Source organism: Methylobacterium sp. 001424705 (genome assembly GCF_059816145.1).
On sequence record NZ_JCBANU010000029.1, the window covers coordinates 1 to 54,984 of the forward strand.

Here is a 54,984-nt window from a genome sequence, read left to right on the forward strand (position 1 = left end):
CTCCCCTTCGATGCCCTCCCCTTCGATGCCCTCCCCGTCGATGTCGGACCCCTCGGCGCCGCCGCTGCCCAGCGCGGCGAGCGCGGCCCTGACCCTCACGGCGGTGTTCGCGGGCGGCGACAAGCCCCTGCGCTCCGGCCTCGCCTGGCGCATCTACGAGGACCGCACCGACGGCACGAAGCCCGGCATCGTCGCCCGCTCCGAGGCGGCCGAGCCGAGTTTCACCCTGCCGCCGGGCGCTTACGTCGCCACCGTGACCTACGGCTTCGCCAGCGCCGCGCGCCGGGTCGTCATGGCGGGCCAGCCGGCCGCCGAGCAGCTCAAGGTCAGCGCCGGGGCGCTCAAGCTCTCGGGCGCCATCGGCGACGTGAAGCTCGGCGCCGACCAGCTCGCCTTCTCGGTCTTCGTGCCGATCGGGACGAACTCCGAGGGGCGCCTCGTGCGCAGCGGCGTCAAGGCGGGCGAGCTCCTGCGCCTGCCCGAGGGCACCTACCACGTGGTCTCGACCTATGGCGGCTCGAACGCGATCCAGCGCGCCGACCTTAAGGTGGAGAACGGCAAGGTCACGGACGCCACCCTCAACCACCGCGCCGCCACCCTGACCCTGAAGCTGGTGGCGGCCGAAGGCGCCGAGGCCTTCGCCGGCACCGCCTTCAGCGTGCTGACGCCGGGCGGCGACACCATCCGCGAGGCCATCGGCGCCTTCCCGCAGGTGACCCTGGCGGAGGGGGACTACGTCCTGATCGCCCGCCACGACGGGCAGGTCTACACCCGCGAATTCAAGGTCGAGAGCGGCCTGAACCGCGACGTCGAGGTGATCGCCAAGGCGGGCTGAGCCGAGGCGTCCCGACCCGCGGAGAGAGACGACACGCATGAGGCGACTTGCGATCGGTGCCCTCGTCCTGCTCCTGGCGCCGCTTCTCCTGGCGCCGCGTCCCGCGCGGGCGCAGGGGGCGGATCCCGCGCGGGCGCTCGTGGCGGACGGCTCCGACCGGGAGATCGGTCCGGAACGCGCGGACCGGGTGATCGCCCTCCTGGGACAGGGACTGAGAGCGCCCGCCACCGCCCGTTACGGCCAGCTCCGTGCCGGCCGCGCGGGGGCTTTCTGCGGCGTCGTCGACACCACCAACCGCATGGGCAATCCCGTGGGGCCCCGCCGCTTCGTCGCCGACCTCGCGGCGGGCATCGCCGGCCTCGTCCCGGACGGGCCCGAACTGCGCAACCCGGCGACGCCGCAGGATTACGCCGCCCTGCAGCGCATCCTGGCCCTCTACGCCGCCAATTGCGCCCCCTGATCCGGGCATCCCCCGGGCACCGCCCGGAGGACGCAACCGCCCGGAGGCCGAACCCGCCGCCCTACGGCGTCGGGGCCTCGCCGTGCTGGCCGTCGAGAGCGACGTCGGCGCTCGGCACGGTCTCGGCCACCGAATCCGCCCGGATGCGATCCGGCGCGGTCGCCTCCGCCACCAGGGCGGCCAGGGTCTCGTCGAGGCCGCCGGTGCGGGTGTGCTGGCTGCCTAGGCGCCGGACCGAGACGGTGCGCTCCTCGCCCTCCTTGCGGCCGACGACGAGCATCACCGGCACCTTCGCCAGCGAGTGCTCGCGGACCTTGTAGTTGATCTTCTCGTTGCGCAGGTCGGCCTCGACGCGCAGGCCGAGGCGGGTCGCGGCGGCGACCACCGCGCGGGCGTAGGGGTCGGCATCGCCCGTGATGGTGGCGACCACCACCTGCACCGGCGCGAGCCAGAGCGGGAAATGCCCGGCGAAGTGCTCGATCAGGATCCCGGTGAAGCGCTCCAGGGAGCCGCAGATGGCGCGGTGGACCATGACCGGGGGCTTCTTGCCGCTCTCGGCATCGACGTAGAAGGCGCCGAAGCGCTCCGGCAGGTTGAAGTCCACCTGGGTCGTGCCGCACTGCCAGTCGCGCCCGATGGCGTCGCGCAGCACGTACTCGAACTTCGGCCCGTAGAAGGCGCCCTCCCCCGGGTTGATCGCGGTCCTGATCCGGCCCCCCGACTGTTCCTCGATCTGGGTGAGCACCCGGGTCATGACGTCCTCGGCATGGTCCCAGAGGGCGTCCGAGCCCACCCGCTTCTCGGGGCGGGTCGAGAGCTTCACCACGATCTCGCCGAAGCCGAAATCGGCGTAGGTGGAGAGGATCAGGTCGTTGATCTTCAGGCACTCGTCGGCGAGCTGGTCCTCGGTGCAGAAGATGTGCGCGTCGTCCTGGGTGAAGCCCCGCACCCGCATCAGGCCGTGCATGGCGCCCGAGGGCTCGTAGCGGTGGACCACGCCGAACTCGGCCATGCGCAGGGGCAGGTCGCGGTAGGATTTCAGACCGTGCTTGAAGATCATCACGTGGCCGGGGCAGTTCATGGGCTTCAACGCGAACCAGCGCTTGTCCTCGGCCTCGTCGCCGGCGGATTGGGCCGCGAACATGTTCTCGCGGTACCAGCCCCAGTGGCCGGAGGTCTCCCACAGGGCCTTGTCGAGGATCTGGGGGGCGTTGACCTCCTGGTAGTCGCCGCGCAGGCGCCGGCGCATGTAGGCGATCAGCTCCTGGAACACGGTCCAGCCCTTGGCGTGCCAGAACACGACGCCCGGCCCCTCCTCCTGGAAGTGGAACAGGTCCATCTCGCGCCCCAGGCGCCGGTGGTCGCGGCGCTCGGCCTCCTCCAGGCGGTGCAGGTAGGCGTCGAGGTCCTCCTTGGTCGCCCAGGCGGTGCCGTAGATGCGGGTCAGCATCGGGTTGTTGGAATCGCCCCGCCAGTAGGCGCCCGCCACCTTCATCAGCTTGAAGGCGGTGCCGACCTTGCCCGTCGAGGTCATGTGCGGGCCGCGGCAGAGGTCGAACCAGTCGCCCTGGCGGTAGACCTTGAGGTCCTCGCCGGGCGGGATCGCGTCCACGAGCTCGACCTTGTAGGCCTCGCCCTTCCCGGCGAAGAGCGCCCGGATGTCGTCGCGCTTCCAGACCTCCTTGGTGAAGGGGGCGTCGCGCGCGATGAGTTCGCGCATCTTCGCCTCGATCTTCGGGAAGTCCTCCGGGGTGAAGGGCTCGTCCCGGGCGAAGTCGTAGTAGAACCCGTTCTCGATCACCGGGCCGATGGTGACCTGCGTGCCCGGCCACAGGGCCTGCACCGCCTCCGCCAGCACGTGGGCGCAGTCGTGCCGGATCAGCTCCAGGCTGCGCGGGTCGGTGCGGTCGAGGAACTCGATGCGGGCATCCTGCGCGATCGTGTCGTCGAGGTCGCGCACGGTGCCGTCGAGGGCCATGGCGACGGTGCGCTTGGCCAGGGACTTGGCGATGCCCTCGACGACGGCACGGCCGGTGATCGCGGCGTCGTAGCTGCGGGTGTTGCCGTCGGGGAAGGTCAGGATCGGCATGGCCGGGGGCTCCTTGGAGGCTCACTCCTGCGTACGCGGCAGGTAAGCGGGGGGCGGGTCGGGGTCGGCGCGGCCCCGATGCGGCGCCGCGCCGAGCCGTTTAGACCCATTCGCATCGGGAAGGAACGCGGATTCCGCGCATCCGGTCCCGGCCCCCCGGCGGCCGCTCCCGCCCCGGGTTGCTGACAATCGCCAGGGATCCTCAATCACCATCGCGGCCCGTGCCGGCCGATCAATTGACAAAGCCGGTCCAACCCGACTGATGCTCGCCGATGGCCTTCCGTGCCGCACGGTCGAGACCAGAAAAAAATCCAAGAAAACACGGACGAGCCGGCCCCGCGGGGCAAACGGGCTTTCGCCGGGAGAGACGTTCATGCCGAGCCCCGTACCGACGGCGCACCCCGAAGGCGTCGCGATCACCACGACGGCCCACCTGCCCGGGGTCCAGACCGGGACACGCTTCTGGCCTCAGGGCTGGTGGCGCCTCGTCGACCTGCAGATCGGCATCATCCCGCTGCCGGTCTACCTGATCCTGGTGGCGCTGCTCTGGGTGCTGACCGCGGAGGGCGAGATCAAGGCCGACGCGCCGACGATGATCGCCGTCCTGGTGCTCGGCGGCTTCACCTGCGCGGAGATCGGCAAGCGCCTGCCGGTCCTGCGCCAGATCGGGGCGGGGGCGATCTTCGCCACCTTCATCCCCTCGGCGCTGGTCTACTACGCGCTGATCCCGGGCCCGATCGTCAAGGCGATCACGGACTTCACCAAGTTCACCAACTTCCTCTACCTCTACATCGCGGCGATCATCGTCGGCAGCATCCTGGGCATGGACCGGGCTGTGCTGATCAAGGGCTTCCTCAAGATCTTCGTCCCCCTCGGCCTTGGCTCCCTGGCGGCGGGCTGCGTCGGCACCCTGGTGGGCACCCTGCTGGGGCTCGGGGCGCACCACACCTTCTTCTTCATCGTCGTGCCGATCATGGCCGGCGGCGTCGGCGAGGGCGCGATTCCGCTCTCCATCGGCTACGGCAACATCCTCGGGATCCCGCAGGGCGACGTCTTCGCCCAGGTGCTGCCGCCCGTGATGCTGGGCAGCCTCACGGCGATCATCCTGGCCGGCACCCTCAACTGGGTGGGCAGGCGCAAACCGCACCTCACCGGCGAGGGCCGCCTGCAGCCCCACACCGAGAACGACATGGAGGCGGGCACGCCCGTGGAGACCGGCCCGATCGACGCCGCCACGGTGGCGGCGGCCGGCCTCACGGCGGTGACGCTCTACCTCCTCGGCGTGATGTGCCACCACCTCACCGGCCTGCCCGCCCCCGTGGCGATGCTGTTCCTGGCGGTGCTGGCCAAGCTCGCCAGCGCGGTCTCGCCCCGGCTCCAGGCCGGCGGCTTCATCGTCTACAAGTTCGTGCAGGTCGGCATGACCTACCCGCTGCTCTTCGCCATCGGCGTCTCGCTCACCCCCTGGGACAAGCTGGTGGCGGCCTTCACGCTGCCGAACCTGATCACCATCGTGGCCACCGTCGTCACCCTGATGGCGACGGGCTACGGCGTCGGGCGCCGGCTCGGCATGTACCCGATCGAGACCGCCATCGTGAACGCCTGCCACAGCGGCCAGGGCGGCACCGGCGACGTGGCGATCCTCACCGCCGCCAACCGGATGGCGCTGATGCCCTTCGCCCAGATCGCCACCCGCATCGGCGGCGCCCTCACGGTGACGGGGACCCTGGTGTTCCTGAAGTGGATCACGGCGGCGCCGGTCTAGGGGCGGCCCCCTCCCCCACCGCCGCGCAGGTGCAGGGCTCGCAGGCGAAGGGCGAGGGAGGCGCGTTCACGCCGCGCCAGCGGCCGTAGCGCCAGGGGGTGAACCAGGCGGCGTGCGCCGGCAGGGCCTCCGGCACCAGGTCGATGCCGTGGGTGCCAAGGGGGCCGCAGCGGCAGATGCGGGCGAACCCGATCCAGCCGCCCGCCCAGAGCCCGTGCCGCTGGATCGCCCCGTCGGTGTAGTGGGAGCACGAGGGCCAGTGCCGGCACTGGCGGCCGACCAGGCTCGACAGGGTGAGCTGATAGGTGCGGATCGCCCCGTGGGCGATGCGGCGGAGCAGCATGCTAGGCGGCCGCCACAGCCCCGGCCTCGATCCGGTCGAGGGCGTCCACCACCGCGTCGAAGGTCAGGAGCGTCGAGGCGTGCCGGGCCTTGAAGTCGCGCACCGGCTCGAGGACGGCGAGATCCGCCCAGGCGCCCGTGGGCGCCGGGCCGCCCTCCTTGAGCATCCGCCGCATGGCGGCGCGGACCGCGCGCAGCTCCCCGGCGCTGGTGCCGACCACGTGGCGGGCCATCAGCGAGGACGAGGCCTGGCCGAGGGCGCAGGCCTTCACCTCGTGGGCGAAGTCGGTGACCGTGCCGTCCCGCACCGCGAGGTCCACCGTGACGGTGGAGCCGCAGAGCTTCGAATGCGCGGTGGCACTGGCGTCCGGGGCCGCCAGGCGTCCCAGGCGCGGGATGTCGGCGGCCAGTTCGAGGATGCGACGGTTGTAGATGTCGTCGAGCATGGAATTCCGATCCTCTGGCTGTTCCGCCGGGTTCACTTGCGGTCCCGCCGGGTCCATTTGCCGTTCCGCCGGGACGGCCGGGCGCACAGCCGGCTTCCGATCCCGGAGATCTGATCCGCGCAGCCTGCATTGCGCGACGGCGCGATAACGACGATATAGGCCCCCACGCACCGTTTCGCGAGGAGGCGGCTCGTCGACCCGGGTCGCGCCCACGGCCGGGGTTGCGCCACCGCAGACGGCACCGTCCGGGCATCGGCCGTCCTCACCCGACGGCCCCATGGTTCGACGATGTACGCAAAGCCTGACAGCCACCCGATGACGACCCGGATCGCCCGGGCGGAAGATGCCATGGATGCCGCGCTCAAGTCCCTCTCCTACCGCCTGACCGAGACGGAGGAATCCGGGATGGAACCGACCCGCCAGAATGGCGCCCTCAGCGCCATGCGCAACGACAACGCGCGGGGCGAAGCGCCCGCGCCCGCGCCCGAGATCGCTCCCCTGCCCGCCTCCGCCCAGCGGGTGCCCGAGGCCATCGCCACGGGCCGTCCGAGCCGCGAGGAGGCCGAGGCCGCCGTGCGTACCCTCCTGCGCTGGGCCGGCGACGACCCGAACCGCGAGGGCCTGCGCGACACCCCCGCCCGGGTGGTGAAGGCCTACGGCCAGATCTTCGGCGGCTACGGCCAGGACGCCGACGCGCTGCTCGAGCGGGTCTTCGAGGAGGTCGAGGGCTACTCGGACATCGTGCTGGTGCGCGACATCCCGTTCTACTCCCATTGCGAGCACCACATGGTGCCCTTCATGGGGCTGGCGCACATCGCCTACTACCCGACCAAGGGCGTGGTCGGCCTGTCGAAGCTCGCCCGCGTGGTCGACACCTTCGCCCGCCGCCTGCAGACCCAGGAGACCATGACGGCCCAGATCGCCGACGTGATCGAGAGCATCCTCAAGCCCCGCGGCATCGCCGTGATGGTGGAGGCCGAGCACCTCTGCATGGCGATGCGCGGCGTCCAGAAGGCCGGCGTCTCCACCATCACCACCCAGTTCCGGGGCGCCTTCCGCAACGACGCCAACGAGCAGGTCCGCTTCCTCACCCTCGTGCGCAACAAGTCCTGAGCCGGCCCGCGATGACGTCTGTCTCCCGATGACCCGCGCCTTCCCGGAACCGGGCAGCCGGGCCGAGGTCGAGGAGGGGGCCGCCTTCACCCCCCGCTTCGACGCACACGGCCTCGTCTCCTGCATCGCCGTCGACGCCGCCGACGGGCAGGTGCTCATGCTCGCCCACATGAACGCCGAATCCCTGGCCCTCACCCTGAAGACCGGCGAGGCCTGGTACTGGTCCCGTTCCCGCGGCGCGCTCTGGCACAAGGGCGCCACCAGCGGTCAGGTCCAGCGCGTGGTCGAGATGCGGGTCGATTGCGACCAGGACGCGGTGCTGATCCGCGTCGCGGTCGGTGGCGACGGCGGCTGCTGCCACACCGGCCGGCGCGCCTGCTTCTACCGCCGCGTCGATCACGATCCGGCGACCGGCCAGGCGATTCTGCGGCCCGCCGATGCCTGATCCCGGCGCGCGGCGTGCCCGTCCGGAGCGGCGCCCGCCCCGTCGCGGTCGCCGCGTCCCGCGTTTCTTCGCCCCCTCTCCCGCATTTCGGTGTCGCTGATGTGGGACGGCCTGTCCCCGGTGCGTCCCGCCGCGGAGGTCCGCCAGGGCGCCTCCCCGCACGCGCGCTTCCCCGCCGGGGCCGTCGAGCCCGTGGCGGCGCCCCCCGCCCCCGGCCCCCGCATCGGCCTCGCCCTCGGTGGCGGCTCGGCCCGGGGCTGGTCGCAGATCGGGGTGATCGAAGTGCTGGAGGAGGCCGGACTCCACCCGGCCGTGGTGGCGGGCTGCTCCATCGGCGCGGTGGTGGGCGGCTGCTACGCGGCGGGCCAGCTCGGGCTGCTCAAGGCCTTCGCCCTGTCGCTGACCCGGCGCAGCGTGATGGGGCTCCTCGACCTCCGGCTCCGCTCCGGCCTGATCGCGGGCGACCGCCTGAAGCGGCGCCTGGAGCACGACCTCGCCGACCGCCGGATCGAGGGCCTGCCGATCCGCTTCGCCAGCGTCGCCACCGACCTCGACAGCGGCGAGGAGGTCTGGCTCACCCGGGGCAGCCTCGTGGAGGCCCTGCGCGCCTCCTACGCCCTGCCGGGCATCTTCCCGCCGGTGCGCTGCGGCGGCCGGCTCCTCCTCGACGGGACCCTGGTGAACCCGGTGCCGGTGACGATCGCCCGGGCCCTGGGGGCCGACCTCGTGATCTGCGTCAACCTCAACGGCGACCCGCGCCCCGGCGTGCGGGAGGCGGCGCCCGCGCGGGTCACGGCCGAGGTGGTGGCGCCCGCCCCCCGCCGACCCCGGCGCTGGAGCCTGCGCCGGCCGGGCCCGCGCCGTGCCGCGTCCGATCGCGCGTCCGGGCCGGCCGACGGCCTCGCCACCCCCGGCATGGCGCGGGTGATGCTCGACGCCTTCAACATCACGCAGGACCGGATCTCGCGGGCGCGCCTGGCCGGCGACCCGCCCGACATCGCCATCGTGCCCCGCCTGGCCGGGATGGGCCTGTTCGAGTTCCACCGGGCGGCCGAGGGGATCGCCCTCGGCCGCGAGGCGGCGCGCGCCGCCCTGCCGCAGATCCGCGGCCTCGTGGCGGCGGCCGCCGCCCGGACCTGACTCAGGCCCGATGCTGCCTCACGCCCGCACCTGACTCAGGCCATGGTGATGTAGTCGCGCATGGCCCGGTGCTCGGCCTCGACGGCCTCGATCCGGCGCTTGACCACGTCGCCGATGGAGATGAGGCCGGCCAGCCGGTCGTCCTCGATCACGGGCACGTGGCGGAAGCGGCCCTCGGTCATGAGCTGCATGACCTCCTCGATGCTGCTGGCGCGGGTGCAGGTGGTGACCTCGGCGGTCATGTGCTCGGAGACCCGGGCGTCGAGGGCGTTGGCGCCCTTGGCGGCGAGCGCCCGCATGATGTCGCGCTCGGAGAGGATGCCGCGCACCGCCCCGTCCGCATCGCTGACGACGACGGCGCCGATGCGCTTCTCGGCCAGGAGGTGGATGGCCTCGTCGAGGGTGCGCTGGGGCTCCACCGTGACGACGGAGCGGCCCTTCTCGGCGAGGATGCGAGCAACGGTCATGGACGTGTCCTTTCCCTCAAGTCACCCCTGGGACGGGGCGGCCGGGCTTGGCCAGAACGGCAGGGTGCCCGGCTCGTCTGCGGCGATTGTGTGGCGCGCGACCGCATATAGCAAGATCCCGCAGGATCCCGTCGCCGATGACGCAGGATAATTCACGGTCCGGGGCGGCGGCGCGGGCCCGCCGTCAGCGTCGGGCCCGGTCGAGGAGCGGCAGCAGGAAGAAGCCCGCGACGAAGCCGCCCAGATGGGCGTCCCAGGCCACCGAGGTCGCCTCGGCGCCCAGCGGCAGGGCGATGACGCCGAACAGGAAGTTCGTCACGAGCCAGATCACCAGGAACACCACCGCGGTGCGGTTGCGCATCAGCTCCGGGATGGTCTGGAGCGGGGGCGCGGCCGGGCGCTGCCAGGGGGGCGCGCTGGCATAGACGGGGGGTGGCTGGAACACGAAGCGGGCCGCGGCCGCCATCAGGGCCGAGACGCCGGCCGAGGCCCCGATCAGGGGGGCGGTGCTCAGGGGGTCGAGGAGGACGTGGAGGATGCCGCCCGCCACCGCGCCCACGAGGGCGATCAGGCCGTAGCGCCAGGCGCCGTAGCGGCGGGCCACCGGCGAGCCGAAGGCGGCGAGCCAGACGGTGTTGAAGATGACGTGCATCCACGAGCCGTGCAGCAGCGCGTAGGTGGCGAAGGTCCAGGGCATCGCGGCGGGGTCGGCCACCACGTAGCGGGCGAAGGCCTGCCGGGCTTCGACCACGTCGGGGTCGCCCGCTAGGGCCGTGGCGGCCCGCAGGAGCTCCTCCGCCCGGGCCGGATCGACGGCCACGCTCCAGCGCCCCGGGATCAGCGCGAGGTCGATCAGGGCGGCGATGTCCCAGGTGTCCGGCAGCACGAATTCGCGCAGGGCGTGGATGCCCACGAGCACGCCGATCGACGCGGTGACCACGCCCGGCATGTTGAAGATCGGAACGCGGTTCTGCGGCGGCAGGTCGGGGCTGGCATCCATGCGGCCACCATGTCGGGGCGGCAGGCGGGGCCGCAAGCCCCGCCATGCGGGAAACAAGCCCCGCCATGCGGGAAACAAGCTCCGCGATGCGGGAACGGGCCCCGCCGCGCGGGAAAATCCGCCGGCACGGAGCGCGTGCAAACTTGGCGGTGGACAACTCCGTCGACCCGTTAACCTTGATGAAGGGTTAAGGGGGCGCCGCGAGGGTGGTCGGCATAAGCTCTGCGCCGAGCCTGGCACAGACCTCGGGAGCGGCCCAGAACCGTCCCGAAAGCGCCCGATCCGAGAAGGTCCGTCGCCGGACCGTGCCATTGTGGGACTCCCATGAAGCATCCGACCAGCCGCCTGCTCCACGCCTACTGGGACCGGTTGCGGAATGGCCGCGCCGCGCCGGAACGCAGCGAGATCGAGCCCGGCGAGATCCGGAACCTGCTCGCCGACAGCCTGATCCTCGAGGTCGACATGGCGCGCGGGGCGGCCTCGGTCCGCCTGGCCGGGACCCATGTCTGCGCCCTGTTCGGGCGCGAGCTGAAGGGACGGGACTTCGCCGGCCTCTGGGGACGGCCCGACGCCGATCCGTGGCTGCTGGTCGAGGCCGTGGCCGTCGACACCGTCGGGGCCGTGGCGGGCCTGCAGGGCCGGACGGAGCGCGACGAGACCATCGACCTCGAGCTCCTGCTGCTGCCCCTGCGCCACCACGGCGAGACGCAGACCCGCATCCTCGGGGCCCTCAGCCCGACCTGCGTGCCGCACTGGCTCGGCCTGCGTCCCCTGACGCGGATGCGCACGACCTCCCTGCGCATCCTCGGCCACGAGACCGCCCCGGCCTCCCGCGATGCCCGGGCGACCCTGCAGAACCTGCCCGAGCCGGCCAACGACAGCGCGCCGCTCCGCCGCGGCCACCTCCTGGTCCACCCCGGCGGCCGCGCCTGACGGGCAAACCTTTCGTAACCAGCGGGTGTTAGCCTGATGGGCAGTGAAGCCTCGAAACGAGTCGCCCTGTCCCCATGATCGAGGTCGCCACCCGTCCGCCCGCGAGGCTGCCCCGTGACGTCCGCATCTCGGACCTGCGCCGGCACCACCGCGTCAAGGTCTCGATGCTGGGGCGCTACATGCTGGCGGACCGGCGGGAATATCCGTGCCAGACCGTCGACATGTCGCCGGGGGGCGTGCGCCTGAACTGCGCCGTCCCGGGCGAGGTCGGCGAGCGGGTGGTGCTCTATCTCGAGCATGTCGGCCGGATCGAGGGCACCATCGCGCGCCTGATTCCCGGCGGCTTCGCCGTCCGCCTCAGCGCGACCCCGCGCAAGCGCGACAAGATCGCCTCGCAGCTGACCTGGCTCGCCAACCGCGAGAGCCTGGGCCTGCCGGAGGGCCGCACGCACGAGCGCCTGACGCCCCTGGTCACGGGCGTCGTCCTGCGCCTGGAGAGCGGGCGCGAGGTGCCGGCCCGGATCATCGACATCTCCATGTCGGGCGTGGCGCTGAGCACCACCAGCACTCCGGCCATCGGCATGAGCCTGATGGTCGGGCGCACCCCCGGCCGGGTGGTGCGCCACTTCGAGGGCGGCATCGGCGTGCACTTCATGCTGCCGATCTCCCCCGACCTGTTCCACGAGGGGCTGACGCTCTAGGGCCGCCCGGCCGCCCGGCCGCCCGGCCGCCTACGGGTCGGTGAGGGGCAGGCTGCGGTCGCCCGGGCTCCAGTGCAGGTCCGGCGTCGTCGCGAACAGGCGTCGGTGGGCCAGCACCGCGTAGGTGTCGGTCATGCCCGCGATGTAGTCGGCGACCCGGCGGGCGACGCGTCCCGGCTCCGCCCCGTCCAGCCCCGCCGACCATTCCGCCGGCATCGCCCCGGGCTCCGCCGTGAACCGGTCGAACAGGTCGGACACGATGGTGTTGGCTTTGGCCCGCACCGCGAGCACGCCGGGATGGCGGTACATCCGGGCGAACAGGAAGGCCTTGATCGCCGCATCCGCCTCCGCGATCGCCGCCGAGAAGGCGACGACCGGGGCCTGCGCCGCCCGGATGTCGGCCACGGTGCGCGGGTTCAGGGCCGCGAGGCGCCGGGTGCTCTCGGTGATGACGTCCTCCACGAAGCGGGTGATGACGCGCCGCGCCAGCTCGTGGATCCTTCGCGAGGGCTCGAGGCTCGGGTACAGGCCCTCGATCTCGTCGAGCAGGCTCCGCAGGAACGGCACCGCGGCGAGGTCGGCGAGGTCGAACAGGCCGGCGCGCAGGCCGTCGTCGAGGTCGTGGCTATCGTAGGCGATGTCGTCGGCCAGCGCCGCGGCCTGCGCCTCGGGCCCGGCGAAGCGGTCCAGTTCCAGGTCGTTGAGGGCGTTGTATTCGAGGATCGCGGCCGGGATGCCGCGGCCCGTCCAGCGCCGGGTGGGGCGCCCGTCCGGCTCCAGCAGCGGGCCGTTGTGCTTGACGAGGCCCTCCAGGGTCTCCCAGGCGAGGTTGAGGCCGTCGAAGCCGGCATAGCGCCGCTCCAGCCGGGTGACGATGCGCAGGGCCTGGGCGTTGTGGTCGAAGCCGCCCTGGTCCGCCAGGCAGGCATCCAGGGTGTCCTCTCCCGTGTGCCCGAAGCAGGTGTGGCCGAGGTCGTGGCTCAGCGCCAGGGCCTCGGCGAGGTCCTCGTCGAGGCCCAGCGCCCGGGCGAGGGCCCGGGCGATCTGGCTCACCTCCAGGGTGTGGGTCAGCCGCGTCCGGTAATGGTCGCCCTCGTGATGGACGAAGACCTGGGTCTTGTGCTTGAGGCGCCGGAAGGCGGAGGAATGGATGATGCGGTCGCGGTCCCGCTGGAAGTCGCTGCGCGTGGGCGAGATCGCCTCCGGGATCAGGCGCCCGCGGGTGGCCGCCGGATCGGTGGCGTAGGGCGCCCGCCAGCGCTCGCCGCGCCGCCGCGCCGCGCCGGGGCCTGTCTCGTCCGCCTGCATCACGTCTCGCCGCCCCACATTCATCGACCGATCCTGGTCCGCCCGCCTCGGCCCGGTCCCCCGACGCGTTGCAGCATCAGGGTCCCAGGCATATCTTGTGTTCCCTAGCAGTTGTTCCAACGCCGCCACGGTCCACGATCGGCCGGGACGGCCGGCGGATCTCGAGAGCACCCCGCGAGAATACCCCGATGGCCGACATCACCCTGACGCCCCGCGCCGCCAAGCGCATCAACGAGATCATGGGCGCCGAGCCGCCCGGCGCCTCCCTGCGGATCAGCGTGAACGGCGGCGGCTGCTCGGGCTTCTCCTACGCCTTCGACATCGAGCGGGCGCGGGCCGCCGACGACGTCGCGATCGAGCGCGACGGCGCCACCGTCCTGGTCGACCCGATGTCGCTGGAATACATGAGCGGTTCGACCATCGATTTCGTGAACGACCTGATCGGGCAATCCTTCAAGATCGAGAACCCCCAGGCCACCGCCTCCTGTGGCTGCGGAACCTCGTTCTCGCTGTGAATGCGGCGCGGTCCCCGCGGGGGCCCGCCCCCGCGATTGCCTCCCGCGTGAAACTGCGGCACGGATGGGCCCTCTCCCCGACGCCTCCGGGCCTTTCCCCTGAAAGCGCCTCTTCGCCAGCGATCCGGATAAGCCCATGACCTGCTCGAAAGGCCGCCCCCTCCTCGCGTGGGCGACCGGTGCCTCGGCCTGCGTCCTCGTCCTCCTCGGCGCGGGGAGCGCCGTGCAGCCCGGCGCGGCGCGGGCTCAGGAGGCCGCCTCGGCGGTCCAGGACGTCACCCTGCAGGACGTCACCCTGACCTTCGGCGACACGGTGCTGAAGGCCCCGCGCCTCACCGCCAGCGGCACCCGCCTCTCGAAGGACGAACTCACCGCCCTGCTCAAGCCCGGCCCCGGCGAATCCTGGGCCGCCCGCCTCGTGCGCCTCGACGCCGCGAGCCTGGCGATGCCCGAATTGCGGGTGGAGCGCACCGGCACCGCCGGGGCGACGCCGGTGGTCACCTATCGCGACGTGGTGGCCCGCGACGTCCGCGCCGGGCGCGCCGCCGAGCTCACCGCCGCCGGGGCCTCGATCCTCCTGGAGGGCGGCCCCCAGAAGGGCACCGGCACCTACGGCCGGATGCGGGCGACCGATCTCGACCTGACCGTCCTCGCCCGCCTCTACGGCGAGCCGGGCGACGGCAAGAGCGCCCTGCAGCGGATCTACGCCACCTTCGCGGTCGACGACGTCGCCTACGTGGATGCCCGGGGCACCGCCGTGAAGATCGCCCGGATCGAGGGGCGCGACCTCAGCGGCCGCCAGATCCCGGCGACCTGGACGGGGGCGCTCCAGGCCTTCACGGCCGTCGACTACGAGCGGCTCGCGCCGCCCGAGCGCGCGCGGCTGATGAGCCTCGGGGCCGACCTCGCCGAGGCGGTCTCCGTCGGTTCCCTGGAGGCCACCGGCCTCAGCATCCAGGAGGCCAAGCCCCGGGACGCCTTCAGCCTCGGCATCGCCCGCCTCGGGCTGACCGGCGCCGGCCTCCTCCTGGAGGACATCCGCTTCGCGGGCATCGACGGGGCCAAGGCGCGCCTCGCCCGGCTCTCCCTCGACGGCTTCTCCCTCGGCCCGACGGTCGCGGCCCTGCGCAAGCTCGCCACCCTGACCACGCCGCCTTCGGACGGCGAGCTGCGCCTGCTGACGCCGGCCCTCGGCACCCTGGCCCTGAAGGATCTCAGCCTCGACCTGCCGCCCGAGGCGAAGGCGTCCCGCGACCCTGCCGACAAGGCCTTGGCCGACCGGGCGCCGCCCGCCCCGACCCATGTGGGCCTGCGCGACGGCTCGATGAACTTCGCGCCCCCGCGGGACGGGGTGCCGACGGCCGGGCGCCTGAGCCTGTCGGGCCTCACCCTGCCGGCCTCCGCGGTGGCGGGGGTGCCGGGCCTCGGCTCCCTCGGCCTCTACGGCTACAGCGACCTCGACCTCGCCCTGGTGGCCGACACCTCCTGGGACGAGGCCGCCCGCGAGCTCAAGCTCGGCGAGGTCTCGGTCTCCGGCAAGGACATGGGCAGCCTGCGCCTCAACGGCATGATCGGCGGCATCGGCCCGGAGGTCTTCAACCCGGACATGGCGGTGTCGAGCTTCGCCATGCTGTCGGCCACCGCCAAGGCCCTCGACCTGACCATCGAGAACACCGGCCTGTTCGACCGCTTCATCGCCGCGCAGTCGAAGGTGCTCAGCCTGAAGCCCGAGGAGCTGAAGCAGGAATACGTCACCGCGAGCGTGTTCGGCGTGCCCGCGATCCTCGGCAACTCGGCGGGCGCCAAGGCGATCGGCGCCGCGATGGGCCAGTTCGTGACCAAGCCCGGCACCCTCTCGGTCAGCCTGCGGCCGAAGAACGCCGCCGGCATCGGCATGCTGGAGTTCAGCGCCGCCCCGACCCCGGCCGCCCTGTTCGACCGCCTCGAGGTCAACGCCAAGGCAAACTGAGGCAGACGACGGAGGGCCGAGCCGGCCGGACCGATCACGCCGCCCGGCGGGCCGGCGCGGCCGCCGCCACGCAGGCCCGCGCCAGGGCGTCGGTGGCGTCGAGCAGGACCGCGCTCGCCGGACCGGCCGGATCGGCCAGGGCGAGGGGGATCTCGGTGCAGGCCATCACCACCTGCCGGCACCCCTCCGCCACCAGCCCCGCGGCCGCGGTCTCCAGCAGGGGCCGGGCCTGCGCCCCCTGCCCCGCCTTGACGAGGCGGACCGCCCGCATCACCGCCGCCTGGTCCGCGGGCACGCGGCAGGTGAAGCCGTGGCGGCCGAGGTGCCGGGGATAGAGCCCGGACCGGAGGGTGCCGTCGGTGGCGAGCAGCCCCACCGGCCCGCCCGCGAGGCCCCGGCGGGCGAGCCCCGCCGCCACCGCATCGACGATGTGCAGGATCGGGACGGGGGTCAGCGCCTGGAGCGCGCCGTGCCAGTGATGGGCGGTGTTGCAGGGGATCGCGAGGCGGGTGGCGCCGGCGGCCTCGAGGCGGCGCAGGGCCAGGGTCATCGCCGGCAGCGGGTCGGGCCCCTCCCCCAGGATGGCCCGGGTCCGGTCGGGAATGTCGGCGGCCTGGGCCACCATCACGGCGAGATGGTCCTGGTCGCGGGCGGCCGGCGTCGCCTCCACGAGCTTCCGCAGGAAATCCACCGTCGCCATCGGCCCCATGCCGCCCAGGACGCCCAGCAATGGCACGCCCAGCAATGGCACGCTCGGCCCTTCGCTCCCCGCCATCGTCCCGATCCCCGTCGCGCGTCCCGCGGACGGGATGCGCGAAGACCGGCGCGGGGGCCAATGCCGTGTCGGAACGGCCCATGCGGGTTCGGACTAACCCGCCCCGAACGTCACGCGGGTTCGGACGAACCTGCCCCGAGCGTCAGGCGGGTGCGGACGCCGCCGCCCAGATCGCCGCCACGGCGGCGCGTGCCCGGGGGCCGTGGGCCGGGGCGCCGTTGCGGTAGAGGCGGATCTCCAGGGGCACCGCCGGCCCGGCGGCGACGAGGCGGCCCTCGGCGAGTTCCCGGGTGACGAGGCTGCGCGGCACGAAGGCGAGGCCGTGTCCCTCGAGGGCCATGCATTTCAGGGCCTCGGCCATGGGGTTGGCGTGGACCACCGGCCCCGGCGGCAGGCCGAGCTCGGCCTGCGCGAGCGCGCTGACGCGGCCGAGGAAGGAATCCCGTCCGTAGTCGAGGCGCGGCACCGGCCGGCCCTCCGCCCCGGCGGCGAGGTCCGGGCTCCGCACTGGAACCAGCGCGTCGGCGCCGACGACCCGGTGGGGGTAGAGCGCCGGGTCGAGGGGGATCGGCACGCCCGGATGGTGGAAGGTCAGGAGGAAGTCCGCGCCGCCCTCCACCAGGGCCTGGAGGCAGTCGTGGAAGTCGTCCGGCAGGAGCCGCGTCGCCACCGGTCCGGTGCGCGCGGCGAGGGTCCGGAACCAGGCGGGAAAGAACGTCAGGGCCAGGGTGTGCAGCCCGGCGATCCGCACCAGGGGCTCGGGGGAGTCGAGGCCGGCGCGCAGGTCCGCCCGGGCGCCGAGGAGCACCCGCACGCTCTCCTCGGCGGTGTCGCGGAAGCGGCGGCCCTCCGGGGTCAGGGTGGTGGGGTAGGTGCTGCGGTCGACCAGGGCCACCCCGAGCCAGAGTTCGAGGGCCCGGATGCGCCGGCTGAAGGCCGACTGGGTGACGTGGCGGGCTTCCGCCGAGTGGGAGAAGCTGCGGGTCTGGGCGAGGCTAAGGAAATCCTCCAGCCACTTCAGCTCCACGACGGCCGCCCGACCGGGCCTCCGCCGCGGCGCGTCGCGCCCGAGAGACTCGCGCCGGACGGACTCACGCCAGGTCGCGCACCACCACCCGGCCGCGCTCGGCCGAGAGGGCGAGGCGGCCGCTCTTCAGGGCCAGGGCCTTCTCGCCGAACAGCGTCCGGCGCCAGCCGTGCAGCACGGCCACGTCGGCCGCGTCGTCCTCCGCGATGGCCTCGAGGTCGTCCACCGTGGCGATGATCTTCGGGGCGACGCCCTCGGTCTCGCATACGGCCTTCAGCAGGACCTTGAGCAGCTCGACCAGCGCCCCGTTGCCGCCCCGACTGCGGGTGCGCTCGGGCGGGGCGATGTCCGAGAGGTCGCGTGCGAAGCCCCGCTCCACCGCCGCCAGGATGTCGGTGCCGGTGCGCGAGCGCTCGAAGCCGGCGGGAATCGAGCGCAGGCGCCCCAGCGCCTCGACGCTGCGGGGCGCCGAGGTCGCCACGTCGATCACCGCCTCGTCCTTGAGGATGCGCCCGCGCGGCACGTTGCGGCTCTGGGCCTCGCGCTCGCGCCAGGCGGCGACCTCCATCAGCACGGCGATCTCGCGGGGCTTGCGCATCCGCCCCGACAGGCGGCGCCAGGCGGAGGCCGGATCGGCCCGGTAGGTCTCCGGCGAGGTGAGCACGCTCATCTCCTCGTCGAGCCACTCGCCGCGATCGGTGGAGAGGAGCTGGCCCGCCAGCACCTCGTAGACCTTCACGAGGTGCGTCACGTCGGAGAGGGCGTAGCTGAGCTGGGCGTCCGAGAGCGGCCGGCGCGACCAGTCGGTGAAGCGCGAGGACTTGTCGATCTTGGCCTTGGCCACGTCGTTGACCAGCTGCTCGTAGGAGACCGAGTCGCCGTAGCCGCAGACCATGGCGGCGACCTGGGTGTCGAAGAACGGCTGCGGCAGCAGGCCCCCGAGGAGCCAGATGATCTCCAGGTCCTGGCGGGCGGAGTGGAACACCTTCACCACGCCCTCGTCGGCCATCAGGGCGAAGAACGGCGCCAGGTCGATGTCGGGGGAGAGGGGGTCGACGAGCACGCCCGTGCCGTCGGGCGCCGCCATCTGGATGAGGCAGAGCTTCGGATAGTAGGTCGTCTCGCGCATGAACTCCGTGTCGACGGTCACGAAGGGATGGGCGGACAGGCGGGTGCAGGCCTCGGCCAGGTCCGCAGTGGTGGCGATCATATCCATGAATCGGCTATACCGAAGGTTCTCGCCCCAGGCGAGGGACGCCGGACCCGGTCACCAGAATTCGAAGCCGCGAATACCCCTAGGCGGCGACCTCGCGCGGCCCGGCGCGCGTCTTCACCGGGCGGCGCCGGGTCGCCAGCGCCCGGATCTGGGCCGCGCGCTCCCGGCGCTGTGCCTCGGCCCGGGCCAGGAGCCAGTCGAGAATGCCGGCCTCGAGCCGCGTGGTGCTCGCCGGATCGACGAGCCGGCGGATGCGGTCGGCGCGAAATCCCCGGTAGCCGCCCCGCCCCCGGTCGATGCCGCCCAAGAGCGTCCGGCCCGGCCCGAGCTTCAGCTCGCGCGCCTCGACCCGCCGGGTGCTCCAAGCCCCGCGCGAATCCTCGTAGACGATCTCGAAGGTGCCCTCGAGGGGCAGGACGCGCCACCGGCCCTCCTGCCGCTCGCCCGTCGCGGATGCGGCGGTCGCGGCCTCGTGAGTCGCTCCCGCCCGACGCGGAATGTCGAAAAAAGCGTTTGAATTCATAGGCCTGATATGGGAATCACCGGGCGATTCCGGAAGGGTTCCGGGCCTGGATCCGCCGGGTTTCGGCGGTCTTCGGGCCTCACCCGCGCATCGCCGTCGCCTTGACTTCACCTCCCCCGCGTGAATGGTGCGCCGCTCAATCCCCAAAGCCCGTGATCCGTCAGCCCGTTATGCAGCAGCCCGTCATGCACCGTTACCGGACCCATACCTGCGGGGCGCTCCGGCCGTCCGACGTCGGCGAGAGCGTCCGCCTCTCCGGCTGGTGCCACCGCATCCGCGACCATGGCGGCGTGCTGTTCATCGACCTGCGCGACCATTACGGCCTGACCCAGTGCGTGGTGGATTCGGATTCGAAGGCCTTCCAGGCCGCCAACGCGGCGCGCTCGGAATGGGTCATCCGCATCGACGGCCGGGTCCGCACCCGCCCCGCCGGCACCGAGAACCCGGACCTGCCCACCGGCACGCTGGAGGTCTACATCGACGACCTCGAGGTGCTCGGCCCCGCGGGCGAATTGCCGATGCCGGTCTTCGGCGACCTCGACTACCCGGAGGAGACGCGGCTCAAGTACCGCTTCCTCGACCTGCGGCGCGAGAAGCTGCACGCCAACATCATGAAGCGCGGGGCGATCATCGACAGCCTGCGCCGGCGCATGCGGGACGGCGGCTTCTTCGAGTTCCAGACGCCGATCCTCACCGCCTCCTCGCCGGAGGGCGCGCGCGACTACCTCGTCCCGTCCCGCGTCCACCCGGGCAAGTTCTACGCGCTGCCGCAGGCCCCGCAGCAGTTCAAGCAGCTGACGATGATCGCGGGCTTCGACCGCTACTTCCAGATCGCGCCCTGCTTCCGCGACGAGGATGCCCGCGCCGACCGCTCGCCGGGCGAGTTCTACCAGCTCGACATCGAGATGAGCTTCGTGACGCAGGAGGACGTGTTCCAGGCGGTGGAGCCGGTACTGCGCTCGGTCTTCGAGGAATTCGCCGAGGGCAAGCGCGTCACCGGCACCTTCCCGCGCATCCCCTATGCCGAGGCGATGCTGAAATACGGCGTCGACAAGCCGGACCTGCGCAACCCGCTGATCATCGCCGACGTGACGGCCGCGTTCGCCCGCGAGGACGTGGCGTTCAAGGCCTTCAAGGGCGTGATCGCCTCCGGCGGCGTGGTCCGGGCCATCCCGGCCACGGGGGCGGCGACCCAGCCGCGCTCGTTCTTCGACAAGCTCAACGACTTCGCCCGCGCCGAGGGCGCGCCGGGCCTCGGCTACATCATCTTCGAGGACGACAACGGCACGCTCACCGGCAAGGGCCCGATCGCCAAGTTCATCCCCGCCGAAGTCCAGGCCCTGATCGCGGAGAAGACCGGGACCAAGGCCGGGGACGCGGTGTTCTTCTCGGCCGGCACCGAGGCCAAGGCGGCGGCCCTCGCCGGCAAGGCCCGCATCCGCATCGGCGACGAGCTCGGCCTGTCCGACAAGGACCAGTACGCGTTCTGCTGGATCACCGACTTCCCGATGTACGAGTGGAACGAGGACGAGAAGCGGATCGACTTCTCGCACAACCCGTTCTCGATGCCGAACTTCGACCGGGAGGCGTTCCTGGCCCTCGACCCGGCGGATGCCGAGACGATCCTGAACATCAAGGCGTTCCAGTACGACATCGTCTGCAACGGCACCGAGCTGTCCTCGGGCGCGATCCGCAACCATCGCCCCGACGTGATGGAGAAGGCCTTCGGCATCGCCGGCTACGGCGTCGAGGTGCTGGAGGAGAAGTTCGGCGGCATGCTCAACGCCCTGAAGCTCGGCGCCCCCCCGCACGGCGGCATCGCGCCGGGCATCGACCGCATCGTCATGCTGCTCTGCGGCGAGCAGAACCTGCGCGAGGTCGTGCTGTTCCCCATGAACCAGCGCGCCGAGGACCTGATGATGGGCGCCCCGGCCGAGGCCACGCCGAAGCAGCTGCGCGAGCTCCACATCCGCCTCAACCTGCCCGAGAAGGGCGCCTGAGGCGGCCGTCCTCGGGCCGTCCCCGCAGGGGGAGCGGCCCGAGACCGTGGGCTCACGGGACGTCGCGCGCATGACCGTCCTCCGGCCCGCCGAGGCCCTGGCTCGCGCCGTCGCGATCCTCGCGGCGCAGGGCTTCGCGGTGGTGGCCCGCAACACCCGGGGCGACAGCGTCTATCTCAAGCCCGCGGCCTGTGCCTTCGCCCTGCGGGTCTCGAACCACGCCCGCACGCCGAAGCAGCGCAAGAACCACCCCGACGCCATCACCAGCCTCGTCCTGCGCGACCCGACCTCCGAGGCGGCTCTGGCGGAGGCGGTCGCCGTGGCGGTGCGGAATTTCAACGGCGAGCGGGCGAAGCGGGAGCGGGCGGGTCCGGCCTGATCGGGACGCCCGAGGCGCGATTCCCGACTTCCCCAAGCGCGAAAGAATGCAACTTGAGGATGTATGGTCCCTGCAGCGGCGAGATCGGACGAGCGGACCGCTGACGGTGCGATACGACGACCTGATTCAGATCGGATCTGACTGTCTCCGGCTTCGTCCGGTTCGCCACGTGGCCCTGCGCGTCCTGATCGACCGCGGTTCCCACGAGGACTTCCGTACCCCGCACGGGAGGATGGTGCGGACCTTCCTGCCGGGGGCCGATCTTCTGACGAGCCTCCTGATGCGGCGGGGGCGCTCTGCGAAACCCTGGAGCCGGAGCTTCGCGAAGACCGGTCCCCCGACATCGACGGGTTCCGGCGACGCCGCCGGATGGTCCTGAGCGTCGCCGAACCGCTGCGCGCCGGCGACCGGGCCGCGCTTGCGAAATTCCTGCACGGCTGAGAGGCGGACAACAGCCGCGGCACCAGGATCGCGCCCTACGGGGCGCCGACGCCGTTCCCCCCTGGAGGCGGCGTCGGCCTGAGCCTCAGGCTTCGGCCGGCGCGTCATCGCGAAAGTAGGGCTCCACGGGGCCCTTGAGCTTCACCGTCATCGGGTTGCCGGCCCGGTCCAGGGTCTTGCCGGCCGAGAGGCGGACCCAGCCTTCGCTGACGCAGTATTCCTCGACATTGGTCTTCTCGACGCCCTTGAAGCGGATGCCGATGCCGCGCTCGAGCATCTTCTCGTCGTAGTACGGGCTGTTGGGATTCACAGCGAGGCGGTCGGGGGGCGTGTCGGACATCGTCGCGGGCCTTGGATCGTTTCACGTCGTGCGGTGGGGACGGCGAGCGCTAGCGGGTACGGGATTCGGCGCGAGGCCGCAACGCCGGGCCGTCCGGAGCGCGCGTCGCGGGGGCGGCCAGGAACGCAATCCCCGTCGCGATGGAACAAAATCCGCCGATCGTCAGCGTCGGGCCGCGGTCCGGACGCGACAGGAATGCCCCGCCGTAGGAGTTTGTGCCGAAGGGAAAACCGGCCCGAAGAGCGGGCGGGCACGGTCGATTCGGGGTCTCCGCGCGCGGGTTGCGCCCATCCGGCAGCCGGTGCAACAGGAGCCCCCAGCGAAGATCCCGCCGATGATGGGAGACGCGCTCCGACGCCGGGGCAGCGCGCAATCCTCAGGAGGACGACCATGGGCGACAATATGTCCGACGATCTCAAGTCGGGAGCGCTCGTCTATCACCGACTGCCGCGGCCCGGGAAACTGGAGATCCAGGCGACCAAGCCGCTGGGCAACCAGCGCGACCTGGCGCTGGCCTACTCGCCCGGCGTCGCCGCCGCCTGCATGGCGATCCACGAGGATCCGCAGGAGGCCGCCACCCTCACCATCCGGCAGAACCTCGTCGCGGTGCTCACCAACGGCACGGCCGTGCTCGGCCTCGGCGACATCGGGCCGCTCGCCTCGAAGCCCGTGATGGAGGGCAAGGCCGTCCTGTTCAAGAAGTTCGCCGGCATCGACGTGTTCGACATCGAGGTCGCCCAGCACGACGTGGCCAAGCTCGTCGACGTGGTCTGCGCCCTGGAGCCGACCTTCGGCGGCATCAACCTCGAGGACATCAAGGCGCCGGAGTGCTTCGAGGTCGAGGAGCAGTGCCGGGCCCGGATGAACATCCCGGTCTTCCACGACGACCAGCACGGCACCGCGATCATCGTGGCGGCCGCCGTCCTCAACGGCCTGGAGCTCGCCGGCAAGCAGCTCTCCGACGTCCGCATCGTCACCTCGGGCGCGGGTGCGGCGGCGCTCGCCTGCCTCAACCTGCTGGTGTCGCTGGGCGCCCGCGTCGAGAACATCACCGTCACCGACATCAAGGGCGTGGTCTACAAGGGCCGGCCCGAGCTGATGGACCGCTGGAAGGACGTCTACGCCCAGGAGACGCAGGCCCGGACCCTGGCCGAGGTGATCCCCGGCGCCGACGTGTTCATCGGCCTCTCGGCCGGCGGCGTCCTGAAGCCCGAATACCTGGAAACGATGGCCGACAAGCCGCTGATCATGGCGCTGGCCAACCCCTACCCCGAGATCATGCCGGACCTGGCGCAGGAGAAGCGCCCCGACGCGATGATCTGCACCGGGCGCTCGGACTTCCCCAACCAGGTCAACAACGTCCTGTGCTTCCCCTACATCTTTCGGGGCGCCCTCGACGTCGGCGCCACCTCGATCAACGAGGAGATGAAGCAGGCCGCCGTGAAGGCGATCGCCGCGCTCGCCCGCGAGACGCCCTCCGACGTGGTCGCCCGCGCCTATGGCGGCGAGGCCCGGCCCTTCGGCCCGCGCTCGCTGATCCCGAGCCCGTTCGACCCCCGCCTGATCCTGCGCATCGCCCCGGCCGTGGCCCAGGCCGCGATGGATTCGGGCGTCGCCGGGCGGCCGCTCGAGAACATCCAGGCCTATACCGACAGCCTCGACCGCTTCGTCCACCGCTCGGGCTTCATCATGAAGCCGATCTTCTCCAAGGCGAAGGAGAACCCCAAGCGGGTCATCTACACCGAGGGCGAGGACGAGCGCGTGCTGCGCGCCGCCCAGGCGATCTGCGAGGACAAGGTCGCGCGGCCGATCCTCGTCGGCCGGCCCCGGGTGATCGAGACCCGGATCAAGCGCTTCGGCCTCTCCCTGAAGCAGGGCGTCGATTTCGACCTCATCGATCCCGAGGACGATCCGCGCTACCGCGACTACGTAGCCACCTACCTGGAGGCCGCCGGCCGGCGCGGCATCACGCCCGACGCCGCCCGCACCCTGGTGCGCACCAACAACACGGTGATCGGCGCCATCGCGGTGCGCCGCGGCGAGGCGGACGCGCTGATCTGCGGCCTCGAGGGCCGCTTCGAGACCCGCCTGCGGGTGATCCGCGACGTGATCGGCCTCGCGCCCGGCGTGCTCGATTTCGCCGCCATGAGCCTGATCGTCACCAAGGAGGGCGCCTACTTCCTCGCCGACACCCATGTGCGGCCGGATCCCAGCGCGGAGGAGATCGCCGACGTCGCCGTGGCCTGCGCCGAGCATGTCAGCCGCTTCGGCCTGACCCCGAAGATCGCGCTGCTGAGCCACTCGGATTTCGGCCAGTCGGATTCGCGTTCGGCGGTGAAGATGCGCACCGCCCTGGGCCTGATCCGCGAGCGTCGCTCCGACCTCGAGGTCGACGGGGAGATGCAGGCCGATTCCGCCCTGTCGGAGCTGATCCGCGACCGGGTGATGCCGGCCTCGCGCCTGAAGGGCGCGGCCAACGTGCTGATCCTGCCGAACCTGGATGCGGCCAACATCGCCTTCCAGTTCGCCAAGGTGCTGGCCGACGCCCTGCCCGTCGGGCCCCTGCTCATCGGCCCGGCCAAGCCCGCCCACATCCTGTCGCCCTCGGTGACCGCCCGCGGCATCGTCAACGTCACGGCCGCCGCCGTGGTCGAGGCGCAGGCGGCCGAGGTCGGCGCCAGCCCGGTGCTGGCCGAGCCCGGCGTCGGGCCGACCTCCGCCTGAGGGCGGCGACGGCGTCCGGCAAGGGCGAGACCCGCGCGCCGGACGCAGGGGCGGCGGCCGGTCCGCCGCCTCGCCCTGGCAGGCCAAATGCGCTAGCCCTTCGCACGAGGGAGCGTGCGACGGCCGGGCGCGAATCCGGCGCGCCGTCGCGGGCACGGGAGACACGGGATGCAACTCGGCATGATCGGCCTCGGCCGGATGGGCGGCAACATCGTCCGCCGGCTCCTGCGGGACGGGCACCAGGCGGTGGTCTTCGACCAGAACCCGGAGGCGGTCGCCGCCCTGGTGGCGGAGGGCGCCACGGGGGCGGACAGCCTCGAGGACTTCGTCGCCAGGCTCTCCGTGCCCCGGGCCGCCTGGGTGATGCTCCCGGCGGGCGCCATCACCGAGGCCACGGTGACGAGTCTCGGGGGCCTGATGGCCCCGGACGACGTCATCATCGACGGCGGCAATTCCTTCTACAAGGACGACATCCGCCGCGCCGCCACGCTGAAGGGCGCTGGCATCCACTACGTCGACGTCGGCACCTCCGGCGGCGTCTGGGGCCTGGAGCGCGGCTACTGCATGATGATCGGCGGCGACACGGCCGCCCTGGAGCGCCTCGACCCGGTCTTCCGGACCCTGGCGCCCGGCCTCGGCACCATCCCGAAGACCCCGGGGCGCGAGGGCCGCGATCCCCGCGCGGAGGCCGGCTACATCCATGCGGGTCCGAGCGGGGCCGGCCACTTCGTCAAGATGGTCCACAACGGCATCGAGTACGGCCTGATGCAGGCCTATGCCGAGGGCTTCGACATCCTCCGGCACGCCGATTCCGAGGACCTGCCCGAGGCCCAGCGCTTCCGGCTGAACATCGGCGACATCGCCGAGGTCTGGCGCCGCGGCAGCGTCGTCTCGTCCTGGCTCCTCGACCTCACCGCCGGGGCCCTGGCCCGGGACGAGCACCTGGAGGACTTCTCCGGCTTCGTCGCCGATTCCGGCGAGGGCCGCTGGACCCTGAACGCCGCCATCGAGGAATCCGTGCCGGCCAACGTGCTCTCGGCCGCCCTCTACGCGCGCTTCCGCTCCCGCGAGGAGGCGAGCTACGCCGACAAGCTGCTCTCGGCCATGCGCAAGGGTTTCGGCGGCCACCAGGAGCCGAAATAACCCCGCGGCGGTCGCCCGCGCGTCCGGGGGGCCGCCCCCCGGACCCGTCCCGCCCCCATCGAGGTTCCGCGCCGATGATCCCCCTGCCCGAGGCCGCCGAGATCCTGCCCGATGCCGACGCGGTGGCGGAGGCCGCCGCCGCCCGCCTCGTGGCCCTGTGCGGCTCGGCGCCGCGTCCGACCATCGCGGTCTGCCTCTCCGGCGGCTCCACGCCCAAGCGCCTCTACGCCCGGCTGAGCGGCCCGGACTACCGGGCGCAGCTGCCCTGGGAACGCCTGCACTGGTTCTTCGGCGACGACCGGATGGTGCCGTGGACGGATGCGGCGAGCAATGTCCGCATGGCGCGCGAGGCCTTCGGCGACGCGCCGATCCCGGAGGGCCACCTGCACGGGATGGACACGGGCGGAACCCCGGAGTCCGGGGCGCGCGCCTATGCCGAGACCCTGCGGGCGTTCTACGGCGCCGCCGTCCTCGATCCCGCCCGGCCCCTGTTCGACCTCGTCCTCCTCGGCCTCGGCGAGGACGGGCACACGGCCTCGCTGTTTCCGGCCAAGCCGGCCCTGGCCGAGCGGCAGGCCTGGACGGCGCCGGTGCCGGAGGCGGGGCTCGCCCCCTTCGTGCCGCGCATCACCCTCACCTTCCCGGCCCTCGCCTCGGCCCGGGAGACCCTGGTCCTCGTGACAGGAGCGGGGAAGCAGGAACCCCTGCGCCGACTCGCCCGCGGCGAGGACCTGCCCGTCCGGCACCTGCGCAGTGTTGGCCGCCTGGTCTGGCTGATCGACCAGGAGGCGGCAGGCGCCTGATCTGCGCGACATCAGAGATGCGGCGGTCCCGGCCGACGCTTCACTGACAAAAGATGTTGATTTGTCGGTATCGGTAGGCGAACACTTTCGAATTGCCGGACTGGCCCGGTTTCGCAACGCTGTGTCATGGGCGGGGAGTCTTGGGCGTGGAGTCTTCCGCAGGCCTGTCCCGCCGCCCCGCCCGTCCCCGGCGGTGGCGCCGCACCGCCCGGCACCGCATCGGACCGCTGCGCTCGATCTCCGAGGCCGCGCCGCATCCGATCCTGCGCGGCATGCGCTCAGGCGCCATCGCGGGCCTCGCCCTGGTGGCCGGCCTCGGCCTGCCCATCCTGCTGGTTCTCACCGTGAAGGCGCCCTCCCCGGCCATGGACGAGGCGCCCGCCGCCGCCCGGGTCTGGGCCGCCGAGCCGGTCGCCCGGGCCGTGGCCGAGCCCGCGCCCCCTCTCGCGCCCGCCAGGGGGCCGGCCGCGACGGCGGGAGCCGGGGTCGACGCCGGGTCGAGCCGCGACGCGCGCGGCCCGGGCCCCGCCGCCCCGCCGCCGACCTCGGGGCGTGGGGAAGGGGCGCGCTCGGCCCTCAGCCTCGACCGGATCCCGGTGCTCGACGACCCGAGCGGGGCCCTCACGATCGAGGATCCGACGGCGCCGGAAGCCAGGCCGGTGCGGCCGGCCCGCGCCGCCGCGGCCAAGCCTCCCAGAACGCCCTGACGCCGTCCGCCCAGGCCGGCGCATGACAAGACCCGCCGCGACGGGCGTCGGGCGGGTCGAAACGTCGGGGACAGGCCTCGATCAGGCCGCGCGCCGGGCCGTCGACAGGGCGTTGTCGTTGAGCGCGACGAACATGCCGGCGGAGCCCGTGTCGGCGGCCGCCGGTCCGGAGGCCTCCTCGTCCACCAGCAAGGCCAGCATCGGGCCGATGGCGACGGCGGCCAGGCCGAGAACGAACAGAGAGAGCATCGAAGTATCCCGGTTGCGGTGCGACGGAGGATTGTCGCACCGCACAACGGGGTTTGGTATGCCACATACCGCAAGGCGGTCATGCAACCGGGGCCGGCCTCGACGGCCGGCAAGCGACGGTGGGGCCGCGAAGGTCGGGACGATCGCTCGGACGAGGTCGGTCGCTTCCGCGGCCCCGATCCCGCGATCATCGGTGCAGCGGCTCGGGGACGATCGGCGGCAGCGGCAGCAGGTAGTAGCCGCCGACCAGCAGGATGGCCGACAGGACGAGGCCGAGGGAGGAGACGTACAGCACGGCGAACACGTCGCGATTGAAGTCCGCCGTCTGCAGCACGACGATCGCGAAGGGAATGCTCACCAGGGCGAGGAGGACGGAGAGGACCATCGCGGAACCTTTGCTCGAAACCTTGCCCGGAATGTTGCCCGGTGGGGGCCCGCCCGACACCGCTCGGGATCGCCCGGGGGCGGACGGCTTCGAGCCGGGCTCCGGGCCCGGCTCGAGAGGGGGACGTCGCGTCGGGCCGGGCGCGGCGGGACGCCCGGGGATGCCCCGGCCCGGGGGCCGGGGCGCGGGCGGGTCAGGCGTGCGCCAGGGCGCCGGCCGGCTGGGCCACGCCTTGCGCGGCGTGGTGGCGCTTCAGCATCGGCCGCAGCACGGCGATGGCGAGGAAGGCCGCGACGAGGTCCATCACCGCCACGGTGTAGAGCACCGTCGCCCAGGTCCCGGTCGCCTGCATCAGCAGGTTGCCCACCGGCACGAACAGCGCGGCGAAGCCCTTGGCGCAATAGAGCACGCCGTAGATCTTGCCGATGTGCTTGGAGCCGAAGGTGTCGGCGGCGGTGGCGCTGAACAGGGAGTAGACCTCGCCCCAGGCCAGGAACACGATGCCCGAGAGGATGACGAAGGCCCACGGGTTGGTGCCGAAGTAGCCCAGCGCGACGATGCCGATCCCCTCCATGGTGAAGGCGATGAACATCGTCTTCTCGCGCCCGATCCGGTCGGAGACGTAGCCGAAGAGCGGACGCGAGATGCCGTTCATGATCCGGTCGAGCATCAGCGCGAAGGGCAGCGCGGCCATGGCGAAGAAGTACAGGTTGACCTGGAATTCCTTGACGCCGAGATCCTGCGCGATGACGCCGAGCTGGGCCACCGCCATCAGGCCGCCCGTGACCGTGCAGGTGAACATCAGCAGCATCACCCAGAACACCGGCGTGCGCAGGGCCTCGCGCAGGGTGTAGTCGCGCCGGGTCTGCAGCACCTTGGTGGAGAAGGTGACCTCGCCCTTGGACGGTGCGCGCAGGCCGATGGCCGCCAGCATGATGATGCCGCCCTGGATCAGCCCGAAGATGAAGAAGGCCTGGGCGTAGCTGCCCTGCGAAATCATGTTGGCGATCGGGATGATCGTCAGGGCCGAGCCCGCGCCGTAGCCGCCCGCCGTCAGGCCGACCGCGAGGCCGCGCTTGTCCGGGAACCACTTCAGGGCGTTGTTGATGCAGGTGGCGTAGACGCAGCCGACGCCGATGCCGCCCGCCACCGAGCCGGCATAGAAGCCGGTGAGCGAGGTGGCGTAGGAGTTGATGACCCAGGCCAGGCCCGTCATCAGGCCGCCGAACATCACCACGCGGCTCGGGCCGTACTTGTCGATGAAGTAGCCCTCGATCGGAGTCAGCCAGGTCTGGACCACGACGAAGATCGTGAACGCGACCTGGATCGCCGCGCGATCCCAGCCGAAGGTCTTCTGGATCTCGGGGACGAAGAGTGTCCAGGCATATTGTATATTGGCAGCGGCGACCATGCAGGCCACGCCGAGAATCAGTTGCAACCATCGATTGACGGATGGTTTCGTTGCGGGGGGCGCGGCAGCAGTCATCGCCATGAGCTCGTTTCCTCGTTCTGCTTGGGACGGGATGCGTTGTGTTGAAGATCCCGATTGGAATGCTCGATTGCGGCCCGCACGCCTGAGGCGAATCCTATGGTTCATTTGTCGGGCAGCACACCTGCATTATTTGGTATGCCACGGATCGGTGCAAGCAGAATAATGCTACGACGGGGCGGGATTTTTCGGGATTAAACGGGCCGCTGGGCGCGTTTATCGCCTCTGACCGAGGTTGTGCGGAATCCGTTCCTGATTAGGACGCGGCTGGCCGGCGGATCATCGCTGGCGGCGGGGCACAATGCTGTCCTGTGCCTGTCGTGACGGCGGCTTTTCCCGGGAAAGCCTTCGAAAGAGGCTGGAGGCCGCGCGGTCCGGCCGCGGATCCCTAGCGGGGCAGGCGCAGGAGCCGCGGCCGCCAGATGCCCAGGACGACGTTCGCCGTGGCCACCGCCAGCAACACCCAGAGCGTCCCGCGCTCCGGCCCGAGGCTGGCCGCCAGGGTGGCGGGATCGACCCGTCCCGCCAGCGCCAGGGCGCTCTGCTCCGCCTCCTGGCGCATCGGCCCCTGCACGTAGACGAGCACGCCCTCGAACATCAGCACCCCGGTGGCGAGCTTCAGCCAGGCCCAGCCCGCGTTGAGGAAGCCGCGGTTCAGGGTCATGGCCAGCAGCCCGGAGACCAGGGTCAGCGCCAGGCTCGGCAGGACGATCCAGGTGGCGACCGCCCCCATGGCGGCCCGTGCCGCGGCGTAGCCGTCGAGGGCGCTCGGCGGCGGCGCCGCGCCGAGCATGACGACGAGGGCCGCCATCGCGCCCAGAAGGCCGGTCGACCCCATCGTGTGGAGGAACTTCATCAGGCGTCGCGTCACGCGTCCGGCCCCCGGCTCAGGATCGACCGATCCTAGCCCGGACGGACGGCGCGGCGGTAGCCGGCGCGCGCCTACTACCCAATCCGGCGGATCCCTTCGGGATGGCGGATGTGGGCTTCGCGCACGCGCCGCGCTGGCTTGCCGATCCGGGCACCGCTTCGATCGAGCGGAGCCCGGATCAGCCGTCCCGGTCGGGCGCCACGTGGATCCGGGCGCCGGCCTCGGCCAGGCGCCGCAGCTCCTCGCGCGGCTCCGGCGAATCCGTCACCAGGGTCCAGTCGCGCGGAAGCGGCGCCCAGGCGGTCTGCTCGGCCCGGCCGAGCTTGCCCGCATTGGCCAGCACGATCACCTCGCGCGCCTGGCGCATCATGAGGGACTTGAGGGCGACCTGGTCGAGGCTCGCCTCGCACAGGCCGCGCCCGGCCACGACGCCGTCGGCGCTGACGATCGCCCGGTCCGCCGTCATCAGGCGCAGGGCCTCGATGGCGAGGGGGCCGACGGTGCTCATGCTGGTGGCCCGGAGCGCGCCCCCGAGGACGACGAGGTCGAGGTCCGGCGCCTCGGCCAGGAAGGGCAGCAGCGCGAGGTTGTTGGTGATGATCCGCAGTCGCCGCTTGGCCAGGAGCTGGCCGAAGGCCGCCACCGTCGAGCCGGCGTCGAGGATCAGCGTGTCCCCGTCCGCCACGAGGTCGAGGGCGGCGCGGGCGATCGCCCGCTTCTCCGCGCCGTTCACGGCGAGCCGCTCGGTCAGGGTGGTCTCGGGCGGGTGGCGCGTCAGGATCGCCCCGCCATAGGTCCGGCGCACGGCCCGGGTGGCGGAGAGGTGCTGGAGGTCGCGGCGGACCGTGGAGGCGGAGACCTTCAGGCGGGCCGCCACGTCGTCGACGTCGATCTCGCCGACGCTCAGCGCCTCCAGCAGCAACGCCCGACGCTCCTGGCTGCGCATCGACATGGGTTCGTGGCTCTCCCGGCTTCGATCCCTCGTCATGGCCGAGGTCGCGGCCGCTGGCCAGGGCGTTTCGCCCGGATCGGCGGCGACGCGACAGGACCCACGCGGTCTCAGGCGGCGATCGATTTCGGCGCGAGGTCGACGGCCTGGCGCAGGGCCTCGATCAGGCTGCGCTCGTCCGCGATCCCCGTGCCGGCGATGTCGAAGGCCGTGCCGTGGTCGACGGAGGTGCGGATCACCGGCAGGCCCACGGTGATGTTCACCCCCGCCTCGAGTCCCAGGACCTTGATCGGGCCGTGGCCCTGATCGTGGTACATGGCCACCACCATGTCGTAGTCGCCGCGCCCGGCGAGGAAGAACAGCGTGTCGGCGGGCAGCGGTCCGCGCACGTCCCAGCCCTTCGCCCGGCAGGCCGCGATGGCCGGGGCGATCTTCTCCGCCTCCTCGCCCCGCCCGAACAGGCCGTTCTCGCCCGCATGGGGATTGATGGCGCAGACGCCGATCTTCGGATCGGCGAGGCCCGCCTTCACCAGGACGGCGTGGCCGCGGGCGATGACGCGCTCGACGAGGCCGGGCTCGATCTTCGCGATGGCGTCGATGAGGCCGATATGGGTGGTGACGTGGATCACCCGCAGCTTGGGCGAGACCAGCATCATCGAGACCTCCGGCGTGCCGGTGAGGTGGGCGAGGAGCTCGGTGTGGCCGGGGAACCTGTGGCCGGCGGCGTGGAGCGCCTCCTTGGACAGGGGCGCCGTGCAGATGCCCTGGGCCTGCCCGGCCTGGACCACCGCCACGGCCTTCTCGATGTAGCGGTAGGCCGCCTCCCCGGCGACCGGCGAGACCTGCCCGAACGGCAGGTCGGCGGGCACGACCTTGAGGTCGAGGCACTGCACAGCGCCGCCGTCGAAATCCGCCTCCCCGGCCGCCGACAGGGCATCGACCGTCAGGCCGGAGCCGACGATCCGGCCGGCCTGCCGCAGGCGCTCGGCGTCGCCGATGACCAGGGGCCGGCACGTCGCCTGGACGTCGGCATGCCCCAGAGCCTTCATGATGATCTCCGGCCCGATGCCGGCGGGGTCGCCCATGGTGATCGCGAGCGTGGGGCGGGTCATGAGAAGCGTCCTTCGAGTCGGGCGGCGCGCAGGCGCTCGCGAATGCGGATGAGGGAGTCGGCGTCGCCGAAAGCGCCGGCCTTGGTGGCGACCGGCACGGCGAGGCGCCCCAGGGTCAGGCCGAGGGAGACCCCCGGCTCGATCTCGTCGACGAGGCGGATGCCGTCGACGCCGAAGCGCGCCAGCAGCGCCGCGGCGGTCTCGCCGCCGGTGGCCGCCACGGCACCGATCCGGCAGGCCACCGGGTCGAGGGCTTCGGCGAGGCCCCGGGCCAGGCGCGGTCCGAGGGCCATGTCGGGCTCGCCCGCGGTGGTGATCTCCACCAGGGCGTCGCCCCCGGCCTCGAGGATGGCGGCGACGCGGTCGGCGAAGGCGGCCCGGGCCGGGCCGTCGACGAGCAGCGTCCCCGGGTCCACGGGCAGGTGGGTGACGCCGTCCCGTCCGGCAAGCCGGCGGGCGGCCGCGCGGCTGGCGGCGGCCAGCGAGCCGACCACGATCAGGCTGCCGAAGCGGCTCGGCGCGTGGGACGGGGGCTGCATCGCCGGTGCCGCCGGGAGGGCGGCGAGCGCATGGGCGAGGCCCGCGCTGCCGATGAAGAACGGGGCCGGCGCCAGGGACAGGCCCGCCGCCGCGATCCGGTCGAGGTCGGCCTCGGTCTCGGCATCGCAGACCGCGACGGCCGGCCCCGTCGCGGCGATTCGGGCCAGCTCCGCGGCCAAGTCGGCGACCAAGTCGGCGGCCAAGTCGCCGCCGCGGCCGGTCCCGCGCACGGTAGCGAGCGACACCGTCTCGCTGCGGATCCCCGCGCCGGCGAGGATGGCCCGGAGGTCGGCGCTCGCGTAGGTGTGGTCGCGCCGCCAGACCTCCGCCGCCTCCAGGGGGCGGCCGTCGACCCGGACCCGGCCCTCCAGGGTGGTCCGGCCGGTGGCCGGGAAGGCCGGGGCGCAGATCCCGAAGGCGGACCCGGTCCGGGCCGCCAGGACCGCCAGGGTGGCGGCGGTCTCGGCGGCGGGCTGGCCCCGGAGGGTCGAATCGATCTTCTTGAACAGGACCCGGTCCGGCGCGAACCAGCGCGCCAGCAGGGCGGCGTGCCGCGCCGCCGCCGCGTCCCCGGACAGGCCGCGGCTGTCGGCGTCGTAGGCCAGCACCGCGAGGTCCCGGTCGGCGATGCCCGCGGCCTCCCCCCAGGTCACCGCCGCGTCGAGGCCGCGCCGCCCGAAGGCGATGGCGCAGTCGGCCGCCCCCGTCAGGTCGTCGGCGAGGATGAGCCAGCGGCGGGCCGAATCGGCGGCGGTCATGTCAGCGGCCGGCGACGGGCTGCGCGGGGGCCGCGACCTCCGGGCTCCCGGTCTCGGCCTCGGCCTCGCCGCCGCCGAAGCGCCGGGACGCCCAGGCGGTGGCGATCGGCACCAGGATCGCCGTCACGACGACGCAGGCCGCCACCAGGATCGTCGCCGGTCCGGCGGCCTCGGCATAGGCCGGGTTGGCCGAGGCGACGATCGCCGGCACGGCGGCGGCGTTGCCCGCCGTCGAGGCCGCCGCGATCCCGGCGACGCCGGTCCCCCCCGTGAGCCGGTCGGCGAAGAACAGCGGGATGCCGGTGACCACCACCACGGCGACGCCCATGGCGAGGCCGAGCAGGCCGGCCTGCCAGACCTTGGTCAGGTCGAGGCCGGCCCCCAGGGCGAAGGCGAAGAACGGGATCATCACGGGGATCGCCCGGCTGAGGAAGGCGCGCATCTCCCGGTCGAGGTTGCCGATGATCATGCCGACGAGGAGCGGCAGGATCGCGCCCACCAGGGTCTGCCAGGGAAAGGCCGAGAGTCCGGCGACGCCGAGGGTCACCATGGTGAGGAACGGCCCGCTCTCCAGGGACATCACCGTGTAGGCCCCGACGTCGCGGGGGCGGCCGTACTGGCCCATCAGGGCCATGTAGAGGCCCCCGTTGGTGTCGTTCATGGCGGCGACCACCGCCAGGGTGGAGAGGCCCGCGAACATGCCGGCCGCGACGGGCGCCTCGCCGAGGACCTGCCCGAAGACCAGCCCCAGCAGGATGGCGATGCCGACCTTCACGACCAGCAGGGTGCCGCCCTTCTTCATGATGTAGGGCGTCGCGCGGAAGTCGATGCTGGCGCCCATGCAGACGTAGAAGACCGCCAGGATCGTCAGGGCGCCGGAGAAGAGCGCGCCCGTGAACGAGCCGAACAACTTCGGGGTGCCGGGAAAGAAGGTGGCGATCAGGGCGCCGGCCAGGAGCGGCACCACCATCATGCCGCCGGGCACCGCCTCGATGGCCCGCTTGATCGGAATCTGCATGCGCGTCTCCTCCGTGCGCGTTTCGCGCAATTTTTTCGCTTTTGACGATTTTTTTCGTCGCACGCGACCGGAAATCGACCGCAACGATTCGCTCATTCTGCGCATAACGCGCATGACGTCAACAATTTTGCGTGATACGCGCAATCTTGAGCGGGCGCCCTGGCGGCGCATCCCGTCGAGGCCGAATCGCTTCGCGGCCCGCCATCTCCGCCGTCGGGGGCGCGCCTCAGGACAGCAGGCCGGGGAGCGCCAGGGCGGTGGTGGTGACGCCGATGGCGGCGAGCAGCGCCAGGACGAGGGCGCGGAACCGGCGCTGGTCGATCTGCGCGAACAGCGACAGTCCGGCCAGCACGCTGACGAGGACGATGGGGAGGCCGAGGGCGAGGTCGCCCAGGAGCTCGGGCGGGAACGGGTTGAGCACGGCCAGGATCGCCAGGGACCAGACCTGCAGGACCAGGGTGAAGCTCTGGTAGACCGCCCGCTGCATGCGCGGGTCCCAGCCGCGCACCAGGCTCCAGGCGGTGGGAAGCGCGCCCGACAGCCCGGCGATGCCGCCGAGGATGCCGCCGAGGAAGCCCACGGCGCCGTCGCTCCAGGCATTGCCGAACGACACCCGGAAGTCGCTGCGCAGCAGCGCCACGCCGGCGCTGTAGAGGATCAGGAAGACCCCGATCAGCACCTTGATCAGAGCGGGGTTGAGATCGTTCAGGAGGTAGATGCCGATCGGCGCCCCGAGGAGGCCGGGGCCGATCATCGCCAGGGCCGTCGCCCGCGGCGGCAGGGTCCGCAGCCGCATCACCGACAGGGCCTGCGAGAGGATGCTGCAGGTCAGCACCAGGGCCGTCGCCTCGACGGGCGCCCGGATCGACAGCAGGGTGCCGGAGGCCACCAGGGCGAAGGCGAAGCCCGTCAGGCCGGAGATGAGGCCGGCGCAGCTCAGGCACAGGACGATCTGGAGGGTCTCGCTCACGCTGCGTCTCGGTCTGCCGGGAAATCGTCGGGGTGCGTGACGGCCGGACCGCACGACGCGAGTACTTATGTCTTATATAAGATTACCGCGGGATCAAGCTGGTGCCTGCCTGGACGGCGCGCTCCGGAGGCTGAGGCGATACGCTGGAGTTCGTTCCCCCCGCCCGGATCCCCGGTCGAGACAGATTCGCCTCGCGGATTGACGTCGGAAAATCTCATGTCTTATATAAGACTCAGTCGCCGCAAAGAGCCGACGGCTTCACCCAGGAGGATCTCGGAATGAACAGCCACGCCGGATCGGGCGAGGGGCGGACGAAGCCGCACCTTCTCGCCCACAGCCCGCTGGACAACGTCGCCGTCGCGGTCATCGAGGGCCTGCGTGCCGACACCGATGCGTTCGGCGTCATCACCGAGGACGATTCGACCTTCGCGGTGCATGTCCGCCACGACATCCCGATCGGCCACAAGGTGGCGCTCACCGACCTGAAGGCCGGCGATACGGCCATCAAGTACGGCCAGGACATCGGCAAGATCGTCCAGGACGTCGCCAAGGGCGAACACGTCCATGTCCAGAACCTCAAGACGAAGCGCTGGTGAGGTCGCGATGCCCGGAGAGACCATCATGAACGCCCCCGAGACCACCTCCCCCTTCGTCGGCGGAGCCCCCGACCAGTTCGCCACCGGCGCCCTCGGCGCCGCCCGCCCCTCGGCGGACATCGCGGCCGCCACCTTCATGGGCTGGCGCCGCGAGAACGGCCGCGTCGGCGTGCGCAACCACGTCGTCCTCCTGCCCCTGGACGATCTCTCGAACGCCTCCTGCGAGGCGGTCGCCAACCTCGTCAAGGGCACGATGGCCCTGCCCCACGCCTATGGCCGCCTGCAGTTCGGCGAGGATCTCGAGCTCCATTTCCGCACCCTGATCGGCATCGGCTCCAACCCGAACGTCGCCGCCGTGGTGGTGATCGGCATCGAGGACCAGTGGACCAACCGGATCGTCGAGGGCATCGCCAAGACCGGCAAGCCCGTGGTCGGCTTCGGCATCGAGGGGCACGGCGACATCGCCACCATCGCCAAGGCGAGCTACCAGGCCAAGCGCTTCGTGCAGTGGGCGACCGAGCTGCCCCGCGAGGAATGCCCGATCTCGGACCTCTGGATCTCGACGAAGTGCGGCGAGTCCGACACCACCACCGGCCTGTCCTCCTGCCCCACCGTGGGCAACCTCTACGACAAGCTGATCCCGCAGGGGATCTACGGCGTGTTCGGCGAGACCTCGGAGATCACCGGCGCCGAGCACCTCTGCCGCGAGCGCGCCGCCACGCCGGAGATCGGCGACAAGTGGTTCGCCATGTGGAAGTCCTACCAGGACGACGTCATCGAGGCCCACAAGACCGACGACCTCTCGGATTCCCAGCCGACCAAGGGCAACATCCTCGGCGGCCTGAGCACCATCGAGGAGAAGGCGCTCGGCAACCTCGAGAAGATCGGCCACGACTGCCGCTACATCGACGCGCTGCAGCCGGCCGAGTCCCCCGCCCGGGGACCGGGCCTGTACTACATGGACACCTCCTCGGCGGCGGCCGAGTGCGTGACCCTGATGGCGGCGGCGGGCTACGTGGTCCACACCTTCCCCACCGGCCAGGGCAACGTCATCGGCAACCCGATCGTCCCGGTGATCAAGATCACCGGCAACCCACGCACGGTGCGCACCATGGGCGAGCACATCGACGTCGACGTCTCGGGCGTGCTCACCCGGGAGATGACCATCCCGCAGGCCGGCGACGCCCTGATCGACATGGTGGTGCGGACCGCGAACGGACGGCTCACGGCCGCCGAATCCCTCGGCCACCGCGAGTTCGTGATGACGAAGCTGTACCGGAGCGCCTGACCGGCGGCCTCTCCCGCCGCGTTCCGGCCTGGAACGCGGCGTCCCGCCCCGACGCCATCGGGGTTTTCGCGAAGGCGGAGTTTTTTCGCGAAGGGATGAAGACCGCGCAGCGGCGCATCCCGTTCGAAGCGCGCGTGGGAGGAATGCCGATGCGGTTCGCGCCAATGAAATTCTTGCGATCGATCTACGGCCAGGTCCTGATCGGCATCGCCCTCGGCATCGTCGTGGGCGTGCTGGCCCCCGGCTTCGCCGTCGGCCTGAAGATCCTCGGCGACATGTTCATCAACCTGATCAAGATGGTCGTCGGGCCGGTGATCTTCTGCACGGTGGTGGTCGGCATCGCCCATGTGGGCGACATGAAGAGCGTCGGCCGCATGGGCCTGAAAACCCTCGTGTACTTCGAGGTCTCGACCACCGTGGCCCTCGGCGCCGGCCTCCTCTTCGTCAACCTGCTGCGGCCGGGCGACGGCATCAACGCCACGGTGGAGAGCCTGGACGCCCAGAGCGTCGCCACGATCGCCGGCAAGGCCCACGCCCAGAGCGTGATGGAGATCATCGCCAACATCATCCCGCACAGCGCTGTCGACGCCTTCGCCAAGGGCGACCTGCTGCAGGTGATGTTCTTCTCCGTGCTGGTGGGGATGGGCCTCGCCGCCATGGGGCCAAAGGGGCAGTTCCCCCTCCGGGTCATCCACGCCTTCGGCGAGATCCTGATGAAGGTCGTGGGCATCATCATGCGCTTCGCCCCCATCGGGGCGTTCGGGGCCATGGCCTTCACCATCGGCAAGTTCGGCCTCGGCATCCTGGCCCAGTACGGGATGCTGATCCTGTCCCTCTACCTGACCTTCTTCGTGTTCATCGTGCTGTTCCTCGGCGGCGTGATGCGGTTCTACGTAGGCCTGAGCCTGTGGAAGCTGTTCCTCTACGTCCGCGAGGAGATGTTCATCCTGCTCGGCACGACCAGCACGGAATCGGTCCTGCCGCGCCTGATGGCCAAGCTCGGCGGACTCTCCGTCGAGAAGGGCGTCACCGGCCTGGTGATGCCGGCGGGCCTGTCCTTCAACATGGACGGCTCGTGCATCTACCTCACCATGGCGATCGGCTTCATCGCCCAGGCGCTCAACATCCCGCTCACCTGGGAGCAGGAGCTCGGGATCCTCGCCATCGCGCTGGTGACCTCGAAGGGGGTGGCCGGGGTCGCCGGGGCCATCCTGTTCGTGCTCGCCGCCACCCTGCAGGCGTCCCAGCTCCTCCCCGTCGCCGGCATCGCGCTGATCATCGGCGTCGACCGCATCCTCAACGAGCTGCGCTGCATCACCAACGCCATCGGCAACATGGTGGCGACCCTGGTGATCGCCCGCTGGGAGGGCAAGATCGACCTCGCCCATGCCCGCGCCGTCCTCGACGGACGCATCCAGCCCGACCTCGACAGCCTGGACGAGCCGGACGAGGCGATGGCGGAGGCGCCCGCCCCCACCGCCCCGAGCCCGGCCCGCCACCGGGCGATGCCCGCCGCGATCCCCGCCACCTGACGGGCCGCGTCCCCGCAAACCGGAGGCCCAGCGCCGTGACACCATCCACCCTGACGCCCTCAGAGACGACGACATCCCGAACCGGCCGCGTGCCGAAGGTCGTGATCGCCGAGTTCATGGACGAGGCCGCCATCGCGGCCGAGCTCGGCGGGTTCGCGACCCTGTACGACCCGGCCCTGGTCGACCGGCCGGAGGACCTGCGGGCGGCGCTGGCCGATGCGGACGCCCTCGTGGTCCGCAACCGCACCCAGGTGAGCGCGGCCCTCCTGGCCGCCGCCCCCGACCTGAAGGTGGTCGGGCGCCTCGGCGTCGGCCTCGACAACATCGACCTCGCGGCCTGCCGGGCCCGCGGCGTCGCCGTCTATCCCGCCACCGGCGCCAACGACGTCGCGGTGGCCGAGTACGTGATCGGCACCGCCATGCTCCTCCTGCGCGGCGCCTACGGGGCCAGCGCCGCGGTGGCGGCCGGGACCTGGCCGCGCAATGCCCTGATGGGCCGGGAGATCTCGGGCAAGCGCCTCGGCCTCGTCGGCTTCGGCGCCATCGCCCGCGAGACCGCCCGCCGTGCCCTCGCCCTCGGGATGGAGGTCTCGGCCCACGACCCCTTCCTGCCGGCCGACGACCCGGCCTGGCGGCCGGATTGCGGTTTGGTGGCGCGCGCCGATCTCGCCGGGCTCATCGCCGAAAGCGACGTCCTGTCCCTGCACGTGCCGCTGACGCCCGAGACCCGGGGGATGATCGATGCGGACGCCCTCGCCCGGATGCCCGCCGGGGCGGTGCTCATCAATGCCGCCCGGGGCGAGGTGGTCGACGGCGCGGCCGTGGCGGCGGCTTTGCGGGCCGGGCATCTCGGCGGGGCCGCCCTCGACGTCTTCCCGCAGGAACCCCTCGCGGCCGCCGCGGGCGCCCTCTTCCGCGACGTGCCCAACCTCATCCTGACGCCGCACATCGCCGGGGTGACCCGGGAATCGAACGTGCGCGTGTCCCGCGTCACGGCCCAGGCCGTGCGCCGCCACCTCTCCGAGGACTGAAACGCCATGACCACCCTGAGCCTCGCCGCCGCCCACGCCCTCGTCAGCGAGGCCCTGGTCCGCTGCGGAACCCGCGCGCCCGCTGCCCGCAGCGTCGCCCGCGCCCTCGTGGGCGCCGAGGCCGACGGGCTGAAGGGCCACGGGATCTCGCGGGTGGCCGCCTATGCGGCCCAGGTCCGGGCCGGCAAGGTGGTGGGCGACGCCGCGGTCGCGGTGAGCCGACCCCGGCCCGGGCTCCTCGCCGTCGATGCCGCCCACGGCTTCGCCTACCCGGCCCTCGACGCGGTGGTGGAGCAACTCCCGGCCGTGGTCCGTGCGCAGGGCGTCGCGGCGGCCGGCATCCGGCGCTCGCACCATTGCGGCGCGGCCGGCCGTCCCGTCGAGGCCCTGGCCGAGGCCGGGCTCGTGGCGATCCTGCTGGCCAACACCCCCGCCGCCATGGCGCCCTGGGGCGGATCCCGGGCGGTGTTCGGGACGAACCCCCTCGCCTTCGCCTGCCCCCTGCCCGGCCGCGCGCCGATCGTGGTCGACCTGTCCCTGTCGAAGGTGGCCCGCGGCGCGATCATGGCCGCCCGCCAGCGCGGCGAGGCCATCCCCGAGGGCTGGGCCCTCGATGCCGCGGGCGCGCCGACCACCGACCCGGCCGCGGCCCTGAAGGGCACCATGGTGCCGCTCGGCGACGCCAAGGGCACGGCGCTGGCCCTGATGGTGGAACTCCTCGCGGCCGGCCTGACCGGCGGGCGCTTCGCCGGCGAGGCGAGCTCGTTCCTCGACGCCGAGGGCGATCCGCCGGGCACCGGGCAGCTCGTCATCGCCCTCGCGGCGGATGCCTTCGGCCCCGGGGCGCTGGCCCGGTTCGCGGAGCTCGCCGGCTCCATCGAGGCGCAGGACGGGGCCCGCCTGCCCGGGGCCCGCCGCCTCGCCCTCCGGGCCCGGGCCGAGGCCGAGGGGCTCGCCGTCCCGGACGCCCTCGTGGCCGAGATCGAGGCGCTCTGACGATGAAGGCCGCCCTCCCGAGCGGGACCCGCCCCCGGCCGCCGGCCCTGCGGATCGACCGATTGCCCGGAGCGGGGCTCGGCCTTAACGAGGGACGGGACACCGTGCTGGGAAACCTCTCCTTTCCTCCGCCCACGCCCGGGGAGCAGCGGCGCACCGACATGGAACGCACAGGTGGGAATGCGGTGGGTTTCCGGCCGCTCTATCGGCAGGTCTACGACACGCTCCTGCGCCGCCTCGCCGACGCCGTTTGGCAGCCGGGCCAGATCCTGCCCAGCGAGGGCGTGCTGGCGGCCGAGCTCGGCGTCAGCCAGGGCACGGTCCGCAAGGCCCTCGACGCCCTCACCGCCGACAGCCTGCTGGTGCGCCGCCAGGGGCGCGGCACCTTCGTGGCCGAGCACGACGACAAGCAGAGCGTCTTCCGCTTCTTCAAGCTGCGCCCCGACGGGGCGGTGGCCGGCACCCCGACCAGCCGCGTCGTGGCGATCGCGGAGGCCGCGGCCACCATCGACGAGCGCGACCGGCTCGCCCTCCTGCGCAACGCGCGCGTGGTGCGGCTGGAGCGGGTGCGCGCCCTCGACGGACGGATCTGCCTCGTCGAGACGATCGCCGTGCCGTCGAGCCTGTTCCCCGGCCTGGCCGCGATGGAGCTCCCGAACACGCTCTACAGCCTCTACGCGACCCGGTTCGGCATCACGATCGCCACCGCGCACGAGCGCCTGAAGGCGATCGCCCTGGCCCCCGACAAGGCGCCCCTGCTGGGGGTGCCGGCGGGGATTCCGGTGCTCGAGGTCGACCGGGTCGCCGTCGATCTCGAGGACCGGCCGGTGGAGTGGCGCCTGTCGACCTGCCTCACCGAGGACATCCACTACGCCTCCGTCCTGCGCTGACCGCGCGGGACGCCTTCAGCCGGACGGGAGAGACCGGGATGACCGAGACCGATCGCAGAACGCTCCTCCGGCAGGCCGGGGCCGGCCTGCTCGCGGCGTCCGGCGCCGCCCTGGCGCCCTGGGCGGCCCGGGCCGGCGAGGTCGTCACCCTGCCCTTCGGCAACGGCGAGCGCCCCCTGGTGGCCTATCCGGGCAAGCGCCCGCTCCTGCAGATGACGGCGCGGCCGCCGCAGCTCGAGACGCCCTTCGCGGTGTTCGACGAAGGGGTGATCACGCCGAACGACGCCTTCTTCGTTCGCTACCACCTCGCCGACATTCCGACCGCGATCGATCCCGAGGCCTTCCGCCTGACGGTGTCGGGGCATGTGGACGGACCGGTCGGGCTGTCGCTGGCCGCCCTGAAGGCGATGCCGTCCGTCGAGATCGTCGCGGTCAACCAGTGCTCGGGCAATTCGCGTGGCTTCGTCGCGCCGCGGGTCGCCGGCGGGCAGCTCGCCAACGGCGCCATGGGCAACGCCCGCTGGACCGGCGTGCCCCTGAAGGCCGTGCTCGACCGGGCGGGCGTGAAGGCCGGGGCGGTGCAGGTCGTCTTCGAGGGCCTCGACGGCCCGGTCCTGCCCGAGACCCCGGACTTCGCCAAGGCGCTCGCCATCGACCATGCCCGCGACGGCGAGGTGATGCTGGCCTGGGCCATGAACGGCGAGGACCTGCCCTGGCTCAACGGCTATCCCTTGCGCCTCGTGGTGCCGGGCTTCTACGGCACCTACTGGGTCAAGCACCTCAACGCGATCACGGTGACGGACAAGCCTTACGAGGGATTCTGGATGCGCGCGGCCTACCGCATCCCGGACAATGCCTGCGCCTGCGTCGAGCCCGGCCAGACCCCCAAGGCCACCGTGCCGATCAACCGCTTCGCCATCCGCTCCTTCGTCACCAACCTGGCCGACGGGGCCGCGATCCCGGCCGGCCGGACGGCGTTGCGCGGCATCGCCTTCGACGGCGGTTCGGGCATCCGGGCGGTGGCGGTCTCCACCGATGACGGGCGAAGCTGGACGGAGGCGAACCTCGGCCCCGATCTGGGGCGCTATGCGTTCCGGCCCTGGACCCTGTCGGTCGACCTCCCCGCGGGGGCGCATGCCCTCCGGGTCCGGGCGACGGGCCAGGACGGCGCCACCCAGCCGATGGAACCGCGCTGGAACCCGCCGGGCTACATGCGCAACGTCGTCGAGACCGTCCGGGTGCAGGCCGCATGAGGAGAGACAGGATGACCGTGCGTTCCCGCGCGGCGGCGCTGGCCGCCACCGGCCTCCTGGCCGGACTTTGGGCCGGCCTGCCGGCCGCCGCCGCGCCCCGGACCTACGACCTGCCGGAGCCGACCGCGCAGCTGCGCTCGGCCCCCGGCCACGAGGCCGGCCGCGCGTCAGCCGAGGCCCATTGCCAGAGCTGCCACGGGGTGGACTACATCGCGATGCAGCCGCCGGGCCAGGGCGCGGCCTTCTGGACCAGCGAGGTGACGAAGATGCGCAAGGTCTATCGCGCCCCGGTCGACGAGGCGGACGGCAAGGCCATCGCGGACTACCTCGCGGCGGCGTACTAGGCGTCGGACCGAATGACGGACGCCGCACCGGGCGGCGCCGGACCCTTACAGGATGGCGGTGATGAAGGCGGCAACCTGCGCATGAGCGTTCGCGACCATCTGCGCCACCGGCTCGTCGGCCAGGTAGACGCGGCTCGCCGTCAGAGTTGCGGCGACCAGCCAGAAGCCGATCACGGCGACGCTGCGCGCCCGACGGTCGCCCGCGGTGGGGGCGCCCTGGCACGCGATCTCGACGGGCTCGCCGAAGGGATCGTAGGCCATCGCTGCGTTGTCGGACCGGTTGCTCATGGGGGTGAATGTCGCGCTTCGACCCTGCCCAATCAATGGATGGGTTTTGCGAAGATTTTCGCCACGGGAGAGCATTGTTCTCGCGGCCGTGCCCGGGGCAGAATTTCCTTCCGATTGCCTCGCGGAAAGGCAGCATGAGCACCAAGAGCATCACGACGGCCCCCGCCGGAGCGGGCAAGCCGGAGGCCGCCGGTGGCCGGATCGCCTCCCTGGTGCCCGGCCTCTGCGTCTGCCTCGCCGTCACGGCGGCGGCCCTGGCCGTCCAGGCCCTGGAGGAGCGCGCCACGGGCCACCCCTACGTCGAGGCCCTGGTCATCGCGATCCTGCTGGGGATCGCGCTGCGCACCCTGTGGAGCCCGGGCGAGCGCTTCCGGGCCGGCATCGCCTTCTCGGCCAAGCAGGTGCTCGAACTGGCCGTCACCCTGCTCGGCGCCTCGATCAGCCTCGGGGCCATCGTCGCCTCCGGCACGAGCCTCCTCCTGGGCATCGTCGCCACGGTGGTGCTGGCGATCGTGGCCAGCTACGCCATCTGCCGGGTGCTCGGCCTGCCGTCCCGCATGGCGATCCTGGTGGCCTGCGGCAACGCGATCTGCGGCAACTCCGCCATCGCCGCGGTGGCGCCGGTGATCGGGGCCGACAGCAAGGACGTGGTGGCCGCCATCGCCTTCACGGCGGTGCTCGGCGTGCTGATGGTGCTGGGCCTGCCTCTGTTCATCCCCCTCGCCGGCCTGTCCGAGCACCAGTACGGCACCCTGGCGGGCCTCACCGTCTATGCGGTGCCGCAGGTGCTCGCCGCCACGGTGCCGGTGGGCATCCTGGCGACCCAGGTCGGCACCCTGGTCAAGCTCGTGCGCGTCCTGATGCTCGGGCCGGTGGTTGTGGCCTTCTCGTTCATCGCGCCGCACTTGCCGGCGGAGGGCGCGTCGGCCAAGGGCCGGCCCGGGCGCCTCGGCTTCTTCAAGATCGTGCCCTGGTTCATCCTGGGCTTCCTGGCGCTCGCGACCCTGCGCTCGGCCGGGCTCATCCCGGACGCGGCCTCCCAGCCGGTGACGCGGCTGGCGGGCCTCCTCACCGTGGTGTCGATGGCGGCGCTCGGCCTCGGCGTCGACGTGCGGGTGCTGGCGCGGGTGGGCGGCCGGGTCACCCTGGCGGTGACCGGCTCCCTCGTCGTCCTCCTGGTCGTCAGCCTGTCCCTGATCTGGGCCCTCGGGATCGCCTGAGCGGGTCCCCGGCGGCGGCCCGAATCCGGCCGCCGCTCGTCCGTCAGGCGGAACGGCCCTCTCGGAGGAAGGGCCTGTCTCAGACGAAGTGCTTGGAGAGCTTCAGCCCCTGGGCCTGGTAGTTCGAGCCCGCGCCCGCGCCGTACAGGGTGGCGGGGCGCTCGGCCATGCGCTCGTAGACGAGGCGGCCGACGATCTGGCCGTCCTCGAGCAGGAACGGCACGTCGCGCGAGCGCACCTCGAGGACGGCGCGGGCCCCCGCTCCGCCCGCGGCGGCGAAGCCGAAGCCCGGATCGAAGAAGCCGGCGTAGTGGACCCGGAACTCGCCGACCAGGGGGTCGAACGGCACCATCTCGGCGGCGAAGTCGGGCGGCACCTGCACGGCCTCCTTGGAGGCCAGGATGTAGAACTGGCCGGGATCGAGGATCAGGGCCCGGGACGGGTCGGCGTGCAGGGGCTCCCAGAAATCCGCTGCCCGGTGCGTGCCCGGGGCGTCGACGTCGACGAGGCCGGTATGGCGCCGGGCGCGGTAGCCGATGAGGCCGGAGAAGCCCGCAAGGTCGATGGAGACGCCGATGCCGCCCTGGAAGGTCGGGTTCGGGGCGTCGACCAGGGGCGAGGCCGCGTGCAGGGCGGCGAGGTCGGCGTCGGTGAGGCGGGGCTCGCCGCGCCGGAACCGGATCTGCGACAGGCGCGAGCCGGTGCGGACCTTCACCGGGAAGGTGCGGGGCGAGATCTCCGCATAGAGCGGCCCGTGATAGCCGGCTTCAACTTGGTCGAAGGCGGCGCCCCGGTCGGTGATGACGCGGGTGAAGACGTCGATGCGGCCGGTGGAGCTCTTCGGGTTGGCGCTGGCGGCGAGGTCGCCCGGTAGGGCGAGATGCTCCTGCAGCTCGGCGATGTACACGCAGCCCGTTTCCAGCACGGCCCCGTGGCGCAGGTCCATCTCGTGCAGGGCGAAGGCCTCGATGCAGGCGGAGACCGTGCGGGTGCCGGGCAGGAAGCTGGTGCGCACGCGGAACACCCGGGCGCCGAGGCGCAGGTCGAGGCTCGCGGGCTGGATCTGGTCGGGCGCGTAGGGCGTGTCGGGCCGGATCGCGCCCGCGCGCGTCAGCGCTGCGATCCCGGCCGCGGCCAGAATCCCGTGCTGGCGGCTGTCCGCCCCGTCCTGCATCGCGGCCCTAATCCCGTCTTGCATCCGCTCGCACCACCCGCTCGTCGATCGGGCACCACCCCGGCGGCCGGGGCGGGAACGCCGCATTCTGCACGAAATGCGGCCGGATCGCCTAAGGTCCGGTTAAGCCTCCGGGTCTTGCGCGATCCGCAGGACGATCCAGGCGAGGACGAGGCGCGCGATGGCGCCCATGGCGATCAGACCCGCGAGCGCGCTGGCGAGGATCGGGAAGCCGGCGGGCCAGGCCGCCAGGGCGACGGCGAACAGGACCGTGCCGAGGCCGGCGGCCGGTCCGAAGGCCAGCACCAGGGAGGGCAGGCCGGCGATCCGGGGCGGCCCGCCTCCGCGGCGGGCCAGCCAGGCCCCCGCCCCCTGCGCCAGCCCGTCGAGGGCCAGCGCCACGGCCAGCGCCAGGGCGGCCCAGCCGTTGCGCTCGGGCGCGGCCCAGGCGAAGGCGGCGGTCAGGCCCGCGAGGGCGAGGCTGGCGAGGAGGGCCCGGCCGGCGGACCGGACGGACGGGCGCGAAACGGTCTCCTCGACCACGGGGCACGGACCTCGTTCTTGCGCGGGCACCCCCGCATTCGCCACGATTGACGCGGTTTTGCGAGGGCCGTACCACGACGCCCTGTGCTTGTCGCGAACGCAGCGCGCTCGGGGTTCAGGTCCGGCCAGGGAGGCATGACGGGGATGTACAAGGCCCAGACGCGCGGGATCAGCGTGACCGTGATGCCACGCTTCGTCGAGGAAGAATCGTCGCCGGCCGAGAGCCGCTACTTCTTCGCCTACACGGTCGAGATCGTGAACAACGGCCCCGAGCAGGTGCAACTGCGCTCCCGCCACTGGCGCATCGTCGACGGGCGCGGCGAGACCCAGGAGGTCCGCGGCGCCGGGGTGGTCGGCAAGCAGCCGGTGCTCGAGCCGGGCGAATCGTTCAGCTACACCAGCGGCTGCCCGCTCACCACGCCGGACGGCCTGATGGCCGGCAGCTACACCATGGCGACCCATGGGGGCGAGAGCTTCGAGGCGGAGATCCCGGCCTTCTCGCTCGATTCGCCCCATGTCCGCCGCAGCGTGCACTAGGGCGATGTCCACCGAAGGCCCGCGCCTGGAGACCCTCGACTGGCTGGCGCGGCTCGTGGCCTTCGACACCGAGAGTTCGAAATCGAACCTCGCGCTCATCGACTGCGTGGCGGCCGCCCTCGACGACCTCCGCGTGCCCTTCGTCCGCGTGCCCAACGCGGCCGGCGACAAGGCGGCCCTGTTCGCCACCATCGGCCCGATGGTCGACGGCGGCATCGTGCTCTCGGGCCATACCGACGTGGTGCCGGTGACGGGGCAGGCCTGGAGCGCCGACCCCTTCACTCTGCGGGTGGCGGACGGGCGTGCCTACGGGCGCGGCGCCGTCGACATGAAGGGCTTCTGCGCCCTGGCGCTCGCGGCGATCCCGCGCTTCCAGGCCGCCGGCCTCGAGCGTCCGATCCACATCCTCCTGTCCTACGACGAGGAGACCACCTGCCTGGGTGTGGCCGACACGATCGCGCGGTTCGGGGCCGACCTGCCGCGCCCGGGCGCGGTGATCGTCGGCGAGCCCACCGACCTCGAAGTGGCCGACGCGCACAAGAGCATCGTCACCTATCTCACCACCGTGCACGGGCACGAGGCCCACTCGGCCAAGCCGATGCTCGGGGCCAACGCCGTGATGGCGGCGGCCGACCTCGTCTCGGAGCTGAACCGGATCGCCGACGCGATGATCGCCCGGGGCGACGCCTCGGGCCGCTTCGACCCGCCCGCCACCACCGTGCATGTGGGCACCATCGCGGGTGGCACGGCCCGCAACATCCTGCCCAAGGTCTGCACCTTCCACTGGGAGTTCCGCGGCCTGCCCGACCTCGACATGGGCGAGATCCCCGCCCTGTTCGAAGCCAAGGTGGGCACCGTGCTGCGCGACCGGCTCAACCGCTACGGCGATTACGGGCGGATCGAGACGCTGGAGGAGGTGGCGGTGCCGGGCCTCGCCCCGGAGCCCGGCTCGGCGGCCGAGCGGCTGGCCCTCCGGGTGGCGGAGCGCAACCACACGATCTCGGTGCCCTACGCCACGGAGGCCGGGCGCTTCCAGGTCGCCGGCATCCCCACCGTGGTCTGCGGCCCCGGCTCCATCGACCAGGCGCACCAGCCGGACGAGTACATCACGCTCGCGGCGCTCAAGGCCGGCGAGGCCTTCATGGACCGCCTCGCCGCGGCGTGCGTGACGCCATGACCGCCTTCACGCCCCGCACCATCGCGGCGGACGGGCCGGTGAAGCTGCGCCCGCTGGAGCGCGAGGACCTGATGTTCGTGCATCAGCTCAACAACAACGACAGCATCATGCGCTACTGGTTCGAGGAGGCCTACGAGTCCTTCGCCGAACTGGCGCAGCTCTACGAGCGCAACATCCACAACCAGACCGAGCGGCGCTTCATCATCGCCAATGCGGACGGCGCCCCCGCCGGCCTCGTCGAGCTCGTGGAGATCAACCACCTGCACCGGCGCTGCGAATTCCAGATCGCGATCCACCCGGCCTTCCAGGGCCAGGGCTACGCCCCGCGGGCCACGCGCATCGCCATGGACTACGCCTTCAGCGTCCTCAACATCCACAAGCTCTACCTGCACGTGGACAAGGACAATGCCCGCGCGGTGCGGATCTACGAGCGCTGCGGCTTCGAGCCCGAGGGCATCCTGAAGGACGAGTTCTTCGTCAACGGCAAGTACCGCGACGCGGTGCGGATGTGCCTGTTCCAGCCCGCCTACCTCGCCCGCCGGGGCGGCGGCGACATCGCCGATCCCGTCCTGAAGGCCTGAGCGCCGGGCCCCCGCGAGGAGGTCCGGCGCCGCGTTCAGGTCCTGCGATCGGCCTTCGCGATCAGTTGCGGCCCGCGCCGCCCTGCCCGCCGCTGCGCTCGCCGCCACCCATGCTGCCGGCCTTGCCGCCCTGCGCGCCGGCATTCGGGCCGCGCTCGGCCCCGCCGGTCCGGTTGCCGGTGTTCATGGTGCCGCGCTCGGCGCCGCCCGAGCGGTCGGCCGCGTTGCGGATGCCCGAGCCCTCGGTCCCGCGGTCGCGGTTCGTGTCGCGCTCGGCCGAGGCGCCGTTGCGGCCCCCCTGCTGGCGGGTGTCGGCGTTGCGGATGCCATCCCGCGACGTGGTCTCGGGCGAGCGGACGTTGCGCGTGTCGCGCCGCGCGTCGGTACGGGACGAGACGGCCTTGCCGCGGAAGCCCCGCTCCTCGAAGCGGGCGCCGACGGTGCCGCCCCGGCGTTCGGTCACCGTCAGGCGGCGATACTCGGGCGAGCCGTAGACCACGCGCTGGCCGCGCACCACGACATAGCGGGTGCCGGGACGGCGGGTGGTCGTCTCCTCGACGCGGACGAGGCGGCGGTACTGGGGCGAGCCGTAGAGGACGCGCTGACCGCGGATGGTGACGTAGCGCCGGCGTGCGCGCTCGACCACGCGGTCGCCGCCGCGATGCTCGATGGTGACGAGGCGGCGATATTCCGGCGAGCCGTAGACCACGCGCTGGCCGCCGATGAAGACGAAGCGGCCCGAGCGGCGTCCGCCCTCGAAGCGTTCGCTGCGCGACTCGCTGCGGGTGTTGACCGAGACGCGGTCGCGCTGCTCGCGGCCGCCGACCCGGTCCTCCCGGGACGAGGTCCGGGTCGCCCGGTCGCCGCGCGCACCGTCGCGGTCGCCCCGGTCCGCGCTGCGGGCCTGCGAATCCTTGTTCTGCGAATCTCGGGCCTGAGAATCTCGGGCCTGAGAATCTCGGGCCTGGGAATCCCGGCCCTGGGACTCGCGGGCCGCCGTGTCGCCGCGCCCGCCGCTCTCCATGCGGCTGCCCTCGCGGCGTCCGCCCGCCTCGGCCCGTCCGCCCATCTCGCTGCGGGCGCCGCCCGAAGCGCCCTCGGCGCCGCCCTGGCTGTGGGCGGCGGCCCCACTACGGCCGCCGGCCTCGCTGCCGCCGGCGGTGCCGGCCTGGCCCGCGCCCTGGGCGTAGGCTGACGTCGTCATCAGCAGTGCCGTCAGACCGACGACGATATTCTTGCTGACCAGATTTTTGCCGACCACGAATGTCTTCATCGACGTTCCTCCTGAGCTCTTGTCGAGCACTCTTGAGAAACCCCAAACGTCGAAACCTGAGAAACGGTTCAAATGCGAGGCCCGGCAGTGGGCGCGAGCATTTGCGGCGTCTTGTCCTCGTCAAAGGTCAAGCTTGGCGATGCTGCCGCGACGCCTGTCGCGGCAGCCCCGGATCAGGGGCCCGACTGGGCTGCGACTTCGGCTTCCACCGCCGCCGGATCGAGGTCGTAGCGCCGTGAGCAGAACTCGCAGGTGATGCCGATGCGCCCGTCATCGGCGATCATGTCCCGGCGCTCCTGAGGCGAGAACGAGGTGATCATGCCCATCACCCGCTCGGGCGAGCAGCGGCACTGCTCGTGCACCGCCTGCGCCTCGAACACCCGCACGCCGCGCTCGTGGAACAGGCGGTAGAGCAGGCGCTCGGCCGAGACCTCCGGGTCGACGAGCTCGTGGTCCTCGATGGTGGAGACGAGGCTGCGGGCCTCGACCCAGGCGTCGTCCTCGGGCACGCCGTTCGCGTCGAGGTGGACGTGGCCCTCGGGGATGTCGCCCGGGGGCAGGTCGGCGAGCCGGGCCCGGTCGATGGATTGCGGCAAGAACTGCACCAGGAGGCCACCGGCCCGGTAGGTCCGGGCGCCGCCGGCATATTGCTCGGCCACCGCGAGGCGGACCTGGGTCGGGATCTGCTCGGACTGGCGGAAGTACTGGTGCGCCGCCTCTTCGAGGCTCTGGCCCTCCAGGGCGACGACGCCCTGGTAGCGGCTGCTGGTGGGACCCTGGTCGATGGTCATGGCCAGGTGCCCCTGCCCGATCAGGTCCGGGTCCTGGAGCGGGCCGGCCCCGAGGGCGTCCACCCGCGCGGTGTCGAAGCGCGCCGTGGCGCGCAGGCGGTCGGGCGCCTCGAAGTCGACCACGATCATCTCCACCGGGCCGTCGGTCTTGGTCTGGAGTTGGAAGCGGCCCTCGAACTTCAGGGACGAGCCGAGGAGCACGGTGAGCGCCGCCGCCTCGCCGAGGAGGCGGGCCACCGCATCGGGATAGCCGTGCCGGCGCAGGATGGTGTCGACGGACGGGCCGAGACGGACCACGCGGCCGCGCACGTCGAGGGCCTCGACGGCGAAGGGCAGCACCACGTCGTCATCGCCCTCGATGAGGAGCGGCGGGACGGATCCGGCGGTCGTTCCAGCAGGCATTCCAGAAGTCATGGCAGCTCCGATCGGGCTCGACGAACGCGAGGGCTGGGCCACGGACCGCGCGACCCCTCGGGGGCGGGGTCGTGAGATCGCCGAACGGTCTCGGCGGCGTACCGGTCGGAACGGCCGCGCGCGTCGCGCGGCCGCGCCCAACCCTCAGGGAAGAATGGTCCCCATATAGGGATCCGGGCGCGGCGGCGCGACGGGGCGGGGATGCGGCCCGTGCACGGGTGGTCCCAGGCCACCCCCCGGGGGCGTTCCCGGCCGTCAGAGGCCGTGGGCCTGCAGGCACCAGGCGAGGATGCCCTTCTGGGCATGCAGGCGGTTCTCGGCCTCGTCGAAGATCACCGATTGCGGGCCGTCGATCACTTCGGCGGTGACCTCCTCGCCGCGATGGGCCGGCAGGCAGTGCATGAAGATCGCGTCCTGGGCCGCGGCGGCCATCAGGCGGGCATCGACCCGGTAGGGCACCAGCAGATTGTGCCGGTGCTGGTCGTCCTCGTCGCCCATGGAGACCCAGCAATCGGTGACCACCGCGTCCGCTCCGTCCACCGCTTCGTAGGCGTCGGTGGTGACGTTGACGGTGGCGCCCTGCGCCTTCGCCCAGTCGAGGAGCGGCTGGGGCGTCGACAGCTCCGGCGGGGCCGCGATGTTGAGGGTGAAGTCGAAGCGCGCAGCGGCGTGCACCCAGGAGGCGAGCACGTTGTTGGCGTCCCCCGACCAGGCCACGGTGCGGCCCCGGATCGGCCCGCGATGCTCCTCGAAGGTCAGGAGGTCGGCCATGATCTGGCACGGGTGCGAGACCTTGGTCAGGGCGTTGATCACCGGCACGGTGGCGTACTCGGCCAGCTCCAGCATCAGGCCGTGGTCCAGGATGCGGATCATGATCGCGTCGACGTAGCGCGAGAGCACCCGGGCGGTGTCGCCCACGGTCTCGCCGCGGCCGAGCTGCATCTCGCTCCCCGTCAGCATCAGGGTCTCGCCGCCGAGCTCGCGCATGCCGACGTCGAACGACACCCGGGTCCGGGTCGAGGGCCGGTCGAACACCATCGCCAGGGTCTTGCCGATGAGGGGGCGGTCCTCGGCCAGCGTGCCCTTGCGGCGGCGCGCCTTGATGCGGGCGGCGGCGTCCAGCACCGTGCGCAGCTGCTCGGCCGAGAAGTCCTTGAGGTCGAGGAAGTGGCGGGTTCCGTGGCCGGTCCCGTTCAGTGTCGTGGTCATCGGTCCGTTCTTCGTGTGCGTGGTCCCGGTCAGGGCAGTTTCGGTCGGGGCGGGGCGGCGTCGCGGCCGGTGCGGCCGTCCGGTGACGCGCCCGGCTCCTGGCGGTTACTCGGCGGCGCCGCGCAGGCGCGTCCCGAGCCGGCCGGCCGCCGTGTCGAGGCGGGTGACCGCCTCCGCCACGTCGGCCTCGGTGATGATGAGCGGCGGCAGCAGGCGCACCACGTTGTCGCCCGCCGGGATCACCAGCAGATGCGCGTCGCGGGCGGCGGCGGCGAATTCGGTGTTCGGCACGTGGAGCTTGAGGCCGAGCATCAGGCCCTCGCCGCGGATGTCCGCGATGACGGCCGGGTGCCGGTCCTGCAGGGCGGCGAGGCGCTGCTTCAGGATCAGGCCCATGCGCTGGACATGGTCGAGGAAGCCGTCCGCCAGCACCACGTCGAGGACGGCGTTGCCCACCGCCATGGCCAGCGGGTTGCCGCCGAAGGTGGTGCCGTGGCTGCCCGCCGTCATGCCGCGTGCGGCGTTCGCCGTGGCGAGGCAGACGCCGAGGGGGAAGCCGCCGCCGATTCCCTTGGCCGCGCTCATGATGTCGGGGGCCGCCCCCGCCCACTCGTGCGCGAACAGCTTGCCCGTGCGCCCGACCCCGGTCTGGACCTCGTCCATGATGAGCAGGATGCCGTGCGCGTCGCAGAGTTCGCGCAGGCCGCGCAGGCATTGCGGCGGCACCGGGCGCACGCCGCCCTCCCCCTGGATCGGCTCGATCAGGATCGCGGCCGTCTCCGGGCCGATGGCGGCCCGCAGGGCCTCGTGGTCGCCGAAGGGCACCTGGTCGAAGCCGTCGACCTTCGGGCCGAAGCCCTCGATGTACTTCTGCTGGCCGCCGGCCGCGATGGTGGCCAGGGTCCGGCCGTGGAAGGCGCCCTCGACGGTGAGGATCCGGAAGCGCTCCGGGTGGCCGTCGGCGGCGTGGTACTTGCGCGCCATCTTGATGGCGGCCTCGTTGGCTTCCGCCCCCGAATTGGCGAAGAAGGCCACGTCCGCGAAGGTGGCGTCCACGAGGCGCCGGCCCAGCCGCTCGCCCTCGGGGATCTCGAACAGGTTCGAGGTGTGCCAGAGCTTCTGCGCCTGCGCGGTCAGGGCCTGGACGAGGTGCGAATGGGCGTGACCCAGGGCGTTCACCGCGATGCCGGCGCCGAAATCGAGGTATCGCTCGCCGCTGCGCGCCTCAAGCCATGCGCCCTCGCCGCGTTCGAAGGCGATGGGAGCCCGGGCATAGGTCGGCAGAAGGGCGGATGTCACGATCCCGTCTTCCCGTGTGTCTCGCGGGCACGCGAGACACGCGACCGCACCAAATGAAAGTGCCGCCTCGGATGGGGCGGCACGCGCGCGATTACTAGAGAAATGGCCAATTCTGTCAACGACAGACCGGGTTCACAGCCCTGACATGCCTGCCCATTAGGCTGTTGCACGCGCGCTGTGCGGCCCGCCTCGGGTCATGCCTTGCACCCTGCGCCCGGAAGTGCTCAGAGCCGCGTCACGCCGGCCGGACGACCCGCGGCCGCCCAGCAGAGGAACGACGCAGCATGAGCACCGTCACGGAACGCCTGGAGGCCCTCGGCCTGACCCTGCCCAAGGCCGCGGCCCCCGTCGCGAACTACGTGCCCTTCGTGCGCAGCGGCAACCTCGTGGTGATCTCCGGGCAGATCTGCTTCGGGGCCGACGGCCGAATCGCCGGCGCCCACACGGGCAAGCTCGGGGCCGAGGTCTCGGCCGAGGACGGCATCGCCGCCGCCCGGCTCTGCGCCCTCAACGTGCTGGCCCAGCTCCAGGCGGCGGTGGGCGACCTCGACCGCGGCGTCGTGCAGTGCATCCGCCTCGGCGGCTTCATCAACGCGGTGCC

General features: G+C 72.2%; 56 protein-coding genes (1 of these 56 only partly in view). 29 read left to right on the plus strand and 27 right to left on the minus strand.

All coding sequences use genetic code 11. From position 1 onward, the window contains the following. Both AC6EUL_RS19270 and AC6EUL_RS19275 read left to right on the plus strand, forming a co-directional pair. Positions 1-835 (plus strand): RgsD C-terminal domain-containing protein (locus tag AC6EUL_RS19270; RefSeq protein ID WP_499872052.1); only part of this gene is annotated, 835 nt, incomplete at its 5' end. 37 nt (positions 836-872) lie between these two features. Next, positions 873-1,295: a hypothetical protein gene (locus AC6EUL_RS19275; protein WP_499872054.1), complete on the plus strand. Its 423-nt coding sequence runs from the start codon at positions 873-875 to the stop codon at positions 1,293-1,295. A 61-nt stretch (positions 1,296-1,356) separates the two neighbouring features. Here the strand turns inward: AC6EUL_RS19275 and thrS are convergent, their stop codons facing one another. Beyond that, a complete protein-coding gene (thrS, locus tag AC6EUL_RS19280) occupies positions 1,357-3,384 on the minus strand; it encodes a threonine--tRNA ligase (protein WP_499872056.1) in 2,028 nt (675 codons plus the stop codon). Positions 3,385-3,757: 373 nt separating this feature from the next. On the opposite strand from thrS, the gene AC6EUL_RS19285 reads away from it, so the two are divergent. Next, positions 3,758-5,149 (plus strand): 2-hydroxycarboxylate transporter family protein, encoded by a 1,392-nt coding sequence (locus AC6EUL_RS19285; protein ID WP_082487060.1) that lies wholly within the window; start codon positions 3,758-3,760, stop codon positions 5,147-5,149. On the opposite strand, the gene yidD is transcribed toward AC6EUL_RS19285, so the two are convergent. Then, entirely contained in the window at positions 5,130-5,489 is a 360-nt protein-coding gene (gene yidD / locus AC6EUL_RS19290) for a membrane protein insertion efficiency factor YidD (RefSeq protein WP_056349949.1), read from the minus strand. The genes AC6EUL_RS19285 and yidD overlap by 20 nt on opposite strands. Positions 5,490-5,493: 4 nt before the next feature. Then, positions 5,494-5,937 (minus strand): iron-sulfur cluster assembly scaffold protein, encoded by a 444-nt coding sequence (locus AC6EUL_RS19295; protein ID WP_056214209.1) that lies wholly within the window; start codon positions 5,935-5,937, stop codon positions 5,494-5,496. A 348-nt stretch (positions 5,938-6,285) separates the two neighbouring features. Here AC6EUL_RS19295 and folE point away from each other — a divergent pair, with 348 nt between their 5' ends. The 3 genes from folE to AC6EUL_RS19310 all read left to right on the plus strand — a co-directional run bounded on the left by folE (position 6,286) and on the right by AC6EUL_RS19310 (position 8,635). Beyond that, positions 6,286-7,050, plus strand: coding sequence for a GTP cyclohydrolase I FolE (gene folE / locus AC6EUL_RS19300; protein WP_499872113.1), 765 nt, complete (start codon positions 6,286-6,288; stop codon positions 7,048-7,050). 28 nt (positions 7,051-7,078) lie between these two features. Beyond that, positions 7,079-7,495, plus strand: a complete 417-nt coding sequence (gene hisI / locus AC6EUL_RS19305) for a phosphoribosyl-AMP cyclohydrolase (RefSeq protein ID WP_056214203.1) — start codon at positions 7,079-7,081, stop codon at positions 7,493-7,495. Positions 7,496-7,591: 96 nt separating this feature from the next. Further along, entirely contained in the window at positions 7,592-8,635 is a 1,044-nt protein-coding gene (locus AC6EUL_RS19310; RefSeq protein ID WP_499872115.1) for a patatin-like phospholipase family protein, read from the plus strand. Positions 8,636-8,670: 35 nt separating this feature from the next. Here AC6EUL_RS19310 and AC6EUL_RS19315 read toward each other — a convergent pair whose 3' ends face one another. Next, positions 8,671-9,102: a CBS domain-containing protein gene (locus AC6EUL_RS19315; RefSeq protein ID WP_499872060.1), complete on the minus strand. Its 432-nt coding sequence runs from the start codon at positions 9,100-9,102 to the stop codon at positions 8,671-8,673. Between the two features lie 184 nt (positions 9,103-9,286). Then, positions 9,287-10,102, minus strand: coding sequence for a rhomboid family intramembrane serine protease (locus AC6EUL_RS19320; protein ID WP_499872062.1), 816 nt, complete (start codon positions 10,100-10,102; stop codon positions 9,287-9,289). 324 nt (positions 10,103-10,426) lie between these two features. Here AC6EUL_RS19320 and AC6EUL_RS19325 point away from each other — a divergent pair, with 324 nt between their 5' ends. Continuing rightward, positions 10,427-11,035, plus strand: a complete 609-nt coding sequence (locus AC6EUL_RS19325) for a PAS domain-containing protein (protein WP_056349830.1) — start codon at positions 10,427-10,429, stop codon at positions 11,033-11,035. Between the two features lie 74 nt (positions 11,036-11,109). Continuing rightward, positions 11,110-11,736, plus strand: a complete 627-nt coding sequence (locus AC6EUL_RS19330) for a PilZ domain-containing protein (RefSeq protein WP_056214190.1) — start codon at positions 11,110-11,112, stop codon at positions 11,734-11,736. Between the two features lie 30 nt (positions 11,737-11,766). Here AC6EUL_RS19330 and AC6EUL_RS19335 read toward each other — a convergent pair whose 3' ends face one another. Then, positions 11,767-13,068 (minus strand): deoxyguanosinetriphosphate triphosphohydrolase, encoded by a 1,302-nt coding sequence (locus tag AC6EUL_RS19335; RefSeq protein ID WP_407067262.1) that lies wholly within the window; start codon positions 13,066-13,068, stop codon positions 11,767-11,769. Between the two features lie 164 nt (positions 13,069-13,232). Here AC6EUL_RS19335 and erpA point away from each other — a divergent pair, with 164 nt between their 5' ends. Together erpA and AC6EUL_RS19345 are read left to right on the plus strand one after the other, a co-directional pair. Beyond that, on the plus strand, positions 13,233-13,559 hold the full coding sequence (gene erpA / locus AC6EUL_RS19340; RefSeq protein ID WP_056349834.1) for an iron-sulfur cluster insertion protein ErpA: 327 nt from the start codon (positions 13,233-13,235) through the stop codon (positions 13,557-13,559). Positions 13,560-13,695: 136 nt separating this feature from the next. Continuing rightward, complete coding sequence (locus tag AC6EUL_RS19345) at positions 13,696-15,528, plus strand: aq_1923 C-terminal domain (protein ID WP_499872065.1); 1,833 nt, start codon at positions 13,696-13,698, stop codon at positions 15,526-15,528. 34 nt (positions 15,529-15,562) lie between these two features. On the opposite strand, the gene cuyB is transcribed toward AC6EUL_RS19345, so the two are convergent. The 4 genes from cuyB to AC6EUL_RS19365 all read right to left on the minus strand — a co-directional run bounded on the left by cuyB (position 15,563) and on the right by AC6EUL_RS19365 (position 19,069). Next, a complete protein-coding gene (cuyB, locus tag AC6EUL_RS19350) occupies positions 15,563-16,303 on the minus strand; it encodes a cysteate racemase (protein WP_499872067.1) in 741 nt (246 codons plus the stop codon). A 142-nt stretch (positions 16,304-16,445) separates the two neighbouring features. Continuing rightward, a complete protein-coding gene (locus tag AC6EUL_RS19355) occupies positions 16,446-17,330 on the minus strand; it encodes a LysR family transcriptional regulator (protein WP_499872070.1) in 885 nt (294 codons plus the stop codon). 64 nt (positions 17,331-17,394) lie between these two features. Next, complete coding sequence (rnd, locus tag AC6EUL_RS19360) at positions 17,395-18,546, minus strand: ribonuclease D (RefSeq protein ID WP_499872072.1); 1,152 nt, start codon at positions 18,544-18,546, stop codon at positions 17,395-17,397. A gap of 79 nt (positions 18,547-18,625) precedes the next feature. Then, complete coding sequence (locus AC6EUL_RS19365) at positions 18,626-19,069, minus strand: hypothetical protein (protein ID WP_499872075.1); 444 nt, start codon at positions 19,067-19,069, stop codon at positions 18,626-18,628. Positions 19,070-19,254: 185 nt separating this feature from the next. Here AC6EUL_RS19365 and aspS point away from each other — a divergent pair, with 185 nt between their 5' ends. Together aspS and AC6EUL_RS19375 are read left to right on the plus strand one after the other, a co-directional pair. Beyond that, on the plus strand, positions 19,255-21,069 hold the full coding sequence (gene aspS, locus AC6EUL_RS19370; protein ID WP_056277867.1) for an aspartate--tRNA ligase: 1,815 nt from the start codon (positions 19,255-19,257) through the stop codon (positions 21,067-21,069). A 70-nt stretch (positions 21,070-21,139) separates the two neighbouring features. Next, positions 21,140-21,448, plus strand: coding sequence for a hypothetical protein (locus AC6EUL_RS19375; RefSeq protein WP_056214162.1), 309 nt, complete (start codon positions 21,140-21,142; stop codon positions 21,446-21,448). 526 nt (positions 21,449-21,974) lie between these two features. Here AC6EUL_RS19375 and AC6EUL_RS19380 read toward each other — a convergent pair. Beyond that, positions 21,975-22,229, minus strand: coding sequence for a DUF3297 family protein (locus AC6EUL_RS19380; protein WP_056214155.1), 255 nt, complete (start codon positions 22,227-22,229; stop codon positions 21,975-21,977). Between the two features lie 390 nt (positions 22,230-22,619). Here AC6EUL_RS19380 and AC6EUL_RS19385 point away from each other — a divergent pair, with 390 nt between their 5' ends. The 4 genes from AC6EUL_RS19385 to AC6EUL_RS19400 all read left to right on the plus strand — a co-directional run bounded on the left by AC6EUL_RS19385 (position 22,620) and on the right by AC6EUL_RS19400 (position 27,606). Then, the gene (locus AC6EUL_RS19385) at positions 22,620-24,953 is read left to right on the plus strand and encodes an NADP-dependent malic enzyme (RefSeq protein WP_056214152.1); all 2,334 of its coding nucleotides are present in this window, start codon (positions 22,620-22,622) and stop codon (positions 24,951-24,953) included. Positions 24,954-25,121: 168 nt separating this feature from the next. After that, positions 25,122-26,096, plus strand: coding sequence for a phosphogluconate dehydrogenase (NAD(+)-dependent, decarboxylating) (gnd, locus tag AC6EUL_RS19390; RefSeq protein ID WP_499872079.1), 975 nt, complete (start codon positions 25,122-25,124; stop codon positions 26,094-26,096). A 74-nt stretch (positions 26,097-26,170) separates the two neighbouring features. After that, positions 26,171-26,899, plus strand: a complete 729-nt coding sequence (pgl, locus tag AC6EUL_RS19395) for a 6-phosphogluconolactonase (protein WP_499872081.1) — start codon at positions 26,171-26,173, stop codon at positions 26,897-26,899. Between the two features lie 146 nt (positions 26,900-27,045). Further along, positions 27,046-27,606 (plus strand): hypothetical protein, encoded by a 561-nt coding sequence (locus tag AC6EUL_RS19400; protein WP_499872083.1) that lies wholly within the window; start codon positions 27,046-27,048, stop codon positions 27,604-27,606. A gap of 81 nt (positions 27,607-27,687) precedes the next feature. Here the strand turns inward: AC6EUL_RS19400 and AC6EUL_RS19405 are convergent, their stop codons facing one another. From AC6EUL_RS19405 to AC6EUL_RS19445, 9 genes are all read right to left on the minus strand, one after another. Next, on the minus strand, positions 27,688-27,855 hold the full coding sequence (locus AC6EUL_RS19405; protein ID WP_156389587.1) for a hypothetical protein: 168 nt from the start codon (positions 27,853-27,855) through the stop codon (positions 27,688-27,690). Between the two features lie 187 nt (positions 27,856-28,042). Further along, the gene (locus AC6EUL_RS19410) at positions 28,043-28,240 is read right to left on the minus strand and encodes a hypothetical protein (protein WP_056214138.1); all 198 of its coding nucleotides are present in this window, start codon (positions 28,238-28,240) and stop codon (positions 28,043-28,045) included. A 193-nt stretch (positions 28,241-28,433) separates the two neighbouring features. Beyond that, positions 28,434-29,726, minus strand: a complete 1,293-nt coding sequence (oxlT, locus tag AC6EUL_RS19415; protein WP_056214277.1) for an oxalate/formate MFS antiporter — start codon at positions 29,724-29,726, stop codon at positions 28,434-28,436. A 391-nt stretch (positions 29,727-30,117) separates the two neighbouring features. After that, positions 30,118-30,585, minus strand: a complete 468-nt coding sequence (locus AC6EUL_RS19420) for a hypothetical protein (protein WP_056214274.1) — start codon at positions 30,583-30,585, stop codon at positions 30,118-30,120. Between the two features lie 193 nt (positions 30,586-30,778). Continuing rightward, a complete protein-coding gene (locus AC6EUL_RS19425) occupies positions 30,779-31,552 on the minus strand; it encodes a DeoR/GlpR family DNA-binding transcription regulator (protein WP_056214136.1) in 774 nt (257 codons plus the stop codon). Between the two features lie 107 nt (positions 31,553-31,659). Next, a complete protein-coding gene (gene pdxA / locus AC6EUL_RS19430) occupies positions 31,660-32,661 on the minus strand; it encodes a 4-hydroxythreonine-4-phosphate dehydrogenase PdxA (RefSeq protein ID WP_056214133.1) in 1,002 nt (333 codons plus the stop codon). Then, the gene (locus AC6EUL_RS19435) at positions 32,658-33,959 is read right to left on the minus strand and encodes a four-carbon acid sugar kinase family protein (protein ID WP_499872087.1); all 1,302 of its coding nucleotides are present in this window, start codon (positions 33,957-33,959) and stop codon (positions 32,658-32,660) included. The genes pdxA and AC6EUL_RS19435 overlap by 4 nt, the downstream gene beginning before the upstream one ends. Position 33,960: 1 nt before the next feature. Next, complete coding sequence (locus AC6EUL_RS19440; protein ID WP_056214127.1) at positions 33,961-34,977, minus strand: 2-keto-3-deoxygluconate permease; 1,017 nt, start codon at positions 34,975-34,977, stop codon at positions 33,961-33,963. 226 nt (positions 34,978-35,203) lie between these two features. After that, the gene (locus AC6EUL_RS19445) at positions 35,204-35,947 is read right to left on the minus strand and encodes a sulfite exporter TauE/SafE family protein (protein ID WP_056214123.1); all 744 of its coding nucleotides are present in this window, start codon (positions 35,945-35,947) and stop codon (positions 35,204-35,206) included. A 278-nt stretch (positions 35,948-36,225) separates the two neighbouring features. Between AC6EUL_RS19445 and AC6EUL_RS19450 the strand changes: the two genes are divergently transcribed. The 8 genes from AC6EUL_RS19450 (at position 36,226) to sorB (ending at position 43,877) form a co-directional block, all read left to right on the plus strand. Continuing rightward, positions 36,226-36,543, plus strand: coding sequence for a UxaA family hydrolase (locus AC6EUL_RS19450; RefSeq protein WP_056214120.1), 318 nt, complete (start codon positions 36,226-36,228; stop codon positions 36,541-36,543). 7 nt (positions 36,544-36,550) lie between these two features. Beyond that, positions 36,551-37,831 (plus strand): UxaA family hydrolase, encoded by a 1,281-nt coding sequence (locus AC6EUL_RS19455; RefSeq protein WP_056277703.1) that lies wholly within the window; start codon positions 36,551-36,553, stop codon positions 37,829-37,831. A gap of 164 nt (positions 37,832-37,995) precedes the next feature. Further along, a complete protein-coding gene (locus AC6EUL_RS19460; protein ID WP_056277870.1) occupies positions 37,996-39,363 on the plus strand; it encodes a cation:dicarboxylate symporter family transporter in 1,368 nt (455 codons plus the stop codon). 89 nt (positions 39,364-39,452) lie between these two features. Continuing rightward, the gene (locus tag AC6EUL_RS19465) at positions 39,453-40,394 is read left to right on the plus strand and encodes an NAD(P)-dependent oxidoreductase (RefSeq protein ID WP_200927255.1); all 942 of its coding nucleotides are present in this window, start codon (positions 39,453-39,455) and stop codon (positions 40,392-40,394) included. A 6-nt stretch (positions 40,395-40,400) separates the two neighbouring features. Next, positions 40,401-41,390 carry an Ldh family oxidoreductase gene (locus tag AC6EUL_RS19470; RefSeq protein ID WP_499872091.1) on the plus strand — a complete coding sequence of 330 codons (990 nt, stop codon included), beginning with the start codon at positions 40,401-40,403 and terminating at the stop codon, positions 41,388-41,390. A 161-nt stretch (positions 41,391-41,551) separates the two neighbouring features. Continuing rightward, positions 41,552-42,280 (plus strand): GntR family transcriptional regulator, encoded by a 729-nt coding sequence (locus AC6EUL_RS19475; RefSeq protein ID WP_056214262.1) that lies wholly within the window; start codon positions 41,552-41,554, stop codon positions 42,278-42,280. Between the two features lie 38 nt (positions 42,281-42,318). Next, positions 42,319-43,533 (plus strand): SorA family sulfite dehydrogenase catalytic subunit, encoded by a 1,215-nt coding sequence (sorA, locus tag AC6EUL_RS19480; RefSeq protein ID WP_499872094.1) that lies wholly within the window; start codon positions 42,319-42,321, stop codon positions 43,531-43,533. A gap of 11 nt (positions 43,534-43,544) precedes the next feature. Next, the gene (gene sorB, locus AC6EUL_RS19485; protein WP_056214110.1) at positions 43,545-43,877 is read left to right on the plus strand and encodes a SorB family sulfite dehydrogenase c-type cytochrome subunit; all 333 of its coding nucleotides are present in this window, start codon (positions 43,545-43,547) and stop codon (positions 43,875-43,877) included. A gap of 45 nt (positions 43,878-43,922) precedes the next feature. On the opposite strand, the gene AC6EUL_RS19490 is transcribed toward sorB, so the two are convergent. After that, the gene (locus tag AC6EUL_RS19490; RefSeq protein WP_056214107.1) at positions 43,923-44,165 is read right to left on the minus strand and encodes a hypothetical protein; all 243 of its coding nucleotides are present in this window, start codon (positions 44,163-44,165) and stop codon (positions 43,923-43,925) included. A 134-nt stretch (positions 44,166-44,299) separates the two neighbouring features. On the opposite strand from AC6EUL_RS19490, the gene AC6EUL_RS19495 reads away from it, so the two are divergent. Then, positions 44,300-45,385, plus strand: coding sequence for a YeiH family protein (locus AC6EUL_RS19495; protein WP_082501491.1), 1,086 nt, complete (start codon positions 44,300-44,302; stop codon positions 45,383-45,385). Positions 45,386-45,464: 79 nt separating this feature from the next. On the opposite strand, the gene AC6EUL_RS19500 is transcribed toward AC6EUL_RS19495, so the two are convergent. Next, positions 45,465-46,559 carry a 2'-deoxycytidine 5'-triphosphate deaminase gene (locus tag AC6EUL_RS19500; protein ID WP_499872097.1) on the minus strand — a complete coding sequence of 365 codons (1,095 nt, stop codon included), beginning with the start codon at positions 46,557-46,559 and terminating at the stop codon, positions 45,465-45,467. Between the two features lie 123 nt (positions 46,560-46,682). Further along, positions 46,683-47,102: a hypothetical protein gene (locus tag AC6EUL_RS19505; protein WP_056379702.1), complete on the minus strand. Its 420-nt coding sequence runs from the start codon at positions 47,100-47,102 to the stop codon at positions 46,683-46,685. 144 nt (positions 47,103-47,246) lie between these two features. On the opposite strand from AC6EUL_RS19505, the gene apaG reads away from it, so the two are divergent. From apaG to speG, 3 genes are read left to right on the plus strand one after another with little or no spacing between them, the layout of a single operon-like run. Further along, the gene (apaG, locus tag AC6EUL_RS19510; protein ID WP_055950877.1) at positions 47,247-47,639 is read left to right on the plus strand and encodes a Co2+/Mg2+ efflux facilitator ApaG/CorD; all 393 of its coding nucleotides are present in this window, start codon (positions 47,247-47,249) and stop codon (positions 47,637-47,639) included. A gap of 4 nt (positions 47,640-47,643) precedes the next feature. Then, positions 47,644-48,816, plus strand: a complete 1,173-nt coding sequence (argE, locus tag AC6EUL_RS19515; RefSeq protein WP_499872099.1) for an acetylornithine deacetylase — start codon at positions 47,644-47,646, stop codon at positions 48,814-48,816. Continuing rightward, positions 48,813-49,397 (plus strand): spermidine N1-acetyltransferase, encoded by a 585-nt coding sequence (gene speG, locus AC6EUL_RS19520; RefSeq protein ID WP_056214091.1) that lies wholly within the window; start codon positions 48,813-48,815, stop codon positions 49,395-49,397. The genes argE and speG overlap by 4 nt, the downstream gene beginning before the upstream one ends. Before the next feature lie 61 nt (positions 49,398-49,458). Here the strand turns inward: speG and AC6EUL_RS19525 are convergent, their stop codons facing one another. From AC6EUL_RS19525 to AC6EUL_RS19540, 4 genes are all read right to left on the minus strand, one after another. Then, positions 49,459-50,670 (minus strand): hypothetical protein, encoded by a 1,212-nt coding sequence (locus AC6EUL_RS19525; protein WP_499872102.1) that lies wholly within the window; start codon positions 50,668-50,670, stop codon positions 49,459-49,461. Positions 50,671-50,843: 173 nt separating this feature from the next. After that, a complete protein-coding gene (locus tag AC6EUL_RS19530; RefSeq protein WP_499872104.1) occupies positions 50,844-51,863 on the minus strand; it encodes an Hsp33 family molecular chaperone in 1,020 nt (339 codons plus the stop codon). A 267-nt stretch (positions 51,864-52,130) separates the two neighbouring features. Continuing rightward, positions 52,131-53,084, minus strand: coding sequence for an ornithine carbamoyltransferase (argF, locus tag AC6EUL_RS19535; RefSeq protein ID WP_056214080.1), 954 nt, complete (start codon positions 53,082-53,084; stop codon positions 52,131-52,133). Positions 53,085-53,189: 105 nt separating this feature from the next. Further along, a complete protein-coding gene (locus AC6EUL_RS19540) occupies positions 53,190-54,383 on the minus strand; it encodes an aspartate aminotransferase family protein (protein ID WP_499872106.1) in 1,194 nt (397 codons plus the stop codon). Positions 54,384-54,667: 284 nt separating this feature from the next. On the opposite strand from AC6EUL_RS19540, the gene AC6EUL_RS19545 reads away from it, so the two are divergent. Then, a protein-coding gene (locus AC6EUL_RS19545) for a RidA family protein (RefSeq protein ID WP_056214073.1) crosses the window boundary here: on the plus strand, positions 54,668-54,984 show its 5' portion. Its footprint extends 157 nt past the window's final position; the window shows 317 of its 474 coding nt (coding positions 1-317); its start codon is at positions 54,668-54,670; its stop codon lies off the right edge, out of view.

Bases quoted from the DNA above. Each gene is read 5' to 3' on its own strand.
- AC6EUL_RS19275 (WP_499872054.1), top strand. From the start codon at position 873: ATGAGGCGACTTGCGATCGGTGCCCTCGTCCTGCTCCTGGCGCCGCTT.
- thrS (WP_499872056.1), bottom strand. From the start codon at position 3,384: ATGCCGATCCTGACCTTCCCCGACGGCAACACCCGCAGCTACGACGCC.
- AC6EUL_RS19285 (WP_082487060.1), top strand. From the start codon at position 3,758: ATGCCGAGCCCCGTACCGACGGCGCACCCCGAAGGCGTCGCGATCACC.
- AC6EUL_RS19295 (WP_056214209.1), bottom strand. From the start codon at position 5,937: ATGCTCGACGACATCTACAACCGTCGCATCCTCGAACTGGCCGCCGAC.
- folE (WP_499872113.1), top strand. From the start codon at position 6,286: ATGGATGCCGCGCTCAAGTCCCTCTCCTACCGCCTGACCGAGACGGAG.
- hisI (WP_056214203.1), top strand. From the start codon at position 7,079: ATGACCCGCGCCTTCCCGGAACCGGGCAGCCGGGCCGAGGTCGAGGAG.
- AC6EUL_RS19315 (WP_499872060.1), bottom strand. From the start codon at position 9,102: ATGACCGTTGCTCGCATCCTCGCCGAGAAGGGCCGCTCCGTCGTCACG.
- AC6EUL_RS19320 (WP_499872062.1), bottom strand. From the start codon at position 10,102: ATGGATGCCAGCCCCGACCTGCCGCCGCAGAACCGCGTTCCGATCTTC.
- AC6EUL_RS19325 (WP_056349830.1), top strand. From the start codon at position 10,427: ATGAAGCATCCGACCAGCCGCCTGCTCCACGCCTACTGGGACCGGTTG.
- AC6EUL_RS19330 (WP_056214190.1), top strand. From the start codon at position 11,110: ATGATCGAGGTCGCCACCCGTCCGCCCGCGAGGCTGCCCCGTGACGTC.
- AC6EUL_RS19335 (WP_407067262.1), bottom strand. From the start codon at position 13,068: ATGAATGTGGGGCGGCGAGACGTGATGCAGGCGGACGAGACAGGCCCC.
- erpA (WP_056349834.1), top strand. From the start codon at position 13,233: ATGGCCGACATCACCCTGACGCCCCGCGCCGCCAAGCGCATCAACGAG.
- AC6EUL_RS19345 (WP_499872065.1), top strand. From the start codon at position 13,696: ATGACCTGCTCGAAAGGCCGCCCCCTCCTCGCGTGGGCGACCGGTGCC.
- cuyB (WP_499872067.1), bottom strand. From the start codon at position 16,303: ATGGCGGGGAGCGAAGGGCCGAGCGTGCCATTGCTGGGCGTGCCATTG.
- rnd (WP_499872072.1), bottom strand. From the start codon at position 18,546: ATGGATATGATCGCCACCACTGCGGACCTGGCCGAGGCCTGCACCCGC.
- AC6EUL_RS19365 (WP_499872075.1), bottom strand. From the start codon at position 19,069: ATGAATTCAAACGCTTTTTTCGACATTCCGCGTCGGGCGGGAGCGACT.
- aspS (WP_056277867.1), top strand. From the start codon at position 19,255: ATGCACCGTTACCGGACCCATACCTGCGGGGCGCTCCGGCCGTCCGAC.
- AC6EUL_RS19375 (WP_056214162.1), top strand. From the start codon at position 21,140: ATGACCGTCCTCCGGCCCGCCGAGGCCCTGGCTCGCGCCGTCGCGATC.
- AC6EUL_RS19380 (WP_056214155.1), bottom strand. From the start codon at position 22,229: ATGTCCGACACGCCCCCCGACCGCCTCGCTGTGAATCCCAACAGCCCG.
- AC6EUL_RS19385 (WP_056214152.1), top strand. From the start codon at position 22,620: ATGGGCGACAATATGTCCGACGATCTCAAGTCGGGAGCGCTCGTCTAT.
- gnd (WP_499872079.1), top strand. From the start codon at position 25,122: ATGCAACTCGGCATGATCGGCCTCGGCCGGATGGGCGGCAACATCGTC.
- pgl (WP_499872081.1), top strand. From the start codon at position 26,171: ATGATCCCCCTGCCCGAGGCCGCCGAGATCCTGCCCGATGCCGACGCG.
- AC6EUL_RS19405 (WP_156389587.1), bottom strand. From the start codon at position 27,855: ATGCTCTCTCTGTTCGTTCTCGGCCTGGCCGCCGTCGCCATCGGCCCG.
- AC6EUL_RS19410 (WP_056214138.1), bottom strand. From the start codon at position 28,240: ATGGTCCTCTCCGTCCTCCTCGCCCTGGTGAGCATTCCCTTCGCGATC.
- oxlT (WP_056214277.1), bottom strand. From the start codon at position 29,726: ATGACTGCTGCCGCGCCCCCCGCAACGAAACCATCCGTCAATCGATGG.
- AC6EUL_RS19420 (WP_056214274.1), bottom strand. From the start codon at position 30,585: ATGAAGTTCCTCCACACGATGGGGTCGACCGGCCTTCTGGGCGCGATG.
- AC6EUL_RS19425 (WP_056214136.1), bottom strand. From the start codon at position 31,552: ATGTCGATGCGCAGCCAGGAGCGTCGGGCGTTGCTGCTGGAGGCGCTG.
- pdxA (WP_056214133.1), bottom strand. From the start codon at position 32,661: ATGACCCGCCCCACGCTCGCGATCACCATGGGCGACCCCGCCGGCATC.
- AC6EUL_RS19435 (WP_499872087.1), bottom strand. From the start codon at position 33,959: ATGACCGCCGCCGATTCGGCCCGCCGCTGGCTCATCCTCGCCGACGAC.
- AC6EUL_RS19440 (WP_056214127.1), bottom strand. From the start codon at position 34,977: ATGCAGATTCCGATCAAGCGGGCCATCGAGGCGGTGCCCGGCGGCATG.
- AC6EUL_RS19450 (WP_056214120.1), top strand. From the start codon at position 36,226: ATGAACAGCCACGCCGGATCGGGCGAGGGGCGGACGAAGCCGCACCTT.
- AC6EUL_RS19455 (WP_056277703.1), top strand. From the start codon at position 36,551: ATGCCCGGAGAGACCATCATGAACGCCCCCGAGACCACCTCCCCCTTC.
- AC6EUL_RS19460 (WP_056277870.1), top strand. From the start codon at position 37,996: ATGAAATTCTTGCGATCGATCTACGGCCAGGTCCTGATCGGCATCGCC.
- AC6EUL_RS19470 (WP_499872091.1), top strand. From the start codon at position 40,401: ATGACCACCCTGAGCCTCGCCGCCGCCCACGCCCTCGTCAGCGAGGCC.
- AC6EUL_RS19475 (WP_056214262.1), top strand. From the start codon at position 41,552: ATGGAACGCACAGGTGGGAATGCGGTGGGTTTCCGGCCGCTCTATCGG.
- sorA (WP_499872094.1), top strand. From the start codon at position 42,319: ATGACCGAGACCGATCGCAGAACGCTCCTCCGGCAGGCCGGGGCCGGC.
- sorB (WP_056214110.1), top strand. From the start codon at position 43,545: ATGACCGTGCGTTCCCGCGCGGCGGCGCTGGCCGCCACCGGCCTCCTG.
- AC6EUL_RS19490 (WP_056214107.1), bottom strand. From the start codon at position 44,165: ATGAGCAACCGGTCCGACAACGCAGCGATGGCCTACGATCCCTTCGGC.
- AC6EUL_RS19495 (WP_082501491.1), top strand. From the start codon at position 44,300: ATGAGCACCAAGAGCATCACGACGGCCCCCGCCGGAGCGGGCAAGCCG.
- AC6EUL_RS19500 (WP_499872097.1), bottom strand. From the start codon at position 46,559: ATGCAGGACGGGGCGGACAGCCGCCAGCACGGGATTCTGGCCGCGGCC.
- apaG (WP_055950877.1), top strand. From the start codon at position 47,247: ATGTACAAGGCCCAGACGCGCGGGATCAGCGTGACCGTGATGCCACGC.
- argE (WP_499872099.1), top strand. From the start codon at position 47,644: ATGTCCACCGAAGGCCCGCGCCTGGAGACCCTCGACTGGCTGGCGCGG.
- speG (WP_056214091.1), top strand. From the start codon at position 48,813: ATGACCGCCTTCACGCCCCGCACCATCGCGGCGGACGGGCCGGTGAAG.
- AC6EUL_RS19525 (WP_499872102.1), bottom strand. From the start codon at position 50,670: ATGAAGACATTCGTGGTCGGCAAAAATCTGGTCAGCAAGAATATCGTC.
- AC6EUL_RS19530 (WP_499872104.1), bottom strand. From the start codon at position 51,863: ATGCCTGCTGGAACGACCGCCGGATCCGTCCCGCCGCTCCTCATCGAG.
- argF (WP_056214080.1), bottom strand. From the start codon at position 53,084: ATGACCACGACACTGAACGGGACCGGCCACGGAACCCGCCACTTCCTC.